This is a genomic window from Armatimonadota bacterium, from assembly GCA_031081675.1.
Classification (GTDB): domain Bacteria; phylum Sysuimicrobiota; class Sysuimicrobiia; order Sysuimicrobiales; family Kaftiobacteriaceae; genus Calidihabitans; species Calidihabitans tengchongensis.
Map to the genome: position 1 here is coordinate 1 of JAVHLZ010000011.1, position 56068 is coordinate 56068.

General features: G+C 72.0%; 56 protein-coding genes and 2 tRNA genes (1 of these 58 cut by a window edge). 45 read left to right on the top strand and 13 right to left on the bottom strand.

Annotated features, from left to right (window positions below; translation table 11 throughout):
* The 5 genes from RB150_05625 to RB150_05645 all read left to right on the top strand — a co-directional run.
* On the top strand, positions 1-540 hold a 540-nt coding region (locus tag RB150_05625; protein MDQ7820011.1), incomplete at its 5' end, for an HD domain-containing protein.
* A gap of 34 nt (positions 541-574) precedes the next feature.
* The gene (locus RB150_05630; protein ID MDQ7820012.1) at positions 575-1756 is read left to right on the top strand and encodes an HD-GYP domain-containing protein; all 1182 of its coding nucleotides are present in this window, start codon (positions 575-577) and stop codon (positions 1754-1756) included.
* 91 nt (positions 1757-1847) lie between these two features.
* The gene (locus tag RB150_05635; GenBank protein ID MDQ7820013.1) at positions 1848-5729 is read left to right on the top strand and encodes an AAA family ATPase; all 3882 of its coding nucleotides are present in this window, start codon (positions 1848-1850) and stop codon (positions 5727-5729) included.
* Positions 5730-5831: 102 nt separating this feature from the next.
* The gene (locus RB150_05640; GenBank protein ID MDQ7820014.1) at positions 5832-6503 is read left to right on the top strand and encodes an ATP-binding protein; all 672 of its coding nucleotides are present in this window, start codon (positions 5832-5834) and stop codon (positions 6501-6503) included.
* 59 nt (positions 6504-6562) lie between these two features.
* Positions 6563-8350: a heme o synthase gene (locus RB150_05645; protein MDQ7820015.1), complete on the top strand. Its 1788-nt coding sequence runs from the start codon at positions 6563-6565 to the stop codon at positions 8348-8350.
* Here RB150_05645 and RB150_05650 read toward each other — a convergent pair.
* Positions 8309-9514 (bottom strand): MFS transporter, encoded by a 1206-nt coding sequence (locus RB150_05650; GenBank protein MDQ7820016.1) that lies wholly within the window; start codon positions 9512-9514, stop codon positions 8309-8311. The two genes, RB150_05645 and RB150_05650, sit on opposite strands and share 42 nt — an antisense overlap.
* Before the next feature lie 132 nt (positions 9515-9646).
* On the opposite strand from RB150_05650, the gene RB150_05655 reads away from it, so the two are divergent.
* The 12 genes from RB150_05655 (at position 9647) to RB150_05710 (ending at position 20492) form a co-directional block, all read left to right on the top strand.
* A complete protein-coding gene (locus tag RB150_05655; protein ID MDQ7820017.1) occupies positions 9647-10036 on the top strand; it encodes a hypothetical protein in 390 nt (129 codons plus the stop codon).
* 110 nt (positions 10037-10146) lie between these two features.
* Positions 10147-10353, top strand: coding sequence for a DNA-directed RNA polymerase subunit omega (rpoZ, locus tag RB150_05660; protein MDQ7820018.1), 207 nt, complete (start codon positions 10147-10149; stop codon positions 10351-10353).
* Positions 10354-10404: 51 nt separating this feature from the next.
* Positions 10405-10878 (top strand): BsuPI-related putative proteinase inhibitor, encoded by a 474-nt coding sequence (locus RB150_05665; GenBank protein ID MDQ7820019.1) that lies wholly within the window; start codon positions 10405-10407, stop codon positions 10876-10878.
* A gap of 272 nt (positions 10879-11150) precedes the next feature.
* Positions 11151-11227 (top strand) — tRNA-Met (locus RB150_05670).
* A 135-nt stretch (positions 11228-11362) separates the two neighbouring features.
* The gene (gene tilS, locus RB150_05675) at positions 11363-12772 is read left to right on the top strand and encodes a tRNA lysidine(34) synthetase TilS (protein MDQ7820020.1); all 1410 of its coding nucleotides are present in this window, start codon (positions 11363-11365) and stop codon (positions 12770-12772) included.
* A gap of 124 nt (positions 12773-12896) precedes the next feature.
* Positions 12897-14804 carry an ATP-dependent zinc metalloprotease FtsH gene (ftsH, locus tag RB150_05680; protein MDQ7820021.1) on the top strand — a complete coding sequence of 636 codons (1908 nt, stop codon included), beginning with the start codon at positions 12897-12899 and terminating at the stop codon, positions 14802-14804.
* A gap of 151 nt (positions 14805-14955) precedes the next feature.
* Positions 14956-15444 (top strand): ECF transporter S component, encoded by a 489-nt coding sequence (locus RB150_05685; GenBank protein ID MDQ7820022.1) that lies wholly within the window; start codon positions 14956-14958, stop codon positions 15442-15444.
* A gap of 66 nt (positions 15445-15510) precedes the next feature.
* Positions 15511-16110, top strand: coding sequence for an isochorismatase family cysteine hydrolase (locus RB150_05690; protein ID MDQ7820023.1), 600 nt, complete (start codon positions 15511-15513; stop codon positions 16108-16110).
* A gap of 40 nt (positions 16111-16150) precedes the next feature.
* Positions 16151-16840 (top strand): hypothetical protein, encoded by a 690-nt coding sequence (locus tag RB150_05695; GenBank protein ID MDQ7820024.1) that lies wholly within the window; start codon positions 16151-16153, stop codon positions 16838-16840.
* A 21-nt stretch (positions 16841-16861) separates the two neighbouring features.
* Complete coding sequence (gene hutH, locus RB150_05700) at positions 16862-18424, top strand: histidine ammonia-lyase (GenBank protein ID MDQ7820025.1); 1563 nt, start codon at positions 16862-16864, stop codon at positions 18422-18424.
* Positions 18424-20103 (top strand): urocanate hydratase, encoded by a 1680-nt coding sequence (hutU, locus tag RB150_05705; GenBank protein ID MDQ7820026.1) that lies wholly within the window; start codon positions 18424-18426, stop codon positions 20101-20103. Before hutH ends, hutU begins: the two co-directional genes overlap by 1 nt.
* A 35-nt stretch (positions 20104-20138) precedes the next feature.
* On the top strand, positions 20139-20492 hold the full coding sequence (locus RB150_05710) for an ASCH domain-containing protein (GenBank protein ID MDQ7820027.1): 354 nt from the start codon (positions 20139-20141) through the stop codon (positions 20490-20492).
* A gap of 22 nt (positions 20493-20514) precedes the next feature.
* On the opposite strand, the gene RB150_05715 is transcribed toward RB150_05710, so the two are convergent.
* Both RB150_05715 and RB150_05720 read right to left on the bottom strand, forming a co-directional pair.
* Positions 20515-21288: a class I SAM-dependent methyltransferase gene (locus RB150_05715; protein MDQ7820028.1), complete on the bottom strand. Its 774-nt coding sequence runs from the start codon at positions 21286-21288 to the stop codon at positions 20515-20517.
* Positions 21289-21460: 172 nt separating this feature from the next.
* The gene (locus RB150_05720; protein ID MDQ7820029.1) at positions 21461-22057 is read right to left on the bottom strand and encodes an RNA 2'-phosphotransferase; all 597 of its coding nucleotides are present in this window, start codon (positions 22055-22057) and stop codon (positions 21461-21463) included.
* Between the two features lie 214 nt (positions 22058-22271).
* Here RB150_05720 and ftcD point away from each other — a divergent pair, with 214 nt between their 5' ends.
* The 16 genes from ftcD to radA all read left to right on the top strand — a co-directional run bounded on the left by ftcD (position 22272) and on the right by radA (position 37949).
* Positions 22272-23168, top strand: coding sequence for a glutamate formimidoyltransferase (ftcD, locus tag RB150_05725; protein ID MDQ7820030.1), 897 nt, complete (start codon positions 22272-22274; stop codon positions 23166-23168).
* Between the two features lie 28 nt (positions 23169-23196).
* Complete coding sequence (hutI, locus tag RB150_05730; GenBank protein MDQ7820031.1) at positions 23197-24459, top strand: imidazolonepropionase; 1263 nt, start codon at positions 23197-23199, stop codon at positions 24457-24459.
* On the top strand, positions 24456-25157 hold the full coding sequence (locus tag RB150_05735) for a cyclodeaminase/cyclohydrolase family protein (GenBank protein ID MDQ7820032.1): 702 nt from the start codon (positions 24456-24458) through the stop codon (positions 25155-25157). The genes hutI and RB150_05735 overlap by 4 nt, the downstream gene beginning before the upstream one ends.
* Positions 25158-25160: 3 nt before the next feature.
* Positions 25161-25529, top strand: a complete 369-nt coding sequence (folB, locus tag RB150_05740) for a dihydroneopterin aldolase (protein ID MDQ7820033.1) — start codon at positions 25161-25163, stop codon at positions 25527-25529.
* Between the two features lie 29 nt (positions 25530-25558).
* The gene (gene folK / locus RB150_05745; protein ID MDQ7820034.1) at positions 25559-26092 is read left to right on the top strand and encodes a 2-amino-4-hydroxy-6-hydroxymethyldihydropteridine diphosphokinase; all 534 of its coding nucleotides are present in this window, start codon (positions 25559-25561) and stop codon (positions 26090-26092) included.
* Positions 26089-26760 (top strand): deoxynucleoside kinase, encoded by a 672-nt coding sequence (locus RB150_05750; protein ID MDQ7820035.1) that lies wholly within the window; start codon positions 26089-26091, stop codon positions 26758-26760. The genes folK and RB150_05750 overlap by 4 nt, the downstream gene beginning before the upstream one ends.
* Positions 26761-26791: 31 nt before the next feature.
* A complete protein-coding gene (locus tag RB150_05755) occupies positions 26792-27448 on the top strand; it encodes a deoxynucleoside kinase (GenBank protein ID MDQ7820036.1) in 657 nt (218 codons plus the stop codon).
* On the top strand, positions 27436-28254 hold the full coding sequence (locus RB150_05760; GenBank protein MDQ7820037.1) for a biotin--[acetyl-CoA-carboxylase] ligase: 819 nt from the start codon (positions 27436-27438) through the stop codon (positions 28252-28254). Before RB150_05755 ends, RB150_05760 begins: the two co-directional genes overlap by 13 nt.
* Complete coding sequence (locus RB150_05765; GenBank protein MDQ7820038.1) at positions 28224-29174, top strand: P1 family peptidase; 951 nt, start codon at positions 28224-28226, stop codon at positions 29172-29174. Before RB150_05760 ends, RB150_05765 begins: the two co-directional genes overlap by 31 nt.
* A gap of 125 nt (positions 29175-29299) precedes the next feature.
* A complete protein-coding gene (locus tag RB150_05770) occupies positions 29300-30082 on the top strand; it encodes an ECF transporter S component (GenBank protein MDQ7820039.1) in 783 nt (260 codons plus the stop codon).
* A gap of 21 nt (positions 30083-30103) precedes the next feature.
* Positions 30104-30901, top strand: coding sequence for a type III pantothenate kinase (locus tag RB150_05775; protein MDQ7820040.1), 798 nt, complete (start codon positions 30104-30106; stop codon positions 30899-30901).
* 83 nt (positions 30902-30984) lie between these two features.
* Positions 30985-31950: a quinate 5-dehydrogenase gene (locus RB150_05780; GenBank protein ID MDQ7820041.1), complete on the top strand. Its 966-nt coding sequence runs from the start codon at positions 30985-30987 to the stop codon at positions 31948-31950.
* Positions 31951-31978: 28 nt separating this feature from the next.
* Positions 31979-33151 carry a shikimate dehydrogenase gene (locus RB150_05785; protein MDQ7820042.1) on the top strand — a complete coding sequence of 391 codons (1173 nt, stop codon included), beginning with the start codon at positions 31979-31981 and terminating at the stop codon, positions 33149-33151.
* A gap of 152 nt (positions 33152-33303) precedes the next feature.
* Positions 33304-33786 (top strand): transcription elongation factor GreA, encoded by a 483-nt coding sequence (gene greA, locus RB150_05790; GenBank protein MDQ7820043.1) that lies wholly within the window; start codon positions 33304-33306, stop codon positions 33784-33786.
* A 283-nt stretch (positions 33787-34069) separates the two neighbouring features.
* A complete protein-coding gene (locus RB150_05795) occupies positions 34070-36529 on the top strand; it encodes an ATP-dependent Clp protease ATP-binding subunit (protein MDQ7820044.1) in 2460 nt (819 codons plus the stop codon).
* A gap of 76 nt (positions 36530-36605) precedes the next feature.
* Positions 36606-37949, top strand: a complete 1344-nt coding sequence (gene radA / locus RB150_05800) for a DNA repair protein RadA (GenBank protein ID MDQ7820045.1) — start codon at positions 36606-36608, stop codon at positions 37947-37949.
* A 99-nt stretch (positions 37950-38048) separates the two neighbouring features.
* Here the strand turns inward: radA and RB150_05805 are convergent, their stop codons facing one another.
* On the bottom strand, positions 38049-38444 hold the full coding sequence (locus RB150_05805; protein MDQ7820046.1) for a DUF1573 domain-containing protein: 396 nt from the start codon (positions 38442-38444) through the stop codon (positions 38049-38051).
* Positions 38445-38702: 258 nt separating this feature from the next.
* Between RB150_05805 and RB150_05810 the strand changes: the two genes are divergently transcribed.
* The 8 genes from RB150_05810 to RB150_05845 are packed head-to-tail and all read left to right on the top strand — an operon-like array spanning position 38703 to position 45361.
* Entirely contained in the window at positions 38703-39779 is a 1077-nt protein-coding gene (locus RB150_05810) for a TRAM domain-containing protein (protein ID MDQ7820047.1), read from the top strand.
* Positions 39776-40969 carry a 2-C-methyl-D-erythritol 4-phosphate cytidylyltransferase gene (gene ispD / locus RB150_05815; GenBank protein ID MDQ7820048.1) on the top strand — a complete coding sequence of 398 codons (1194 nt, stop codon included), beginning with the start codon at positions 39776-39778 and terminating at the stop codon, positions 40967-40969. Before RB150_05810 ends, ispD begins: the two co-directional genes overlap by 4 nt.
* A 23-nt stretch (positions 40970-40992) precedes the next feature.
* On the top strand, positions 40993-41295 hold the full coding sequence (locus RB150_05820; protein MDQ7820049.1) for a hypothetical protein: 303 nt from the start codon (positions 40993-40995) through the stop codon (positions 41293-41295).
* A 52-nt stretch (positions 41296-41347) separates the two neighbouring features.
* Positions 41348-42889: a cysteine--tRNA ligase gene (gene cysS / locus RB150_05825; protein MDQ7820050.1), complete on the top strand. Its 1542-nt coding sequence runs from the start codon at positions 41348-41350 to the stop codon at positions 42887-42889.
* Positions 42870-43691, top strand: coding sequence for a 23S rRNA (guanosine(2251)-2'-O)-methyltransferase RlmB (rlmB, locus tag RB150_05830; protein MDQ7820051.1), 822 nt, complete (start codon positions 42870-42872; stop codon positions 43689-43691). The genes cysS and rlmB overlap by 20 nt, the downstream gene beginning before the upstream one ends.
* Positions 43692-43749: 58 nt before the next feature.
* Complete coding sequence (sigH, locus tag RB150_05835) at positions 43750-44388, top strand: RNA polymerase sporulation sigma factor SigH (GenBank protein MDQ7820052.1); 639 nt, start codon at positions 43750-43752, stop codon at positions 44386-44388.
* Between the two features lie 30 nt (positions 44389-44418).
* Positions 44419-44559, top strand: a complete 141-nt coding sequence (locus RB150_05840; GenBank protein MDQ7820053.1) for a hypothetical protein — start codon at positions 44419-44421, stop codon at positions 44557-44559.
* On the top strand, positions 44552-45361 hold the full coding sequence (locus RB150_05845; protein ID MDQ7820054.1) for a spermine/spermidine synthase: 810 nt from the start codon (positions 44552-44554) through the stop codon (positions 45359-45361). Before RB150_05840 ends, RB150_05845 begins: the two co-directional genes overlap by 8 nt.
* Positions 45362-45404: 43 nt before the next feature.
* Here RB150_05845 and moaA read toward each other — a convergent pair whose 3' ends face one another.
* A complete protein-coding gene (gene moaA / locus RB150_05850; GenBank protein MDQ7820055.1) occupies positions 45405-46382 on the bottom strand; it encodes a GTP 3',8-cyclase MoaA in 978 nt (325 codons plus the stop codon).
* Between the two features lie 203 nt (positions 46383-46585).
* On the opposite strand from moaA, the gene RB150_05855 reads away from it, so the two are divergent.
* The 3 genes from RB150_05855 to RB150_05865 all read left to right on the top strand — a co-directional run bounded on the left by RB150_05855 (position 46586) and on the right by RB150_05865 (position 47270).
* Positions 46586-46801 carry a hypothetical protein gene (locus RB150_05855; protein MDQ7820056.1) on the top strand — a complete coding sequence of 72 codons (216 nt, stop codon included), beginning with the start codon at positions 46586-46588 and terminating at the stop codon, positions 46799-46801.
* 4 nt (positions 46802-46805) lie between these two features.
* Positions 46806-47144, top strand: a complete 339-nt coding sequence (locus RB150_05860) for a DUF2628 domain-containing protein (GenBank protein MDQ7820057.1) — start codon at positions 46806-46808, stop codon at positions 47142-47144.
* A gap of 51 nt (positions 47145-47195) precedes the next feature.
* Positions 47196-47270, top strand: a tRNA-Thr gene (locus RB150_05865).
* A 34-nt stretch (positions 47271-47304) separates the two neighbouring features.
* On the opposite strand, the gene RB150_05870 is transcribed toward RB150_05865, so the two are convergent.
* From RB150_05870 to RB150_05895, 6 genes are all read right to left on the bottom strand, one after another.
* Positions 47305-49026: a gamma-glutamyltransferase family protein gene (locus RB150_05870; protein MDQ7820058.1), complete on the bottom strand. Its 1722-nt coding sequence runs from the start codon at positions 49024-49026 to the stop codon at positions 47305-47307.
* 16 nt (positions 49027-49042) lie between these two features.
* The gene (locus RB150_05875; protein ID MDQ7820059.1) at positions 49043-50470 is read right to left on the bottom strand and encodes an amidase; all 1428 of its coding nucleotides are present in this window, start codon (positions 50468-50470) and stop codon (positions 49043-49045) included.
* The gene (locus tag RB150_05880; GenBank protein MDQ7820060.1) at positions 50467-50673 is read right to left on the bottom strand and encodes a hypothetical protein; all 207 of its coding nucleotides are present in this window, start codon (positions 50671-50673) and stop codon (positions 50467-50469) included. Before RB150_05880 ends, RB150_05875 begins: the two co-directional genes overlap by 4 nt.
* Before the next feature lie 85 nt (positions 50674-50758).
* Positions 50759-51562, bottom strand: a complete 804-nt coding sequence (locus tag RB150_05885; protein MDQ7820061.1) for an ABC transporter permease — start codon at positions 51560-51562, stop codon at positions 50759-50761.
* A gap of 52 nt (positions 51563-51614) precedes the next feature.
* Positions 51615-52544 carry an ABC transporter permease gene (locus tag RB150_05890; protein ID MDQ7820062.1) on the bottom strand — a complete coding sequence of 310 codons (930 nt, stop codon included), beginning with the start codon at positions 52542-52544 and terminating at the stop codon, positions 51615-51617.
* Between the two features lie 110 nt (positions 52545-52654).
* The gene (locus tag RB150_05895) at positions 52655-54196 is read right to left on the bottom strand and encodes an ABC transporter substrate-binding protein (GenBank protein MDQ7820063.1); all 1542 of its coding nucleotides are present in this window, start codon (positions 54194-54196) and stop codon (positions 52655-52657) included.
* Between the two features lie 483 nt (positions 54197-54679).
* On the opposite strand from RB150_05895, the gene RB150_05900 reads away from it, so the two are divergent.
* Positions 54680-55063, top strand: a complete 384-nt coding sequence (locus tag RB150_05900) for an amino acid-binding protein (GenBank protein ID MDQ7820064.1) — start codon at positions 54680-54682, stop codon at positions 55061-55063.
* Positions 55064-55279: 216 nt separating this feature from the next.
* Here the strand turns inward: RB150_05900 and RB150_05905 are convergent, their stop codons facing one another.
* Together RB150_05905 and RB150_05910 are read right to left on the bottom strand one after the other, a co-directional pair.
* Positions 55280-55600, bottom strand: a complete 321-nt coding sequence (locus RB150_05905) for a cytochrome C oxidase subunit IV family protein (protein ID MDQ7820065.1) — start codon at positions 55598-55600, stop codon at positions 55280-55282.
* A gap of 34 nt (positions 55601-55634) precedes the next feature.
* A protein-coding gene (locus RB150_05910; GenBank protein MDQ7820066.1) for a cytochrome c oxidase subunit 3 crosses the window boundary here: on the bottom strand, positions 55635-56068 show its 3' portion. It continues 187 nt past the right edge of the window; 434 of the gene's 621 nt are visible here — the last part of the coding sequence; its start codon lies beyond the right edge, outside the window — the gene reads right to left on this strand; it ends in the stop codon at positions 55635-55637.

Here is a 56068-nt window from a genome sequence, read left to right on the forward strand (position 1 = left end):
ATCGACGCGCACTTCCCCCAGGGAGCCGGTCATTCTCGCCGGGTGGCCGATATCGCTGCCGCGATCGCCAGGAGGATGCGCCTGTCTGACGCCGAGGTCGAGGCCGTCGAACTCGGCGCGCTGCTGCATGATGTGGGCATGATTGGGGTGGACGTCGGGGAAACGAGGGTGCGCGATCCTGAGTACGCTGTCCGCCGCCACGTCGTGCTCGGGGCCGATGTGGCCGGCGAACTTCGCCGCAAGGATGTTCAGGAGATCGTGCTCCACCACCACGAGCGCTTTGACGGCACGGGTTACCCCCGGGGGCTCGGCGGGGACCGGATCCCTCTAGGCGCGCGGATTGTGGCCGTGGCCGAAGCCTATGACACACTGCTCTCGGGAGGGTCGGACCGCCGGGACCCGATGTCCCCGGCGGCGGCCGTGCGGGAGATTCAGGCCGGCTCGGGGACCGCCTTCGACCCGGCCGTGGTGAGAGCCTTTATGTCTCTCGTGGACGAATCGGGCCGCGTGGTGACAGACCGTGTGGCCGATAGTGGTTAGGCGGGGCTTTCGGGCTGTGTTGGGGACGGTCGCCGTGGCGGCTCCCGCGGGCGCACTGGCGGTGCTTCTCCGCCAGGGCGGCCACGTCGGCGACCTTGTCCTGGTGGGACTGGTCGTTCCGGCCGCCTGGCTGCGCATCACGTTGGAGCCGGCAGGGCACATGACACTGGCTCCGGTGGTGGTGGCGGCGTCCCTGGCAGTAGGCTCATGGGCCACCCCCCTGCTGGTGGCCCCCCTGGCGGCCGCTCTGGCGGGGGCGATCGCGCGGGAGCGCCCGAGGGAAGTGCTCCTGGCGGCCGGCGAGGAGGCCTTCGCGGCGGCGTGTGGTGTGGTCGCCGTCGCCGCGGCGACCGCTGCCAGCGCACCCTGGACGGCGCCGTGGGTGATGGGGCTGGCAGGCGGCGTGCTGGCCTATGTCGCCGCCCGGGTAGGCGTGACGGCGCTGTCCGCGCGGATGTTCGACAGGGTGGCCCTGGGCACGTTTCTGCGCAACGCGGGCCGCACGATCCTGCTGAACTATGCGCTTCTGTCGGCAGCCGGCGTGGGGTTAAGCTATCTGGTCTTCCGGGACGGCCGTGTCGGCTACTTCGCCCTGGCTCTGCTGGTGGTGGCCCTGGTGGAAGCCTATCACCCTTACAAACTGCTCAGCGACCAGCGGGAGGCTCTGTACGCCAGCCTCTCCCTGGTGGCCCGGGCCATCGACCTCAAGGACGTGTACACCGGCCGCCATTCCCGGGACGCGGCGGAGATTGCGGTGCGCATCGCCCGGGTCATGGGCCTGCCCGAGACCGAGGTGCGCAAGATCCGGTTTGCGGGCATTCTGCACGACATCGGCAAGGTAGGGGTGGACCGCGAGATCATCCGTAAGCCGTCGACGCTGACTGCCGAGGAGATGGCGGTCATGCGCACCCACCCGGTGATCGGCGCGAAAATCCTGGACTCCATCGAGTTGCTGGCCGAGGCGGCCGAGATCGTCCGTCACCACCACGAGCACTACGACGGGTCCGGCTATCCGGATGGCCTGAAAGGGGAGGAGATTCCCATCGGCTCCCGCATTGTGCTGGTGGCCGACGCCTTCAACGCCATGACCACCCACCGTCCCTATCGCCGGGCCCTGGCGCCGTGGGAGGCAGTGCGAATTCTTGAGGAGAACGCCGGTACCCAGTTCGATCCCGCTGTGGTCCGCGCTTTGAAGTCGGTCCTGCAGACGTCCTGACCCCGACGCGCTCCGCCGCCCGGCCTTCTCCCGACGAGTATCAGTCATGCGGGGGCCGCTGCGCGCGGTCCCCACAGGGGAGGCTCATTATATGTCCGCGGTCCGCGTGCAGTTGTTGGGGCGGCTGTCCGTCACGGTGGGGGCGGTGCCGCTGAGCGGCCTCACCGGCAAGGCGGCGGAGGCGCTGGCCTGCCTGGTCCTGGCGGGTACGGAGGTCAGTCGGGAGAAGCTGGCCGGGATCCTGTGGCCGGACACCGACGAAGGTCGGGCGCGGCGGAACCTGAGCACGGTGCTGTGGAGGTTGAGGGCGCGCCTGCAGTCGGCGGGCGGTCTCAGGCTCCACGCGCGGCCGCAGGCCGTGTCCGTGCGGGCCGATCAGGTGGAGGTGGACGTGGCCCAGTTCACCGGCCTCCTGGAGCGGGCCCGCAGTCAGCCGCCAGCCGACCGCTACGCCACACTGCAGGCGGCTGAAGGTCTGTACCGCGGCGACCTCCTGGAAGACGTGACCGCCGACTGGCTCGAGGACGACCGCCGACACCTGCGGGAGCTCTACCAGCAGACGCTGCGGGAGCTGGTGCGTCTGTCCATCGAGACTGAGGCCACAGACCGCGGCATCGCCTACGCCCGAAAACTCCTCCGTCTGGACCCCCTGGACGAAGAGGCCCATCAGAACCTGATGATTCTTTACCACCTGGCCGGCGACCTGGGGGCGGCTCTGGCGCAGTTCACCCGGCTCCGCCGGATCCTGAGGGAAGAACTGGGACAGGATCCCTCGGCCCAGACCGTGGCCCTGTGGCGGTACCTGCGGTCTCGCGCCATCGACGAAGCCCCGGGGCAGGGCGGTGGTCCCTCCAGCCCCGTGTTGAGCCGGCTGCCGGACGCGCCGCTGGTGGGTCGCCAGGCGGAGCTGGCCGCACTGCTGGACCTCATCGAGGGATGCCGCCGGGGCGCAGGAGTGGCCGTGGTGGTCCCGGGCGAGGCGGGAATTGGCAAGACCCGACTGGTCGAGGCGCTGGTCGTTGAGGCGCAGCTGCGCGGATTCGACGTGCTGGTGGGACGGTGCCCCTATCTGCAGGAGCCGCCCCCGTATCAGGTGTTTGTGCAGGCCCTGTGGCCCCGCCTGGTGCGCCTCGGTGGGGACCGCCGCGACGTTCCGGGAGCGCTGACGGCTCTCTTGCAGACCCTTCTTCCGGGCGTGTTCCCCGGCGACGTCGGCGCGCCGGATCCGGCGCGGTACAGCGGCGCGATCGTCGCTGAAGCTGTCCTCAGCCTGTTCGCCACGCCCTACGCCGATCGTCCCACGGTGGTGATTCTGGAGGACGCGCACCGGATTGATAAAGCCAGCCTCACCCTGCTGGCCGCATTGCTGGACCGCCTCCGGCAGCTGCGGGTGGCCGTGCTCGTGACCGTTCGCGTCGGAGAACCCGGGGCGGATGATGTCGTCCGGCTCGTGGCGTCGGCAGGGGGGGCACTCCTGGCGCTTGCGCCTCTGACCCGGGAGGCTACGGGTGCGCTGGTGCGGCAGGTCCTCCGAACCCGGCATCTGCCGGAATCCCTGGTGTCCTACATCTGGGACAGAACCGGTGGTGTTCCGCTGTTTACCCTGGAGTTTCTGAACCTGCTGCGGGCGGAAGGAGTCGTCTCCCGGGACGCCCTGGGCCGGTGGGCCTGGGTCCCGCGCCTTCAGGGGTCGACCGATGTCCGCCTGCCGGGCCGGGTGCAGGAGGTTGTGCGTCGCCGGCTGCTGATGCTCGAGCCCGAAACGCGGGATCTCCTGCACGCGGCCGCCGTCCTGGGCAGCGAAGTGTCCCGGGAGCACCTCCAGGAAATCACCGGACTGGACGACGAGCGCCTGATGGAGCTGGCCGACCGGCTGCGGTCGGCACGGGTGGTGGACGAGGTCCCGGGTGGGTGGCGGTTTGTGCACGAGAGCATCCGCCTGGTGGCCCTGGAGATGCTGGCCCCGTCCCGGCGACGCACCCTGCACAGCCGGGCGGCCTCTCTGGTGGAGCGGGTCCGCCCCTGGAACACCGAAGCTCTGGCCTGGCACGCCCGCGAGGCGGGAGACCGGGACCAGGCGGTGCGCTATGCGGAGCTGTCCGGGGACAAGGCCCGGAGTGTGCACGCCAATGCCGACGCCGCCCGGTGGTACTCCCGGGCCCTGGACCTGCTCCCGGCCGTTTCCGCCGACGCCACCCTCCTGCGGCGCAGGGTGGGCCTTCTGCTCAAGCGCCAGGCTGTCCTCGATCTGCTCGGGGAGCGCGATGCCCAGGGGGCGGACATCGACGCCCTCACCGCGGCCGCCGGGACGTTGCGGGACCGCCGCCTGCTGGCTGAAGCCCTCCGGCTGCGGGCCGGCCTGCTCCTGCGGTTGAACCGCAACGAGCAGGCGCTGGAGGCCGCCCGGCAGGCCACCCAGATCTCCCGGAGCCTGCGAGACCTCTGCGGGGTGGCCCGGGCCGCCGAGGTCAGCGGCCTGGCCTACATCAATATGCGCCGCTATGACCTGGCGCGGTCCACCATGCTGCGCACGCTGGCGGCCTACCGGAGGGCCCGGGACCGGGCGGGGGAAGCGCGCAGTCTGATGCACGTGGCCACGGTCATGGCCTTCCACAACGAGAACAGGCGTGCGCTGGCCTACCTCGACCGCGCCGCGGCGGTGCTCGAGACGCTCGGCGACAGGCAGTCCCAGGCCTCGGTCTACCTGTTGAAGGGCATTCTGTACCGGTTCCTGGGGCGACTGCAGCTGTCAGAGACCCTGCTGACGCGCGGAGTCGAGGCGTTGAGGCAGATCGGCGACCGGGTGGGCGAGGCGCGCGGCCTCAGCCAGCTGGCCATCACCCGCGCTGTCGGGGGGGATCTGCGCCGGGCAATCCTCGAAAGTGAGACCGCTCTGCGGACCGCCCGCGAGTGCAAGGACGTCCGGGCCCAGATCATGCTTCTCAACAACGCGGCCTACGGCGTGTACCGTGTCGTCGGGGCCTTCACCCGAGCCCGCCGCTACATCCGGACGGCTCTGCAGCTGGTGAGGGAAACGGCGGAAGCGGAAAACCAATCTGTCTACCACGACACGATGGCCGGGATCCTCCTGGATCAGGGACGGCCGCGGGAGGCCCTGGCCTGGGCCCGGCGGGCGGAGGCGCTGAATGCGGCGACGCGCAGGCCTACCTGGGTCGGCTTTGACATCCAGCACCGCCTGGGGGCCATCTACCTCGCTCTGGGGCAGTACCGGGACGCCGAGCGGCACCTGCAGAAGGCGGCGCGGGCCGTCACCCGCAGCGATGAGGTGGCCTCCCTGGCGGCAGTCCAGGCCGCGCTGGCCCGGGCGCGCCTGGGCCAGGGGAAAGTGGCGGATGCCCTCGCCCTCGTCCACCGCCTGTCTCGACTCTTGCGCAGGGTGGACGGCCTGGAGCGCGTCCAGCAGATCCACTGGACGCGCTATCAGGTCTACCGGGCGGCGGGGCTCGACCGCGCCGCGGGGGCCGCTCTGCAGCAGGCCAGCCTGGCGCTGTGGGCGCAGGCGCTGACCCTGAAGGGGCCGCTGCGCCGGCGGTTCCTGCGTCTGGCCACGTCCCGGGAGATCCTCGCGGAGTGTGCACGCCGGGGCGTGCCCGGCGCCGACGCGGCCGACATCATCCCCTCGGCCGGTCTTCCGACTCCTGCGACCACCGCGTTAGACGTGGCCGGTCCCGGCGGGATAGACAGGCGCCGCCTGCTGGCGGCCCTCATGCGGACAGGGGGGATGACGCGCCGGGACGCAGCCGCGCTGCTGGGGGTCTCCGAGCGCACCATCCGCAACGACCTAGCCGGTCTCGCGATTCAGGCGTCGGATGAGTCGGGGCGGGCTACGGCGCGTTTCCCGTCTCCGGCGGGGTCTGTGAGACCGGCGAGAGAGAGCCGTGGTACGGTCGGGGTGCCCGATGAGGGTTCCGGATCCCCCGGGCACCCAGATGCGTCGGTCCGGGGCTCTTAGGACACCGCCCTCCTGTCCAAGAGCAGCTGCCACGGGGGATCCGGACATTCTCCGGTTCGTGGTGGTCATCATCCGCACGGTCCCCAGCGGGCAGACGCGGTCATGGCAAGGGTCCGGGCAGAACGTGCGTTCTGGAGGTACCGGCTGCACTCGACGGTCCTGGACTCCATCGGGGCGGTCATTCTCCAGTCGCGGGTGTGCGAGCAGGCGGTGCAGTCCGGCGCGCCGGACTCGGTGGTGGAGGTCCGCCGGCTCCAGGGGATGCTGGCGGACCTGGAGGCCCTGCTGCGGGCGCTGGCTGCCTCCCGCCCGACGGGCCGGGCTCTGCGTCTGAGCGAGGAGATCCGCCGGCTGGTGGACCAATTCCGCCGCGCCCACCCCGCCATCTCCGTCGAGGTCACCCTCCAGGAATCGCCCGGACGGGTTCCCCACCGGGTGCTGGCGGCCGCCACGGTGGTGCTCCACGAGGCGCTGCTGAACGCTGCCCGCCACGCCGGGCCGTGCCGGGTCCAGGTCGTCCTGGCGGGTATTCCCGGGGGAGTGCTCCTGCGGATCCGGGACGACGGCTGTGGATTTGACGTCCGCACCCAGCCCCATCTCTCTGACCCTTCCTCCGGTCGCCTGGGACTAAGGCTGATGCACGAGCATGCCACGATGGCCGGCGGACGGGTGGAGGTCAGTTCCGCCCCCGGCCGCGGAACCCAGGTCACGCTGTACTGTCCGCTGCCCGCCGCCGCGCGCCGCGACGCCACCCGACCCTCCCCGATGGCCTAGCCGGCCCCCCGTCGGGGCGCGCCAGGGAGGGATGCCGGTGGCGGCGAAAACTATCGCCGATGCGTCCTGCGGTTGTCCGCCTGCTTGTGGCGAATCTCATCGCCACCTTTACGCTCATCGTCCTGGGAGGTGTGGTCCGCGCCACCGGGGCCGGGCTGGCCTGCCCCGACTGGCCGCTGTGCCACGGCAGGCTCATCCCGCCCCTGGAGCCGCTGGTGCTGGTGGAGTGGTCTCACCGGCTGGTGGCCTCGCTGGTCGGCGTCCTGACCCTGGCGGCGGTGGTGGTCGTGTGGCGTGACCCGTCCTCCCGGGCCGTCCTGGGCCGTCCTGCGGTGCTGGCCGTGCTCCTGCTGGCCGTCCAGGTCGTCCTCGGAGGCCTGACGGTGCGTCTGTTGCTGTCGGCCTGGCTGGTGGTCGCCCACCTGGGGGCGGCCATGGCCTTCTTCGCCGTGCTGGTGGTCCTGGCCGTCACGGCCTTCACCCTCGGGCCGGCGGCGCCGCCGCGGGATCGCTTCCGCTGGCTGGCGGTGGCGACGGCGGTGGTCGCCTACGGACTGGTCCTGGCCGGAGGATACGTCAGCGCCACCGGGGCCGGGCTGGCCTGCCCCGACTGGCCGCTGTGCTACGGCCAGCTTCTGCCGGCGCTGCGCGGTCGGGTGGGACCGCACCTGCTCCACCGGTTCAGCGCCGTGGTGGCCGGGGCGATGATCGTCGCCACCGCCTGGGTCGCCTCCCGCACCCAGGGCCGCCGTCCGGCGCTGCAGGCGACGTCGGCGGTGGCGGTGGGCTTGTTTGTGTTGCAGGTCCTGCTGGGGGCACTGAACATCGAGTATGAGCTCGCCGACGCCGTGACCGTCAGCCACCTGGCCACGGCGGCCGCCCTGCTGGGTACGCTGGTGGCTCTGGCCGTGCTGGCCTTCCGCCTGCCCGAAGGCGAGGTCCTCCCGGCAACCGCCAGGACCCGTCCCCCGGCGCGGACGCGGGCGCAGCGGGTGCTGGACTACGTGGCGCTGACCAAGCCGCGGATCGTGGTCCTGCTACTGGTGACCGCCCTGGCGTCCATGCTGATTGCCACCCCGGGACGGGTCTCTCCCTGGCTGGTCCTGCTGACCCTGGCCGGCGGCGCGCTGTCTGCGGGGGCCGCCAACGCCCTCAATCAGGTACTGGACAGGGACATCGACGCGCTGATGTCCCGCACCCGCAGCCGACCCATCCCTGCCGGCCGCGTGATCCCGGCCTATGCGGTGGCGTTCGCCGTCCTGCTGGGGGCGGGCGCTTTCGTGGAGCTGGCGGTGCTGGTCAACCTGCCGGCGGCGGTCCTGGCGCTGGCCGCCTTGCTGTTCTACGTCGGCGTGTACACCGTGTGGCTGAAGCGGCGGACGCCCCACAACATCGTCATCGGCGGCGCCGCCGGCGCGGTGCCGCCGCTGGTGGGGTGGGCCGCGGCCGCCGGACGGATTGACCTGCCGGCGGTGCTGCTGTTCCTGATCGTCTTCCTGTGGACGCCGCCGCACTTCTGGGCGCTGGCGCTGTGGAGGCGGGACGACTATGCCCGGGCCGGGGTGCCGATGCTGCCGGTGGTGGCCGGAGAAACGTCCACGCACCGCCAGATCCTGGCGTACACGGTGCTGCTGGTCGTCTGCAGCCTGTTGCTGTGGGCGCTGGGATACCTGGGGCCGCTGTACGCGCTGACCGCCCTGGGCCTGGGCGGGGGATTCGTGGCCCTGGCGGCGCGCCTGGTGCGCGAGAAGTCCACGCCGGCGGCGGTGCGGGTATTCGGCTACTCGGTGGTCTACCTGGCCCTGCTATTCGCCGCCATGGTGGCCGATCGGTTCCTGACCGCCTGAGACCGGCGCGCTCCGGGGGACGGTCCGGGCGTCCACGGCCAGCACGCCCAGGGCGGCTACGGTGACCGCTGGCGCGAGCGCAAACGCCCACGCCACCCCGTTTCCGGCCAGCACCCCGCCCGCCACCGGGCCCAGGAAGAACCCCGCATCTGCGGCCGCATTGAATCCTCCCATGCCGGCGACCATGTGTTCCCGGGGTGTGCGGGCGGCGACCCGCACCGACAGGCCGTGAGGTCCTGCCGCGCCGACGGCACTGGACAGGACGTTCACCGCCAGCAGCGCGGGAAACGAGTCCAGCAGCGGGGTGATGGCCACGCCCACGCCTCGGGCGAGAAAGGCGGCAGCCAGGACCCGGTTCTCCGGCACGCGGGTCCCCAGGCGGCCGACCGCTGCCTGGGCCACGATGAACGCCATGGCTCCGGCGGTGAAGATCAGGCCGATCTCCGCCTCCGTCCGGCCCCGGCCGGCGGCGTGGAGGGGCATGAAGGTGGCGTAGACGGAAAAGGCGATGGTGCTGCAGGCCGTCAGGGCCCACATCCGGACCACGCCCGGGCGGCCGCGGATCAGAGCCCGGTAGGACCCCAGCGCCCGCCCGCTCCCGTCGCGGATCGGACGCACGGCTGCCGCCGCCGGGGCCGCCAGCACAGAGATCAGGGCGGCGGCAAAGAAGGGGGCGGTCAGCGACAGGCGCTGGCCCAGCACTCCGCCCACGGCCGGGCCCAGCAGCTGGCCGACGCCGAAGTACACCCAGAAGATGGCCAGAATCGCCGGGCGGCGTTCGGGCGGCCCCGCTTCGGCCACCTCCGTCCAGACCACGGGCCACAGGATCCCCCGCACGGCCCCCAGGAGGAGCCGGGTGAGGTACAGGCCGGCCAGGCTGGCCGTCAACGGAAACCAGGCAAACATCACCGCGCTGCCCACCAGCCCCACCACGGCAGCCGCCCGCCGGCCGATCCGGGCGCTGACCGCCAGCGCCATCAGCTCGGTGACGATGAGGGTCAGCGAGAGGGCGCCGATGACGCCGCCCACGTGGGCCGCAGGCAGGCCGCGGTGGTCCAGGTACAGGGGGATCACCGGGGACGTGACGGTGATGGACATCAGCGCCCCGAGGGCGATCACGCCCAGGGCATGGATGCGCCAGCCGGCGCGGGCGTCGTGAGCCACGGAAGCGGCACCGGGGGTGCGGGGGAACGCGGCCGCCGGTCACCGGCAACCACCACGATGTCTCCGCCCATGATATTCCGGGAAGGACAGTAGTACAACCCGCACGACCAGCCGGATCGGGGGAGTCATGGCGTGCAGAACCTGCCCGACCTCAGCCAGATCGACTGGGCCAAACTGCTCTCGGTGTCGTTCACCCTCGCGCCGGCCGTCTACAAGTACCGGGGGGTGCTGGCGCGGGTGACCGACGTCCTGGCGGAGGCGGTGGGCCTGGCGGCGCTGGGGGGCGGGGTGTACGTCTACACCCGCACCCTCCCGCAGATCCAGCAAGCGGTTGCCCAACTGGCCGCCGACCCGGGCCTCATCACCGCCGAGCGGTTGCAGACCCTGGACCAGCTGTATTTCGGCTCCGTGGGGCTGATGGGGCTGGGCGGCATGCTGGCGGTCTTCGGCCTCATCGGCCGCATCGGGGCCAGCCTGGCGGGCCACCGGAACCGGGCGGGAGCACCCCCGCGGCGGAAGTAGCCGGCGCCGGGAGCCAGCCAGGTCGTCCTCCATTGCTTGACAGAGCAGGGGTCGTGGATACAATACGATCTGTCCCCATGACGCCCGTGTTCCCATGAGGTGACGTACAGGTGATCAAGCCGCCTCTGGAGGCGCTGCTGGAACGCGTCGGCAACAAGTATGCCCTCGTGATCGTGGCCGCCAAGCGGGCGCGCCAGCTGAAGGAAGGCGCCCTCCCGCTGGTGGACGTGGAGTCGTCCAATCCCGTCACCGTGGCCCTGGAGGAGATCGCCGCGGGCAAGATCCGGTTTGAGATGCCCAAGGTGGGAGTCAAGTAACCCCGACGGGAACCCACAAGCCGCGGGGGGCGTATCCCCAGGCGGGAGAGCGTGGACAGAATCCGGGGGTGGGTACTGGCGGGATTGGGGGCGATCGCCCTGGCGGGCGGTCCGCTGGTGGTGGAGCAGGTTGCGGGAGCCCTGCGGGTGGAGGCCGCACTGCCCCGGCCGGCGTTCGCCCCGGGGGAGCCGGTGGAGGTCACCATCGCCGCCGTCAACCGCGGGGAGGGACCCCTGGCACTGACATTCACCAGCGGCCAGCGGTTTGACCTGATCGTGCGCCGGCCCCGGGGCGATGCCGTCTGGCAGTGGTCCCACGACAAGGCGTTCATCCAGGTCGTCCAGACCGTCACCCTGCGGCCCGGGGAGCGGCTGTCGGCGCGCCTGACGTGGGACCAGCGCGACTTCCAGGGCCATCCGGTGGATCCCGGTCCCTACGAAGCGGTGGCGGTCTTCCTGGGCCGGGCGGGTCCCGGGCGGGAGATGCGGTTGCCCCCCCTGGCGTTCGTGATCGTGGAACGCTAGGGGGACGACGGCGCTGCCGGCATCACGAGATCCGCGATCGGGGATCAGGACTGACAGCCCCCTTCACTCTTCCGGGCCTCCATCGCGCCCCCCTGGCACGGCTGCGACCGGGTATCCCCTGGCCGCCGGCCTTCCGGGATCGGGGAACCAGGAACTACGTTGAAGGTTGAAGGTGAGTCCTTACCTCCTTCCCGCGCGGAGAAGGGACCTCATGCTGGGTCGCGTTCCCGCGCTTCCGCGGTCCCGCGCTTCCGCGTATAATGGGATCGCGTGGCGGCGTAGCTCAGTTGGTCAGAGCACGCGGCTCATACCCGCGGTGTCGGGAGTTCGACTCTCCCCGCCGCCACCACGCCCGGACAGGAGCGGGTCGCCGGGCCTTGCGTGGGCATGGCCCGGGAAGCCCGAGGAAGGTTGGTGGCGGCGGGGCGGCCAGGGGGCCGCTCCGCTTTGCCTTGGCCGAGGCTGAGGCGCGGCGAGGACATCGGTGGTACCTGGGGCCGACCTGGTTGACAAGGTAGAGCGCACCGTGCAGGCCCACCGGCTGCTGGACCCCGGGGACGGCGTGGTGGTCGCCGTCTCCGGCGGTCCCGATTCGGTGGCGCTGTTGCACGCGCTGGCGGAGCTGGCGCCCCGGTGGGGGTGGCGGCTGCACGTCGCCCACCTCAACCACCGCCTGCGGCCCGAGGCCGGGGATGAGGCCGCCTTCGTGCGGGAGATCGCCACCGGTCTGGGACTGGAGGCGACGGTCGAGGAGGCGGATGTCCGCGCGCTGGCGGCGTCCGAGAAGCGTTCCCTGGAGGACGCCGGCCGCCGGGCCCGCTACGCGTTCTTCGCCCGCGTGGCCGCGCTGGCGGGGTACCGGCGGGTGGCCACCGCCCACACCCGGGACGACCTGGTCGAGACCATGGTGATGCGGCTGCTGCAGGGGGCGGCGTGGGACGAGGCCGGGGGAATCCCGATTCGGCGGCCGCTGGGGCCGGCGGCGGTGGTGCGGCCCCTGCTGGAGTGCACCCGGCAGGAGGTGGTGGCGTTCCTGCGCCTGCGGGGAATCGCCTGGCGGGACGACCCGAGCAACCGCGATCTGCGCTACCTCCGCAATCGGATCCGCTGGGAGGTCCTGCCGGTCTTCGACCGCCAGTTTCCGGCGCTGCGGGAGGTTCTGGCCGACCTGGGCCACCTGACCGCCCGGGTGTCGGCGTGGCTGGACGACCTGGCGGCGGAGGCGCTGGCCCGGGAGGCGGCTCCCGTGCCCGGAGGGGTGCGCCTGCCGGTCGCCGCGTTCGTCCGCCACGCGCCGCCGGTGCGGCGACGGCTGCTGCGCCTGGCCGTGGCGCAGGTCACCGGAACATCCGCATCCATGACTCGCGTTGAAGAAAGTGGGGCATACGACGTGGCCCTGGGACGGCCTGGCCGGCAGGCGACGGGCGCGGGCTGGGTGGTGCGCCGGGCCTACGAGGCGGTGGAGGTGGTGGCGCCCCCGCCGCCGCCCGACAGCCGCGAATATCGCCTCCCGGTGCCCGGCCGGGTGACGGCGGAGGCTCTGGGCGTGGAGGTGCGCGCCGAGGTCGTGGACCGGGAGGGGGTCGCCCATCTTGAGACCACCCCCGCCCTGGCCTATCTGGACGCCGCAGCGGCGGGCAGCGAACTGGTCGTGCGGCCCTGGAGGCGGGGCGACCGGATCGTCCCGCTGGGTCTGCCGGGCAGCCGCAAGGTGCATGACATCTATGTGGACGCCAAGGTCCCGCGCTGGCAGCGTCCCCGCATGCCCGTGGTGACCGACGCCGCCGGCCGGATCCTGTGGGTGGTGGGTCACCGCGTGGCCGAAGCGGCCCGGGTGACCGAGCGCAGCCGGCAGGTGGTGCGTCTGCGGGTCGAGCCTCTGCGGCCGGCTTGAGCCCGCTTGATGTCCGGTGGGAGTCGGTGTATGGTGACGTCAATCCGGCCAGGGGAGACCGGGCGGTGGAGCGAATCTATCGGACGGGAGCCGGGACGGGCTCCGGCAGGGGGCAGGGTTCATGATTAACCGGTACCTGCGCAATCTGGCCGTGTGGGCGATCATCCTGGCGGTCGTCCTGTACTTCTTCCTGCCCCTGTACCGCACCCGCGGCCCCCGCGAGGAGATCTCCTACACCCAGTTCCTCCAGCACGCCCGGGCGGGGCGCATCGTCGAGGTGACCATCGGCGACGAGACCGTGTCGGGCCGGCTGCGGGACGGCCAGACCTTCCGGACATACGTGCCGCCGGGGGACACCTCGTACCTGGCGCTGCTGCAGTCCGGGGGCGTCCAGATCCACGTGGAGCCCAAGTCCCGGACCACCCTGTGGCCGAGCCTGCTGTCCACCATGCTGCCCATCTTCCTGCTCATCGGCCTGTGGCTGCTCATGCTGCGGCAGGCCCAGAGCGGGAGCAACCAGGCCATGTCGTTCGGCAAGAGCCGGGCGCGCCTGCACACCGAGAACCGACCCAAGGTGACGTTCGACGACGTGGCGGGGGTGGACGAGGCCAAGGAGGAGCTGCAGGAGATCATCGAGTTCCTCAAGCACCCCAAGAAGTTCCAGGCCCTGGGGGCCAAGATCCCGCGGGGGGTCCTGCTGGTGGGGCCGCCGGGCAGCGGCAAGACCCTGCTGGCCAAGGCAGTGGCCGGGGAGGCCGGGGTGCCGTTCTTCTCCATCTCCGGGTCGGAGTTCGTGGAGATGTTCGTGGGGGTGGGGGCCAGCCGGGTCCGCGACCTGTTTGACCAGGCCAAGAAGAGCGCGCCGTGCCTGGTGTTCATCGACGAGATCGACGCCGTGGGGCGCCAGCGGGGGGCCGGCCTGGGCGGGGGCCACGACGAGCGCGAGCAGACTCTCAACCAGCTCCTGGTGGAGATGGACGGCTTCGACCCCAACGCCGGCATCATCGTCATCGCGGCCACCAACCGGCCCGACATCCTGGACCCGGCGCTGCTGCGGCCCGGGCGGTTTGACCGGCGGGTGGTGGTGGACAACCCGGACAGCAAGGGGCGGCGGGCCATCCTGGACGTCCACGTGCGGGGCAAGCCGCTGGCCGAGGACGTGGACCTGGACCTGCTGGCCAAGCACACCCCGGGCTTTTCCGGCGCCGACCTCGCCAACCTGGTGAACGAGGCGGCCCTGCTGGCCGCCCGGCGCAACAAGAAGAAGATCACCATGGCCGAGATGGAGGAGGCCATCGAGCGGGTCATCGCCGGGCCTCAGCGGCGCAGCCGCATCCTCAGTGCCAAGGAGCGGGAGATCGCCGCCTACCACGAGGGCGGCCACGCCCTGCTGGGCAAACTGCTCCCCAACGCCGACCCGCCCCACAAGGTGACCATCCTCCCCCGGGGGATGGCCCTGGGCTACGTGATCTCGGCCCCGCCCGAGGACAAGTACACCTACACCAAGAGCGAGCTGCTGGACCGCATCACCGCCATGCTGGGCGGGCGGGTGGCGGAGGAGCTGGTGTTCAACGAGGTCACCACCGGGGCCCAGAACGACTTCGAGCAGGCCACCGAACTGGCCCGCAAGATGGTCACCGAATTCGGAATGAGCGAGAAGCTGGGTCCCCTGTCCCTGGGCAAGCGGCACGGCCCGGTGTTCCTGGGGCGGGACCTGGTGGAGACCCGCAACTACAGCGAGGAGATCGCCTACGAGATCGACAAGGAGGTCCGGCGCATCATCGACGAGTGCTACGAGCGCGCCCGCGACCTGCTGCAGGCCAACCGGGACCGGCTGGAGCGCCTGGCCCGGGCCCTGCTGGAGCACGAGAGCCTGGAGGGCGAGGAGATCGACCGGGCCCTGGCCGGTGAACCCGTGGAGCGCCCGGCCCGCCCGGCGCCCGCCGGCCGGCCGGCGGCAGAGGCTCCCCGCCCCGAAGTGCCTCTGCCGGCCCCCAGTCCCACCCTCAAGCCCAAGCCCGAGGCGTCCTAGAGCCATCTGTCCGCGAGTCCCTCCGGACCCGCCGCGGGGGACCTGCGCGACCGCTGCCTGCGGGGAGAGGGAGCGGACCCTGGAGGCGCGAAGTGAGCCGGTGCTCCCCGATGGTCAGCGGCACGACGTCGCCGCGGGGCAGGAGGATCTCATGTCCACCCGCCAGATTGCCTACGCCGCAGTGCTGGCCGCCCTGTACGTGGTGGTGGGACAGGTGGTGCGCTACCTGCCCAACCCCATGGTCCCCGGGGCCATCATCGCTCTGAACATGGTGGTGGTGGTGATCGCCGGGATCCTGCTGGGGCCGGCCGCCGGAGCCCTGGTGGGCCTGGTGGGCACCGGCATCAATGGCTTTTTCACGCCCGCAGGGAACGCGTTCGAGCGCGTGGCCGTCATCCCTCATGCCGTCATGGGCCTGGCGGCCGGGGTCGTGGGTCGCCGGTCCGTCCTGGCCGGCGCCTTCACGATCCTGGTGGGGCACGCGCTCAACATCCTGGGGTTCATCGCCGCGGGCCTGCTGCCGGCCTCGGAGATCGCCGGGGCGGTCTTCGTCTACGGGCTGGCCTTTGAGACGGTGGTGGATGTGGTGGTGATTCTGCTGGCGGTGCCGCTCCTGCGGCCGCTGGTGACCCGGACCTGACGGGTATCCGCCCGGCGCCGGAGGCGGGAGGGGCGGCGCCACAAGCGGCGGTCGGGAGGTGAGGATATGCCGACGGTCGAGGCGCCGGAGTATCAGGTGGAACGGCGCGTACTCGTCGACCCCAGGACGACCGCGCTGGTCATCGTGGACATGCAGAACGACTTCGTCACGGATGGTGGGGCGCTGGTCGTGCCCCAGGCCCGCGAGACCATCCCCGCCATCCAGCGGCTGCTGTCCCTGGCCCGGGGGCACGGGATGGCGGTGTTCTTCACCCAGGACACCCACGACCCCGGAGACATCGAATTCGCCATCTGGGGCCAGCACGTGGTGCGGGGCAGCTGGGGCTGGCAGATCGTGGACGAGCTGGCGCCGCGGCCCGGGGAACGGGTGATCCAGAAGCTGCGCTATGATGGCTTCTTTGGGACATCCCTCGACCATGAACTGCGCCTGCGGGGCATCACCACGGTGATCGTGTGCGGGACCGTGGCCAACATCTGCGTCCTCCATACGGCCGGCAGCGCCGCGATCCGGGGGTATCGGGTGATCCTGCCCATCGACGCCATCTCCGCGCTGACGCCGTTTGACCTGCAGGTGGCCATCCGGCAGACGTCGTTCCTGTACCGGGGGACCATCACCACGTCCGATGCGATTCAGGTGGCAGCGTAAAGGCCCTCCCGGGGCCGGACCGAGTGAGAGGAGGTGGAGGGTGGCTCGCGCGGGGCGTCTGGCGCGCAAGGCGGGGCTCAGCTGGGGGCCGATTCTCATCTATCTGGCGGTGGTGGCTGTGGCCACCGGGGGCCTGGTGGCGTGGGACGCAGTCTACCGGCGGCGGGAGGAGGAAGCCCGCCGGCCTCCGCCGCCGGAGGTCCTGGTCCGCAACCTGATCGAGAACATCATCGGCCGCGGATCGGTCAAGTCTCTCGCCGTGGACGAGGCCGCGGGCACCGTGGATGTCACCTTCGAGTCGGCCACGTACCCGCCGGCGGCCCGGGCGCTGGTCAGCGGCGAGGTGGTGGCCAGGAATCTGGATCAGCTGCTGGTGGGCATGCGGGTGGTCCGGGGAGATCCCCTGGTGTACGTCCGCTCGGCCGACGGCAAGGTGGTCCTGGGCGCTCAGGCCGAGTACACCGGCCGGGTGGTCGCCGTGCTGGTCAAAGCCGGCGACCGCGTCCAGGAAGGCCGGGCGATGGTGCTCATCGAGCCCGACGACAAGACCGACGCCCGCAAGAACCTGGAGACCGAGGGCCTGCTGGCGTCCCAGGCGGTTCTGTCCCAGCTGCCGGGGATCAAGACGGTGACGTCCAGGATCACCTACCGGGACATCACCCTGGCCACCGTGGTGGGCACGCGGGGCGAGCGGGGGGTGACCACCACCTACCACCCGAGCCTGCGGTGACGGCGGCGCGGGGTGCATCCGATGGCCGGGGGAGGACGGGTGGACGCGGCGGCCGCACGCGCGCGGGTCGAGATCGGTGAGCGGCTGAGCATCGCGGACGTGGTGCGGGTGGCCCGGGAGGGAGCGGAGGTTGTCGTCTCGCCTCGGGCCCGGGAGAACATGGAGCGGTCCCGCGCGGTGGTGGACCGGATCATCCGCGACGGCCGCGTCGTCTACGGCATCACCACCGGCGTGGGCGACCTGGCCGCCGTCCGCATCTCGCCCGAGCAGGCCGCCTCCCTGCAGCTCAACGTGGTGCGCAGCCACAGCGCCGGCGTGGGGGAGTCCCTGCCGGAAGAGGCGGTGCGCGCCATGATGCTCCTGCGGGCCCACGCCCTGGCCCTGGGATACTCGGGGGTGCGCCCGCAGATCGTGGACCTGCTGGTGGCGATGTTGAACCGGCGGGTCCACCCCGTGGTGCCCTCCCAGGGATCGGTGGGAGCCAGCGGCGATCTGGCGCCCCTGGCGCACCTGGCCCTGGTCCTGGTGGGGGAGGGCGAGGCGGTGACCGACGGCCGGCGCCTGACGGGCGGGGAGGCGCTGGCCCGGGCCGGGTTGCAGCCTGTGGTTCTGGAGGCCAAGGAGGGCGTGGCCCTGATCAACGGGACCCAGGGAATGACCGCCCTGCTGGCCCTGGCGGTCCACGATGCCCGGATGCTGGCGGTGGTGGCCGATATCGCCGGGGCCATGACCTTTGAAGCCCTGCGGGGTCTGCCCGACGCCTTCGACCCCCTGCTGCACCAGGTGCGGCCCCATCCCGGCCAGGCGGCCAGCGCCGCCGTCCTGCGCCGGTTGATCGCCGGCAGCGAGATCCTGGCCCGGCCCCGGTCGTCCGCCCGGGTGCAGGATGCCTACGCCCTGCGGTGTATGCCCCAGGTCCACGGGGCGTGCCGCGACGCCCTGGGCTACGTGGCCGGCGTGGTGGACGTGGAGATCAACAGCGCCACCGACAATCCCCTGGTATTCGCCGATGCAGAGCGCGTGCTGTCCGGGGGCAACTTTCACGGGCAGCCGGTGGCGCTGGCGGCCGATGTGCTGGCGGTGGCCACAAGCGGACTGGCCAGCATCAGCGAGCGCCGCATCGAGCGCCTGGTCAACCCCGCGCTGTCGGGGCTGCCGGCCTTCCTGACACCGGACGGAGGACTGCACTCCGGCCTGATGCTGGCCCAGTACACGGCCGCGGCCCTGGTGTCGGAGAACAAGGTCCTCTGCCACCCGGCCAGCGTGGACAGCATCCCCACCTCCGCGGGGCAGGAGGACCACGTGAGCATGGGCATGATCGCCGCCCGCAAGGCCGCCCGGGTGGTGGCGCACACCGGCCAGGTGCTGGCCATCGAGCTGGTCTGCGCGGCCCAGGCTCTGGAGTTCCACCGTCCGGCCCGGCCGGGCGCGGGTACCGGCGCGGCCTACGCCGCCGTGCGGGAGGTGGTCCCGCGCCTGGAGGAGGATCGGGCGCTGGCCCCGGATCTGGAGGCCGCAGTCCAGCTGGTGCGCAGCGGCCGCCTGGCGGCGGCGGTGGAGGGCGCGGTAGGGGAGGTGCGCTGATGGCGGTGGGAGGGATGCGTCGGATCGTGCGGGCGCCCCGGGGGACCCAGATCAGTTGCCGCGGGTGGCCCCAGGAGGCCGCCCTGCGCATGCTGATGAACAACCTCGACCCCGAAGTGGCCGAAAAGCCCGACGAGCTGATCGTGTACGGGGGGACGGGCAAGGCGGCACGGAACTGGGAGTGCTTTGACGCCCTCGTCCGCTGCCTGCGGGAACTGGGAGACGACGAGACGCTGCTGGTCCAGTCGGGCAAGCCGGTGGGGATCTTCCGGACCCATGAGTGGGCCCCCCGGGTGGTCATCAGCAACTCCATGCTGGTGCCGGCCTGGGCCACCTGGGAGACCTTCTGGCGGCTGGAAGCCCTGGGCCTGATGATGTACGGCCAGATGACCGCCGGCTCGTGGATCTACATCGGCACCCAGGGGATCCTCCAGGGGACCTACGAGACGTTTGCGGCGGTGGCCCGCACCCACTTCGGGGGGACCCTGCGGGGCCGCCTGGTGCTGTCGGCAGGCCTGGGCGGGATGGGCGGCGCCCAGCCCCTGGCCATCACCATGAACGAGGGCGTGGCCCTCATCGTGGAGGTGGACCCGGCCCGCATCCACCGCCGGCTGACCAGCGGGTGGGTGGACCACGCCACCGACCATCTGGACGAGGCTCTGCGGACGGTGGAGGAGGCCCGACGGGCCGGGCGGCCGCTGTCGGTGGCGCTGCTGGGCAACGCCGCCCAGGTGTATCCCGAGCTGGTGCGCCGGGGCGTGCGCTTCGACGTGGTCACCGACCAGACCTCCGCCCACGACCCGCTGGGCGGCTACGTCCCCGAAGGCGTCACCGCCGAAGAGGCCCCGCGCCTGCGGCGGGAACAGCCCGAGGAGTACGTGCGGCGGGCGCGGGCGTCCATCGCCCGGCACTGCGAGGCCATGGTGGCCATGCGCCGGGCCGGCAGCGTGGTGTTCGACTACGGCAACAACCTGCGCGGCCAGGCCCGGGAGGCCGGGTATGCCGACGCGTTCAGCTATCCGGGATTCGTGGAGGCCTACATCCGGCCGCTGTTCTGCGAGGGCAAGGGGCCTTTCCGGTGGGTGGCCCTGTCGGGGGATCCCGAGGACATCCGGGAGACGGACCGGGCGGTGGTCGAGCTGTTCCCCGAGAACGCATCCCTGGCCCGCTGGATCCGCCTGGCCGAGGAGCGGGTTCCCTTCCAGGGCCTGCCGGCCCGCATCTGCTGGCTGGGCTACGGCGAGCGGGCGGTGGCCGGCCTGGCCTTCAACGACCTGGTGCGTCGGGGTCGGGTGAGGGCTCCCATCGTCATCGGCCGTGACCACCTGGATGCGGGGTCGGTGGCCTCGCCCTACCGCGAGACCGAGGGGATGCGGGACGGCTCCGACGCGGTAGCCGACTGGCCGATCCTCAACGCGCTGGTGAACACCTGCGCGGGCGCCACCTGGGTGGCGGTCCACCACGGGGGCGGGGTCGGCATCGGCTACTCCATTCACGCGGGACAGGTGGTGGTGGCCGACGGCACCGACCTGGGCGCCCGCAAGCTGGAGCGGGTTCTCACCACCGACCCGGGCACCGGCATCATGCGACACGCCGACGCCGGCTACGAGCAGGCCATTGCCGCCGCCCGCCGGCACGGGCTGAAGATCCCCATGCTGCCCGGCGCCGGCGGGGCATGACACCCGCGTCGAGTCCGCATCGGGAGGGAGGCGACGTGTACGCGCTCAACTTCTACTCCGCCGTGTTTGCCGAGCAGCTGCGGGACGGCCGCAAGACGGCGACCATCCGGCTGGGGGACAAGCGGGACAAGTATCGCCCGGGGCAAATCGTGTGGCTGACGGTGGGCCGCCGCTTCGGGACCCGCAAGAAGATCGCGGCAGCCATCGTGGACGCGGTGGAGGTGAAGGCCCTGCGCGATGTCACGCCGCGGGAGATCCAGCGGGACAATCCCGAGCTGCGCCGGCACGACGAGCTCATCGACTTTCTCACCAACATCTACGGCCGGGAGCGCCAGATCACCCTGGACGACACGGTGACGGTGATCCACTTCTCCCGGGTGGAAGAGTAGGGGGAGGCCCCGATCCGGCCGGTCAGGCCCGGACCGCCAGGTAGATGGCGCGCCCCGGCTCGCGCAGTCCCCAGTCGCGTTCGGCGTCGGAAACCTCCACCGCCGCAAACCCCGCGGCCTGCAGCGCCTCGCGGAGGGTGGCGTCGGGATGGCACCGCTGGGAGAGGGTGAGATCTGTGCGCGTCCACCGGCCCTCCTCCTGGCGGAACAGGGCCAGCTGGAACGTGGCCACGCCGGTGGCGGGGTCGAAGCGGGGGCGGGCGGCCAGGACGTGGTCGTCGGCGATGATGCTGAACGACCCCCGCCAGCGGGCCAGGTAGCCGTCGGCGGTGTTCACGTCAAAGCAGAACCGCCCGCCGGGCCGCACGGCGCCGGCCGCGGCGCGGAAGGCGGCTTCCAGCTCCGCGCGGTCCATCAGGTGGTTGACGCTGTCGTAGGTGCACAGGACCGCGTCGAACACCGGAGGGAGCGCCAGGCGGCGGACGTCGGCGCAGATGAACCGGGCGTCCGGGGCCGTCCGGCGGGCGTAGCGCAGCAGCTCCAGGGAGCCGTCCACGCCCGTGACCCGGTACCCCCGCGCTTGCAGCAGGTCCGCCAGCGTCCCGTCCCCGCAGCACAGGTCCAGGATCCGTGCGCCGGCGGGAACGTGGGGCAAGACCAGGCGGTCCAGGACCGGCAGGATGCGGTAGGCGAACGCGTCGGGCCCGGATCCCCAGTAGCGGTGGTAGAACCAGGCAAACCGGTCGTAGGCGGCCGCCGGTGCAGCCGGTCCGGACGACTGCGGTGCCCGGGACATCCTCCCACCTCCTCCGCAGACGGGTGTTCCCGACCCCGCCGCCGCGACGACACGGGGGTCTGACCCCACAATTCCAGGACGCCTCACGGGCGGAGGCCCGCATGTCTGCTGAGGGTAGCTGTCTTCCGCCGCCGGGCCCCGCCGTCCTTCCGCACGCCTGCGGGATACCCCTCTACCCGCCCGGGGGGGTGTCCGCTGGGGTGGGGAGCAGGAGAAACTCGGGCGGTATGTGCCGCGCCAGGTAGATGGACGGCGACGCCCGGTAGAACTGCACGCCGGCGGCGTGGGCGCGCCGGGCCAGCACCGTGATCACCACCGCGTCGGGACTGTGGCGCTGGCCCACCGCCAGCGCGTCCTGCCGCGACGCCGACAGGTGCACGAACTGGCGGGCCTGGGGCTGCAGGCCCCGGGCGCGGATGGCCTCCAGGGCGGCCGGCGACGTCCCGTGGTACAGCCACTCGGGCGGCACCACCGGCGGGCCCGGGGTGTCCACCGGGACGCTGTGGCCGTAACGGGCCCGGATGCGGCCGCCGGACACCTCATAGCGCCGCGGGTCCACGCGGGCCACGGCGCGGATGCTGTCCGCCGTCACCCACGCCCAGCCGGGCTGCCGGGCCAGGGCGGCGGCCAGCGTGTCGATGTCCACGTAGCCGGAGGGGTCCAGGGCCACACCCACGCTCTCGGGCCGGTGGCGGAGGACCAGGGCCAGAAACCGGCTCAGGCGTTCCGTGCGATCCCCCGACCGCGCCGCGGGTGGTCTTCGGCTCATCCGAATCGCTCCGCGCCGGCGGGCGCTCCGGGCGCACTCCGACGCCCGCACCGGCTCGCCCACGCGGGCAGTGGCCGAGTTCGCGGACGCCGGCGGAGCCTCCTCCCGCGCCGCGGCCCGCCGAGGAGGACGCCTGCGGCGCACAGAACATACCCACCGTCCACCGTCCGGGGCGCCCGGCGCGGGGCGCCGAGGTGCGGATGGCCGAGGAGCCATGTCCGGGATCCTGGTTGAGTGCGTGCCCAACTTCAGCGAAGGACGCCGCCGCGACGTCATCGAGGCCATCGCCGAGGAGGTTCGCCGGACACCCGGGGCGCGGCTGCTGGACGTGCAGGCCGACGAGAGCCACAATCGCTGCGTGCTGTCTTTCGTGGGCGATCTCGAGGCGGTGACAGCCGCGGCCCTGGCCGCCGCCCGCCGGGCGGTGGAGCTCATCGACATGCGGGTCCACCGGGGCGAGCACCCGCGGCTGGGGGCCGTGGATGTCATCCCCCTGGTGCCCATCGCCGGCGTGACCATGGAGCACTGCGTGGCCGCCGCGCGGGAGCTGGGCCGCCGCCTGTGGGAAGAGCTGCGGGTGCCCGTGTACTTCTACGCCGAGGCGGCCACCCGCCCCGAGCGCCGGCGCCTGCCGGATATCCGCAAGGGGGAGTTTGAAGGCCTGGCGGCCAAGATGGCCGACCCTGCCTGGGCGCCCGACGTGGGCGATCCCCATCCCCACCCGACCGCCGGGGCCGTGGTGGTCGGGGCGCGGCGTCCCCTGATCGCCTTCAACGTCAACCTGACCACCACCGACGTGGAGGTCGCCAAACGCGTCGCCCGGGCGGTGCGCGAGAGCAGCGGAGGCTTGGTGAACGTGCAGGCGATGGGCGTCACCAGCGAGGGAGGACAGGCCCAGGTGTCCATGAACCTGCTGGACCACACCCGCACGCCCCTGTACCGCGCATTCGAGCTGGTTCGCACTGAGGCCGCCCGCTACGGGGTGGAGATCCAGGAGAGCGAGGTGGTGGGCCTCATTCCCCTGGACGCGGTGGCCGACGTGGCGCGCTTCTACCTTCGCCTGCGCGATTTCCGCCGGGACCAGATTCTGGAAGCGAAACTGATGGAATGACCCTTCCCCAGCCTCGAGGCCGACCGCCATGACAACCGAAGCTGATCTGCTGGTGGTGCACGCAGCCCAGCTGCTCACCCTGGCCGGGCCCAATCACGCGCCCCGCACCGGCGCCGCCCTGGCGGAGGTGGGGCTGGTCCGGGACGGCGCCGTGGCCGCGGTGGAGGGGATCGTGGTGGCCGCGGGGCCCACGGCCCAGGTTCTGGACGAGGTGACGCCCGCGCCGGGCGCGGAGGTGATCGACGCCTCCGGGCGGGTGGTCCTGCCGGGCTTCGTGGATCCCCACACCCACCTCATCTTCGCCGGCTCGCGGGAGGACGAGTTCGAGTGGCGCCTGCGGGGCGCCCGCTACCAGGATATCCTGGCCGCGGGGGGAGGCATCCTGTCCACCGTCGCCGCCACCCGGGCCAGCAGCGAGGACCGGCTGGTGGACCTCGCCCGCCCGCGGGCCGACGGCATGCTGTCCCACGGGACCACCACGGCGGAGGTCAAGAGCGGCTACGGGCTGACGGTGGATGACGAGGTCAAGTGTCTGCGGGCGGCGCACCGCCTGTCGGCATCCCACGACCTGGACCTCGTTCCCACCTTCCTGGGGGCGCACGCGGTCCCTCCCGAATACGCCGGAGAGCCTGACCGGTACGTGCAGCTGGTGGTGGAGGAGATGATCCCGGCGGTGGCGGAGGAAGGCCTGGCGGAGTTCTGCGACGTGTTCTGCGATGAGGGGGCGTTCACTCCCGAGCAGGCGCGGCGCGTGCTGCAGGCGGGGGCAGACGCGGGGCTGGCGCCGAAGATCCACGCCGACGAGTTCGCCGATACCGGGGGGGCCCGGCTGGCGGCGGAGGTCGGTGCCGTCTCCGCCGACCACCTGCTGCGATCGTCCGACGACGGCCTGCGGGCCCTGGCGGCCGCGGGCACGGTGGCGGTGCTGTGCCCGACCACGGCCCTGGTCCTGGGCCTGCCCTACGCCCGCGCCCGCGCCATGGTGGAGCTGGGCGTGCCGGTGGCGCTGGCGTCGGACTTCAATCCCGGGACGTCGCCCACCTATGCCATGCCGTTGGTGATTGCGCTGGCGTGCGCGGGCATGCGCCTGACCCCCGCCGAGGCCATCGTGGCCGCCACCATCAACGCCGCCCACGCCATCGGGATGGCTCCTGAGGTGGGCAGCCTGGAGCCGGGCAAGGCGGCCGACCTGGTGGTGCTGGACGCGCCGGACTACCGGCACCTGGCCATGCAGGCGGGGGTGCATCTGATCCATACGGTCGTCAAGCGCGGCCGGGTGGTGCGGCGGTGAGGACGCTGTCGGTGCAGGAGTTCCTGGACCGCCTGGCCTCCTCCGACCCCACGCCCGGTGGCGGCTCCGCGTCGGCGGTGGCGGGGGCGGCGGCCGCCGCACTGCTGGGCATGGTGGCGCGGCTGTCGGCCGGCAAGGGGGAGGACGACGCGGCGCTTGCGCAGGCCTCCGCCGCCGCCGACGCCGAGCGGGTGGCCCTCCTGGACCTGGCGGAGCGGGATGCGGCGGCGTTCGATGCGGTGGTGCAGGCTATGCGGTTGCCGCGGAGCACTCCGGAAGAGCGCGCGCGCCGCCAGGAGGCGGTGCAGGGGGCGCTGCGCGCGGCCGCCGAGGTCCCGCTGGAGGTGGCCACGCGGTGCGCGGCCCTGCTGGACCTGGGCGCCACCCTGGCGCGGGCCGGGGCGGCCGCCGCCATCAGCGACGTCGGGGTCGCGGTCCTGCTGGCCTACGCGGCGGCCACCGGCGCGCTGCTCAACGTCCGGATCAACCTGACGTCCCTGCGGGATGCGGCCTATGTGGCCCGGACCGGCGAGCAGGTCCGCGCGCTGCTCCAGCGGGCCGAGGTGGTGCGCGACGAGGCCCTGGCGGTGGTCGAAAAGCGGCTGGGCCCCATCCCGATGCCCCCGGCCCCTCCCGGCCAGGACACCTCGGCGGGCGGCCCGCCGGCCTCGGGCGACCGCGCCGGGCGGCGGGAGTGAGCGGTGGATCCCACCGACCGCATCATCCTGGAGGGCATGCGCTTTTTCGGCTATCACGGCGTCCTCCCGGAGGAGCGCGCCCGGGGCCAGGAGTTCGTGGTGGATGTGGACCTGCTGGCGGACCTGAGACCTGCCGGGCGCACCGACGACCTGGCCGCCACCGTGGACTACCGGCGGGTGTACGACCTCGTCCGGGAGGTGGTGGAGGGACCGCCGCGCCGGTTGCTGGAGGCGGTGGCGGAGGAGGTGGCCGCCCGCCTGCTGGGCCTGGGGGCCGTGACCGCCGTGCGCGTGCGGGTGCGCAAGCCGTCGGTACCCCTGCCCGGCCCCGTGGACTACGCCGCGGTGGAGATCGTCCGCCGCCGGGCGTGACACCGCTGGACCGATGGAGCGCTGACCCGTTGAGGCGTCCTGACCCCCGAACCTCGACCCCCGGCATCCCCCCCGTCCCGCGATCCCGGGTCTTTCTGGGACTGGGCTCCAACCTGGGCGACCGGGCGCGGCTGGTGGAGCAGGCGCTGGCGGCGCTGGAGTCCTCGGGGCGGGTGCGGGTGGTGCGCCGTTCGTCGCTGTACGAGACGGCCCCGGTGGGGAAGACCGACCAGCCGCCCTTTGTGAACATGGTGGCTCAGGTGGAGACCGATCTCCCCCCGCAGGCCCTGCTGTCCCTGGCCCAGGAGGTGGAGCGGTCGCTGGGGCGGGTGCGCGGCGAGCGCTGGGGGCCGCGTTCCATCGACGTGGACATCCTGCTGTACGGGGACCTGGTGGTAAACACCCCGGCCCTGGTCATTCCCCACCCGGAGATCACCCGCCGGCGCTTCGTCCTGGAGCCGCTGCTGGAGATCGCGCCCGACGCCGCCCTGCCCGATGGCAGGCGGCTGGACCAGTTCCTCCCGCGGGTGCGCGACCAGGCCGTCCGCCGCCTGTCCCCATGAACGGGGAGGGCCTGGTCTACCGACCTCCCCCGTCGGCCCAGGAGCCCCTGCTGCCCGAGGGCGTGCCGGTGGTGGCGGTGGAAGGCCCCATCGGCGTGGGCAAGACCACCCTCGCCCGGCGCCTGGGAGAGGCCCTGGAAGCGGAGGTGGTGCTGGAGGTGGTGGAGGAGAACCCGTTTCTCTCCCGGTTCTACGAAGACATCCGGGCCGTGGCCTTCCAGACCCAGATCTTCTTCCTGCTCAGCCGCTTCCGCCAGCAGGAAGCCGTCCGCCAGGCCCGGGCCCGCGGCGTCCCGGTGGTAACCGACTACATCTTCGCCAAGGACCGGTTGTTTGCGCGACTGACCCTGGATCCGCAGGAGATGGACCTGTACGATCGGGTGTACGCTGCGCTGGCGCCCCGCGCGGTCACCCCTTCCCTGGTGGTATACCTGCGGGCGTCGCTGCCGACGCTGCTGGAGCGCATCGCCCGGCGCGGCCGTCCGTTCGAGCGGGCCCTGCAGCCGGCCTATCTTGCCCGGCTCTGCCAGGCCTACGACGAGTTCTTCGACTCCTACGGCGACGCGCCGGTGCTGCAGGTGGACACGGATCGGGTGGATATCTTCAGCGACGCGGACCTGCGCGCCATCCTGGCCTATGTGGCGCGGGGCACACCCCGGGTACAATGAGGACGCGCGTCCGGAGGGAGGCACCCTGCCCGTGGCGTGGTTCGTAGCCATCAGCGGCAACATCGGCGCGGGAAAGTCCACCCTGACCGCCGCCCTCAGCCGCCGCCTGGGGTGGCGCGCCTGCTACGAGGTGGTGGACGACAACCCCTACCTGCCGGACTTCTACGCCGACATGCGCCGCTGGAGCTTCGCCCTGCAGGTGTTCTTCCTCAGCCGGCGCTTCCAGCACCACCAGGAGATCGCCCGATCCCCCGTGCCGGTGATTCAGGACCGGACCATCTACGAGGATGCGGAGATCTTTGCCCGCAACCTCTACCTCCAGGGCCTGATGGACGAGCGGGACTTCCGCACCTACTCCGATCTGTTCGCCACCATGGTGGGCCTCCTGCGCCCTCCGGATCTCGTCATCCACCTGCAGGCCTCGGTGCCGACACTGCTGGAGCGCATCCGGCAGCGGGGCCGCGCCTACGAGCAGCGGATCCCGCCGTCCTACCTGGCCCAGCTCAACGAACGCTACCGGGAGTGGGTGGACCGCTTCACCCTGTGCCCCCTCCTCACCGTGGACGCCGACCGCCTGGACCTCGACAGGCTGGACCCTGTGGTGGAGGCTATCCAGAACCGCCTGGGGACCGGAGCGGCCGGGGGAGGCGCCGGGCCCGGCAGCCGGAGGGAGGCATGGCCGACCTGACCGAGGCCGCGGTGGCGGCGCGGCTGCGGACGCGCCGATTCGGCCGCCCGGTGGTGGTTCTGGATCGGGTGGGGTCCACCAACGACCGGGCCCGCGAGATGGCCGACGCCGGCGCGCCGGAGGGGACCGCGGTCATCGCCCGGGTGCAGACCGCGGGCCGCGGCCGGCGCGGCCGTCGGTGGCTCTCTCCGCCCGGAGGCCTGTGGATGTCCGTGGTGCTGCGCCCGGGCCTGCCGGTGGCGCAGTGGCCCCTGGTGGGGTTCGCGGTGGCCCTGGCGACGGCCGACGCCGCCGCCGCCACTGCCGGCGTGCGCGCAGCCCTGAAATGGCCCAACGACGTGGTGGTGGGTGACAGCAAGCTGGCCGGGGTGCTGGTGGAGGCGGCCGGCTCCGCGGCCGTCGCGGGCGTCGGGGTGAACGCCAACCTCGACGTGGACGCGTTGCCCGCCGAGGTGCGCCAGGATGCCACGTCCCTGCGGTCTCTTACGGGGAGCGATGTGGACCTGGCGTTGCTGGCGGCCGATGTGTTGTCCCGGTGCGAGGAATACTACGACCTGCTGCACCAGGATCCCGCTGCGGTGGTGGCCGCCTGGCGCCGCCGCAGCGCCACCCTGGGCCGGCGCGTGCGGACGGGCGGCGCCCGGGAGGTGGAGGGGGTGGCGGAGGACGTGGACGACACGGGCGCCCTGGTGATCCGCACGGCGGCCGGCCGCGTGCGGGTGGTCGCCGGAGAGGTGTCGCTGCGTCCCGCGCCCGCGGCCAGAGAGGAGCGGCCATGGCTCAGATCACCGACGTACCGGGAGTGAGCGTCGGTCACGCCACCGACCTGCAGGCGGCCACTGGGTGCACGGTGGTCCTGTGCGAGCGCGGCGCGGTGGGCGGCGTGGACGTGCGGGGGTCCGCGCCCGGGACCCGGGAGACGGATCTGCTGCGCCCCATGACGCTGGTGGAGCGGATCCACGCGGTCCTGCTGACCGGGGGCAGCGCCTTCGGCCTGGCCGCCGCCGACGGGGTGATGCGCTTCCTGGAGGAACGGGGGGTGGGCTACGACGCGCGGGTGGCCAAGGTGCCCATCGTCCCCGCGGCGGTGATCTTTGATCTGGCCGTGGGCAGCCCGCTGGTGCGGCCGGATGCGGCCATGGGATACGCTGCGGCCCTCGCGGCGTCGGCCGGGCCGGTGGAGGAGGGGAGCGTCGGCGCCGGGACCGGGGCGACCGTGGGCAAGCTGGGCGGGTCGGCGACGGCCATGAAGGCCGGCGTGGGCACGTGGTCGCTGCGCCTGCCCGGGGACGTGGTGGTGGGCGCCCTGGCGGTGGTCAACGCCTTCGGGGACGTTCTGGACGACCGGACGGGACAGATCCTGGCTGGCGCCCGGGATCCCGCCAGCGGTCGCTTCCTGGACACGGCCCGGGCGCTGGTGGGCGGCGTGCGGCCGGCGGGGCTGGCCACCAACACCACGCTGGCGGTGGTGGCCACCAACGCCCGGCTGACCAAGGAGCAGGCCAACAAGCTGGCCCAGCTGGGCCACGACGGGCTCGCCCGGGTCATCTCGCCCGTCCATACCCTGTATGACGGGGACACCGTTTTCGCCCTGTCCACCGGCGCCGCCGACGCGGACCCTCTGGCGCTGGGCGCCGCCGCCGCGGCCGCGGTGGCGGAGGCCGTCAAGCGCGCGGTGCGTCTGGCCCGGGGGCTGGCGGGGATTCCCGGGCTGGCCGACCCCTGACCGCCGCCGGGCCGGATGTGGTACAGTATGCAGAGAGCCGGCACCGTCCCGGGGCCGGACTCCCGAACAGAGCCACTCGATCAGGCTCCGTCCGGTACTCGAAGAGACTGGAACGGAGGGATACCATGGCACAGCCCGGATACGCCCCTTCCGTTCTCCGGAAGGGGTTTCGTCTGTCCGCCCGGGACATCTCGGTGACCGGAGCCCTGGGGGCGGTGGCCGCCGTCCTGGGCTACGTGCCCGGGTTGGGCTTCATTCCCGCGCCCACCCCCGCGGGCGCGGCCACCACCATGCACATCCCGGCCATCATCGCCGGGGTGCTGGAGGGCCCGGTGGCCGGCGCGCTGGTGGGTGGCATCTTCGGGTTCTGGAGCTTCTACCGCTCCACCACCCCGATCTTCAAGAACCCCGTGATCGCCTTCGGCCCGCGGATCCTCATCGGCGTGGTCGCCGCCCTGGTCTTCGCAGCCCTCCAGCGCCGGTACGCCCGGGCCCTGGCGGCGGCCGTTCTGGGCGCCGGCATGTTCACCATCCTCGGGCCCGGCGCCTCCCGCTTCGAAGAGGCGTATGCCGCCGGGGCGATCGCTCCCAGCTGGCTGATCGCCGCCTACCACGCGGTGGCGGCGGCCACCGTCGTCCGGCCGTGGGTGGCGGCGGCCGCTGGCGTCGCCGCCGCAGCCATGGCCTACGCCGCCCTGAGGGGAGCCAACGCGGCGCCGGCCGCCGCGGCGGTGGCGGGCACCCTGACCAACACGGTGGGCGTGCTGAGCCTCATGGTGGCGTTCGGCTACATCCCCGCGGGGGCGGCGTTCGTCATCGGCGCGACCCACGGGCTGCCGGAGGTGGTCCTGGCCGTGGTGGTCACGGTGCCGGTGTGCCGGGCGGTGGAGGCGGCGCGGGGGCGGTAGGAGTCCGCTCCGGTGAGGGAGATGCTGCTGGCCCTGAACATCAACAACACCCAGATCAAGGTCGGTGTCTACCGGGACGCGGCGCTGCTGGTCCACTGGCGCCTGGCCACGGTCCTGGACAGGACCGACGACGAGTACGCCATGCTCCTGCGGGCGCTGTTCCAGCACGCCGGGATGGAGTTCGCCGGAGTGGAGGCGGCCGCCATCTCCTCGGTGGTGCCGCCGCTCACCGACGTCTTCGACCGCCTGTGCCGTCGGTACTTCCGGGTCACGCCTCTGGTGGTGGGCCCCGGGGTGCGCACCGGGATCCGGATCCTGTACGAGAACCCCAAGGAGGTGGGGGCGGACCGGATCTGCAATGCGGTGGCCGTGTACGCCCGGTACGGGGGGCCCGCCATCGTGGTGGACTTCGGCACCGCCACCACCTTCACCGCGGTGTCCGCCGACGGGGACTTCCTGGGCGGCGCCATCGCGCCCGGCATCGGCATCTCGGTGGACGCCCTGGCCGAGCACACGGCCCAGCTCCCCCGCATCGAGCTCAGCAAGCCCCGCACCGTGATCGGCCGCTCCACCGTCACCGCCATGCAGGCCGGCATCGTCTACGGTTTCGTGGGACAGGTGGAGGAGATCATCCGCCGGATGCGGGCGGAACTGGGCGCGCCCGCGGTGGTGGTGGCCACCGGCGGGTGGGCGGAGCTGATCGCCGACGAGTGCCGGTCCATCGACCACCTGGACCCGCTGCTGACCCTGGAGGGCCTGCGGCTCATCCACGAACGCAACCGCCCGGCGGCCCGGGGCGTGGAGGCGGTAGAGCGGTGACACGCGTGGAACGCGGAGACGGGGGTGGCGGCGCCGCAGTGGGGCAGGAATCCCCCACCGCGGCGCGTAGTAGAGCCGAGGGCATGAAGGTCAAGCGGGTCGTGTCGGTCAGCCTCGGGAGCAGCAGCCGCGACCACCGCGTGGAACTGGAGATCCTGGGCCAGCGGGTGATCGTGGAGCGCATCGGCACCGACGGCGATGTGCGCCGGGCCCGGCGCCTGCTGGAGGAGCTGGACGGGCAGGTGGACGCCCTGGGCCTGGGCGGCACGGACCTCTACCTGACCGCCGGGTCCCGCCGCTACCGGATCCGGGAGACCGCCGCCCTGGTCCGCAACGTCCGGCGTACCCCGTTCGTGGACGGCGGGGGGCTGAAGGCCTCCTGGGAGCGGTGGCTGATCACCGAGTACCTGCCCACCCGGCGGGGGCTGTCCTTCCGGGGGCGGCGGGTGCTGCTGGTTTCCTCGGTGGACCGCTACGGGATGGCGGAAGCCTTCGCCCTGGCTGGCGCCCAGACGATTTTCGGCGACTTCCTGTTCGCCCTGGGGTTGCCGATCCCCCTGCGCTCGCTGACCTCGGTGAAAATCCTGGCCGCCCTGATCCTCCCGTGGCTGTCCCAGGCGCCCATCGCCTGGCTGTACCCCACCGGCAAGAAGCAGGAGCGGATCACGCCCCGGTGGGAGCGGTACTACCGGTGGGCTGACGTGGTGGCCGGCGACTTCCACCTCATCCGCCGGTACATGCCGCCGGACCTGCGGGGCAAACTCATCCTCACCCAGACCATTACCCGCGCCGACCTGGAGGAGCTGCGCAGCCGGGGGGTGTGGCTGCTGGTCACCGACGGGCCGGACATGGGCGGGCGGGCGTTCGCCACCAACGTCCTGCAGGGGGTGATCGTGGCCCTGCTGGAGCGGCCGCCGGAGGCGATCTCCCCCGAGGAATACCTCCAGACCGCGCTGCGGGCCGGATTCGAGCCCGGGTACTACGAGCTCAACCCCGACCTGGCCCCGCCGTGGGCGCCGGCCCGGCCGGCCGCCGCGGCGACGCCATGACTCCCGGGGGACGCTGGAGCGGCAGACCGTGACGCGCGAGCCCGCGACCCCAGACCTCGACCCGCAGTCCCCCGCCGCGTCGCGGGCGCCGGAGTCCGGAGGATCCCCCGACGGCGGCATCGGCCGGTTCGCGTTCATCATCCACCCCCTGCGGGTGGAGGACTTTGCCCGCCGCTACCCGGTGACCCGCCGGCTGCCGGCCCGCCTGGTCGAGCGGGTGTTCCGGTGGGTCCCGCCTCGCCTGGTGTCCCGCATCACGGGCATCCGCTCGCCTACCGGGGCGCGAGCCGAGGGCTGGTTCATCGGCCTCCCCCTGACTCCCCGCACGCTGCTGGAGTCCCCGCTGGAGTTCGCCTATCGCCGCATCATCCAGGCCGGGCGCCTGGCCGAGGCCCTGGGGGCCCGCATCGTCGGGCTGGGCGCCTTCACCAAGATCGTCGGTGACCGCGGCGTGACCGTGGCGCGCCACCTCCGCATCCCGGTGACCACGGGCAACAGCTACACGGCGGCCACGGCCGTGGAAGGCGCCCTCCTGGCGGCCCGGCGGATGGGCATTGACCCCTCCGGGGCCACGGTGGCCGTGGTGGGCGCCACGGGGTCCATCGGCACCGCGTGCAGTCACCTGCTGTCCCGGGAGGCGGGACGGCTGGTGCTGGTGGCCCGCACCCGGGAGGCCCTCGAGGCGCTGGCGGACCGACTGCGGGGCGGCCGGGCCCGGATCGAGGTGGGGACCGATGTGCGGCAGGCCGTCCGCGCGGCCGACGTGGTCCTGGCCGTCTCGTCGGCCACCGACGTCCTGATCGAGCCCGAGGACCTGCGGCCCGGTGCGGTGGTGTGCGACGTGGCCCGGCCCCGCAATGTCTCGCGCCTGGTGTACGAGCGCCGGGACGATGTGCTGGTCATCGACGGCGGCGTCATCCAGGTGCCCGGGGATGTGGACTTTGGGTTTGACTTCGGGTTTCCGCCGCGGATGTGCGAGGCGTGCATGGCCGAGACCATCCTGCTGGCCCTGGAGCGCCGCTTCGAGCCGTTCACCCTGGGGCGCGAGGTGGACCTGGCCCGGGTGGAGGAGATCGCCGCGCTGGCCCGCCGCCACGGGTTTGCCCTGGCGGGCCTGCGGCGGTTCGAGCGGGCGATCCACGACGGCGAAATCGAGCGGATCCGCCAGGCCGCCCGCCGCGCCGGCGTCGCCCGCGCTTGACGGACGCCGGGGCCATGGGATATACTGCGTCCCGCTGAGGGCGCAGGCCCTCAGTTTTTGATCGCCGCAAACCGCACAGCAGGGCGCGGGGGGCGCTGTAGGCCGGTCGGCCTACGGTGTTTTCTCTTCATCCCGTCCCAGGAGTGTGGGCGATGGCAGAGGCGGAAAAGGAGACCATTCTGACGCCCGAAGGCCTCCGGCGGCTTGAGGAGGAGCTGGAGCACCTCAAGACCGTCCGCCGGAAGGAGGTGGCCGAGCGCATCAAGCAGTCCAAGGCGTTCGGCGACCTGATGGAAAACTCCGAATACGAGGACGCCAAAAACGAGCAGGCGTTCGTGGAGGGGCGGATCCTGCAGCTGGAGCAGCTGCTGCGCAACGCGCGGGTGGTGGATAACCACGGGGTGCCGCCCGACCAGGTCACCGTCGGGTCCACGGTCCAGGTAAAGGATCTCGGCAGCGGAGAGGAAATCACGTACATGATCGTCGGCACCGCCGAGGCCGACCCGGCCCGGGCCCGGATCAGCAATGAGTCGCCCGTGGGGCGGGCGCTCCTCGGCCGGCGCGCCGGGGAGACGGTGGAGGTGACGGTACCGGCGGGGCGGATCCGGTATCGGATCCTGAAGGTGACCCATTGACCGGGCGGTCGGCGACGGCCGCCCCGGGCAGGGGGACGCCCTGCCCGGTCTTATTTTTCTGCGGCCGGGCACACCGTCCAGGGGAGGGGAATTTGACCCGGTTTTCGGGCGTAGGATAAGATGGGTGGGAAACGAGGGAGTCCAGCAGGAGGGATCTCCGCCAGGGCAGAACAGGAAGGGCTAAAGCCGGGTCCGGGTCACCTGACTGCTTCGCCCCGCGAAGAGGTCGGGACAGCGACTCCGCAGCCCCCGTGGATGTGGCGGAGAGGAGGACGCTGTCGGCATGTTTGAGCGGTTCACCGAACGCGCCCGCCGGGTGATCATCCTTGCCCAGGAGGAGGCCAAGCGCCTCAATCACAGCGCGGTGGGCACCGAGCACATCCTGCTCGGGATCATCCGCGAGGGCGAGGGGGTCGCCAGCAAGGTCCTGGAGAGCCTCAACATCTCGCCGGAGCGGGTGCGGGCCGAGATTGAGAGCGCCATCGGCCGGGGCGAGCGCGCCCCCTACGAAGAGGTGGCCTTCACCCCCCGGGCCAAGAAGGTCCTGGAGCTGGCCCTGGACGAGGCCCGGCGGCTGGGCCACAACTACATCGGCACCGAGCACCTTCTCCTGGGCCTGATCCGGGAAGGGGAGGGGGTGGCCGCCCGGGTCCTGGAGGCCATGGGCGCCGACCTGGAGCGGGTGCGGGCCCAGGTGGTGTACCTGCTGGGCGAGGAGGGCACCACCACCTACACCAAGCAGGCCAGCAAGACCCCGACCCTGGACGAGTTCGGCCGCGACCTCACCAAGCTGGCCCGGGAGGGCAAGCTGGACCCGGTCATCGGCCGCGAGCGGGAGATCGAGCGGGTCATCCAGGTCCTCTCCCGCCGGACCAAGAACAACCCGGCCCTCATCGGGGAGCCCGGGGTGGGCAAGACGGCCATCACCGAGGGACTGGCCCAGCGCATCGTCCGCGGAGACGTGCCCGACGTGCTGCGCAACAAGCGGGTCGTGCAGCTGGACCTGGCGGCGCTGGTGGCGGGCACCAAATACCGCGGCGAGTTCGAAGAGCGCATGAAGAAGGTGATGGACGAGATCCGCAAGGCCCAGAACGAGGTGATCCTGTTCGTCGACGAGCTGCACACCCTGGTGGGCGCCGGGGCGGCCGAGGGCGCCATCGATGCCAGCAACATCCTCAAGCCTGCCCTGGCCCGGGGCGAGCTCCAGTGCATCGGGGCCACCACCCTGGACGAGTACCGGAAGTACGTCGAGCGGGATGCGGCCCTGGAGCGGCGGTTCCAGCCCATCCTGGTCAGCGAGCCCACCGTGGAGCAGACCATCGAGATCCTCAAGGGCCTGCGGGAACGCTACGAGGCCCACCACGGGGTGACCATCAGCGACGAGGCTCTGGTGGCCGCCGCCACCCTGGCCGAGAAGTACATCGCCGACCGCTTCCTGCCCGACAAAGCCATCGACCTGATGGACGAGGCGGCCAGCAAGATCCGCCTGCAGGCGTCCTTCCTGCCCCAGGAGGTCCGGCAGGCGATGGAGCGGGTGGAGCGGGTCCGGCGCGAGAAAGAGGAGGCCATCAAGAACCAGGACTTCGAGAAAGCGGCCCTGCTGCGGGACAAGGAGAAGGTCCTGCGCCAGAAGCTGGAGGAGCTGGAGTCCTCCTGGAAGCGGGAGAAGGGCCGCGACGTCAGTACCGTCACCGCCGAAGATATCGCCGACGTGGTGTCCTCCTGGACCGGCATCCCGGTCACCCGCCTGGTGGAGGAGGAGACCCAGCGGCTGCTGCGCATGGAGGAGTCCCTCCACGAGCGGATCGTGGGGCAGGAGGAGGCCGTCAGCGCCGTGGCCAAGGCGGTCCGCCGCGCCCGGACGGGGTTGAAGGATCCGCGGCGTCCGGTGGGCTCGTTCATCTTCCTGGGCCCCACCGGGGTCGGCAAGACCGAGCTGGCCCGGGCGCTGGCCGAGTTCCTGTTCGGCGACGAGAACGCCCTGATCCGCATCGACATGTCCGAGTACAGCGAGCGGCACACCATCAGCCGGCTGGTGGGCTCGCCGCCCGGCTACGTGGGCTACGAGGAGGGCGGGCAGCTCACCGAGGCGGTGCGGCGGCGGCCCTACTCGGTGGTCCTCTTTGACGAGATCGAAAAGGCTCACCCGGAGATCTTCAACGTGCTGCTGCAGATCCTGGACGACGGCCGGCTGACCGACGCCCAGGGTCGGACGGTGGACTTCAAGAACACGGTCATCATCATGACCAGCAACGTGGGCGCGCCGCTTCTGGAGAAGGAGGTGGCCATCGGCTTCCGGCCCATCCGGGACGAGCAGGAGGCCATGGAGACCGCCTACGCCCGGATGAAGGAGCGCATCACCGAGGAGTTGCGGCGGACCTTCCGCCCCGAGTTCCTCAACCGGATCGACGAGATCATCATCTTCCGGCCCCTGACCAGCCAGCAGATCAAGGCCATCGTGGACATCCTCATCGCCCGGGTCCGCCGGGAGCTGCGGGGACAGAACATGGACCTGGAACTCACCGAGGCCGCCAAGGAGCTGCTGGCCCGGGAGGGATTCGATCCCACCTTCGGCGCCCGGCCCCTGCGGCGCACCATCCAGAGGCTGATCGAAGACCAGCTGTCCGACGAGCTGTTGCGGGGGAACTTCAGCCCCGGCGACACCGTGGTGGTGGACGCCCGGGACGACCGCATCATCTTCGAGCGCAAGCGCCAGCCCGAGCCGGCGCTGAAGGGGGACTGACTCCCACGGGCGCCCGGCCGGAGGATACCGCAGGATGGGGGGCCCGGCGGCGCGCCGGGCCCTCGCCGTGTCGGAGATGAGCAAAGTCCGCTGGCAGTACGTCTGCCAGGCCTGCGGCTATACCTCCCCCAAGTGGTTGGGTCGCTGCCCGTCCTGCGAGGCCTGGAACTCCCTCGTGGAGGAGGCGGTCGGCGACGGACCGCCGGCGCGGCGGGAGGTCCCGGCTGCCATTCCCGTGCCCGTCACCGACGTCTCGTCCGCCGGTCCCTCCCGGGTCTCCACCGGGGTCGGCGAGCTGGACCGCGTCCTGGGCGGGGGACTCGTGCCGGGCTCGGTGGTCCTCATCGGGGGAGACCCGGGCATCGGAAAGTCCACCCTGCTGCTGCGCGCCTGCCAGCGCCTGGCCGCGGGCGGGCTCACGGTGCTGTACGTCAGCGCCGAGGAGTCCCTCGCCCAGGTCAAGCTGCGGGCCGACCGGCTGGGAGTCGCCGAGCCCCGGCTGCTGCTCCTGTCCGAGACCGACCTGGACGCCGTCCTGGCCGCGTGTGAGAGGGTGCGGCCGGAGGTGGTGGTGGTGGATTCCATCCAGACCGTGGGGCGCCCGGACCTGCCCTCGCTGCCGGGCAGCGTCGGCCAGGTCCGGGACTGCACCGCCGCGCTGGTCCGCCTGGCCAAGGAGCGGGCCGTCGCCGTGCTGATCGTCGGCCACGTGACCAAGGAAGGGCAGCTGGCGGGGCCGCGGATGCTGGAGCACATGGTGGACACCGTGCTGTACTTTGAGGGCGACCGCCACCACGCCTACCGCATCCTGCGGGCCACCAAGAACCGCTTCGGCTCCACCAACGAGATCGGGGTGTTCGAGATGACCGCCGGCGGCCTTCGGGAGGTGACCAATCCGTCGGCCGCCTTCCTGTCCGGGCGCGCGTCGGACGCGCCGGGGTCGGCGGTGGTGGCCGCCCTGGAAGGGACCCGCCCGGTGCTGGTCGAGGTGCAGGCCCTGGTGACGCCCACGGTCTTCGGCACCCCCCGGCGGACCGCCTCGGGGGTCGACTACAACCGCCTGGTCGTCCTGCTGGCCGTCCTGGAAAAGCGGGCCGGGTTGCACCTGTCCGGCCACGATGTGTACGCCAGCGCCGCCGGCGGCATGACGGTGGACGACCCCGCCGCCGACCTGGGGATCGCCGGAGCGGTGGCCAGCAGCCTCCGCAACCGGCCGGCGGACCCCGCCGCCGTGGCCATCGGGGAGGTGGGGCTGGCGGGCGAGGTGCGGGCGGTGCCCCAGCTGGAGATGCGGGTGCAGGAAGCGGCCCGGCTGGGATTCCGCCGGTGCCTGGTGCCCCGCGGCTCGGGGATCGCCGGGCGCGACATCGAGGTGGTGGAAGTGGGCACCCTCCCCGAGGCGCTGGAGGAGATGATGTAACTCAATCTGCCCAATCTACCCAATCTGCCCGATCTTCTCGATCTCCAATCGAGCCGATTGAGAAGATCGGGTAGATCGAGCAGATCGCGCAGATTCAGTTCAGGTCAGGTTGAACACTCCCAGGGCGCTGACGCGGGCGTGTTCTTTCTGCAGGATGGCGCGCAGGTCCAGGTTCAGCAGGCTGCACAGGGCCGCCAGGTAGAACAGGGCGGTGCCGATCTCGGTCTCCAGGACTTCCCGGCACCGGTCGCAGACCTGGCCGTCCAGGTGCGTGGCCATGTACTGCTTCAGCTCCCGCAGGCTGACATCCGCGGGGAACCGCTGGCGGGTGGCATGAATCGAGATGCACCCGCATTGGGTGACGGATTTGGCCAGGGCGCGGTTGATGCGGGCCGTGGCCTCGGCGAGTTTGGTCTGGACGTCCAGGATGCTGCGGTGGCGCAGGAGATATTCGCTGACGGTGGCCTGGAAGCGGGATTCGTCGGTGTCCTTCATCACGCCCCCCCTGACCGCTGACGCGGGCTCGGTCGCCGGCCGGCGAGATGTCGTCCTGCGGTGTGCGGACCCGACGCACCGCGATGCGATTATAGGGATCGCCGCGTCGGCGTGTCAAGGAAAGGGCGCAAGATACCGCGCGGGGCCGTAGAGCGGAGCGGCCACCGACCGCACGCATCGCCCGGGCGAATGCCGTTCCCGCGCTCCGTGGATGGAGTATAGTGATGGGCAGAGGACCTGCGTGAAGGTGTGAGGCCGATGAGGTGGGTCATCCGGCTCGGCGGGCTCATCCTCGGAGGGGCCCTGGGCTACCAGCTGGGCGACGGGGTGGTGGTCCTGGTGCCGCGCCTGGCGGGCCTGCGGCTGGTCCTGCTGGGCGGGGGCCTGGCCTCCGGCGCGGCCCTGGGGTCGCTGCTGGCCGTGTGGGTGTGGCGCCGGTTTGAAAGCGCCATGGGGTGGGTCCTGGGGCGCCTGGCCCACGTCTCCCTGCGGGATGTCGGCCTGGGGGTGCTGGGCCTGGGCTCGGGCCTGTTGCTGGCCGCCCTGGTGGGGTTCCCCCTCTCCCGGATTCCCGGGGTGGGCAACTACCTGGCCCTGACCGCAGCCCTGGTTCTGGGCTACCTGGGCTATCACCTGGTGATGCAGCGCCGGGACGAGGTGGCCGGATTTCTGCGGCTGGAGCGGGGTGGCCGGCCGGGCGTCCGCGGACGCGGGGTGCCCAAGGTCCTGGACACCAGCGTCATCATTGACGGCCGCGTGGCCGATGTGGTCAGAGCCGGGTTCCTGGAAGGCCCCCTGCTGGTCCCCCGCTCGGTCCTCCACGAGCTGCAGCGGATCGCCGACTCCTCGGACACCCTGCGGCGCAACCGGGGCCGGCGGGGGCTGGACATCCTCCACCGGCTGCAGGAGGAGCTGCAGGCCGTCCAGATTGTGGACGACCCCAAGGACGCCGGCGACGCGGACGCCGCCCTGGTGGCCCTGGCCCGGGCCGTCCGCGGGTGGATTGTCACCAACGACTACAACCTCAACAAGGTGGCAGCCCTGCAGGGCATCCGGGTGTTGAACATCAACGAGCTCTCCCAGGCCCTGCGGCCGGTCGTCCTGCCCGGGGAGGAGCTGACCGTGCAGGTGATCCGCGACGGCAAGGAGGCCGGCCAGGGGGTGGGCTACCTGGAGGACGGGACCATGGTGGTGGTGGAGGGCGGCAAGAAGTACATCGGGGAGACCTCCGAGGTGGTGGTCACCAGCGTCCTGCAGACGGTGGCCGGCCGCATGATCTTCGGGCGCCCCAAGGACGCTCAGGGCACGGGCGGGACGTCGGGCCAGAGGCGATGACGCCCGCCGGCGCCGCGGCGGTGGTGGTGGCCGCCGGGCGGGGTGAGCGCCTGGGCGGCGTCACGCCCAAGGCGTTCGTGCCGGTGGCCGGCGCGCCCCTGGTGGTCCGGGCGGTGCGGGCGGTGGCGGCGTGCCCCGACGTCTCCGATGTGGTGGTGGTGGTCGGCGCCGCCGACGTGGCCCGCGCCCGAGACCTGCTGTCCTCGGCCGGGGTCCAGAAGGTGGCGGCGGTGGTCCCCGGCGGCCCGCACCGGCAGGCGTCGGTGGCGGCGGGCCTGGAGCAGGTGGCGGCGGACCTCACCGTCGTCCACGACGGCGCGCGGCCCCTGGTCTCCCCGGCCGTGATCTCCGCCGTCCTGCGGGAGGCGGCGGCGTGGGGAGCCGCGTCGGCCGGCATCCCCCTGCGCGAGACCGTCAAGGAGGTCGTCGACGGCGTCGCATCCCGCACCGCCGACCGGGACCGCCTGTGGGCGGCTCGCACCCCCCAGGCCTTCCGTACCGCGCTGCTGCGGGACGCCCACCGCCGGGCGGCGGCCGACGGGTTCGTGGGCACCGATGACGCCGTGCTGGTGGAGCGGTTGGGACATCCGGTGCGGATGGTGGAGGACGTCCCCTGGAACATCAAGATCACCGTCCCCGCCGACCTGACGCTGGCCGAGGCGCTGCTGGGCGCGGGGGAGGTCCGCACGGGGCTGGGCTACGACATCCACCGGCTGGCACCGGGTCGGCGCCTGGTCCTGGGCGGGGTGGAGATCCCCGGCCCCCGGGGGCTGGACGGGCATTCGGACGCCGATGTCCTGGCCCACGCCATCATGGACGCGATCCTGGGAGCCGCAGGCCTGGCCGACATCGGCCATCACTTTCCTCCCCACGACCCCGCCTACCGCGGCGCCGACAGCCTCCAGCTGCTGTCCCGGGTGGTCCGCATGGCTGGCGAGGCGGGGTGGCAGGTGGTCCACGTGGACGGTGTCGTGGTGGCCGAGTGGCCGCGCCTGGGGCCGTACGTGGAGGCCATGCGGGCGCGGCTGGCTGCGGCCCTGGGGGTGGAGCCCGATCAGGTCAACGTCAAGGCGACGACCGCCGAGGGCCTGGGAGCCGTGGGCCGCGGGGAAGGCATCGCCGCCCAGGCCGTCGCCACCCTGCGCCGGGCCGGCGTGCGGGACCGTCAGGCCCCCGGGGGCGCCGGATGAGATCCCGCCGCCGGAGAGAGCCCGTGGACCTGCTGCTGGTGGAGCGGGCTGTGGTCTGCGAGCCCATCACGGTGGAGGTGGACCCCTCTTCTTCCCCCGCGCGCCCGCGCCTGACGGGATACTGGCGGCGGGGGGAGTTCTGCGCGGTCCGCAAGGTCCTGGAGATCCGCCCCGAGGTGGGGGAAACCTACTACCGCGTCCTCACCGACCGGGGCGCGGCGGAGCTGCGCCGCTACCGGCGGGTGGATCCGCGCACCCTGCGGGCGGCGGCGGCCTGGGAACTGTGCGCAGACCTGGACGCGGTCCCCATCCCCCGGCTGCGCTGACGCGCCCCGCGGCCGGGCGTCTGGTAGACTGAAAAACGAGGTCGGTGTCGCGATGGCACTGCGCCTGCACAACACGCTCACCCGCACCATCGAGGAGTTCGCCCCCCGGGAGCCCGGGGCCGTCCGCATGTATGTGTGTGGTCCCAACCTGTACGGGCCGGCCCACGTGGGCCACGGCTTCAGCTACACCGTGTTCGACGTCCTGCGGCGGGTGCTGGAACGCCGCGGCTACCGGGTGATCCACGTCCAGAACTTCACCGACATCGAAGACCGGATCATCGAGCGCGCCGCCCGCGAAAGGCGCCCCGTGGCGGAGATCGCCCGGGAGTACGCCGACCGCTTCCTGCGGGAGATGGACGCCCTGGGCGTGCTGCGCGCCCACCACTACCCCCGGGCGTCGGAGGTGATTCCGACCATCGTGGAGATGGTGCAGGGCCTGCTGACCCGGGGGCACGCCTACCGGGTGAACGGCGACGTGTACTTCCGGGTGACGTCCTTCCCCCGGTATCTGCGGCTGTCGGGGCGCTCCCTGGAGGAGATGCAGGCGGGGGCGCGCATCGAGCCCGACCCCCGCAAGGAGCACCCCATGGATTTCGCGCTCTGGAAGGCGGCCCGCCCGGGGGAGCCCAGCTGGCCCAGCCCGTGGGGGCCCGGGCGGCCCGGGTGGCACATCGAGTGCTCGGCCATGAACCTCCAGTACCTGGGCGAGCAGATCGACATCCACGGCGGCGGCGCGGACCTGATCTTCCCCCACCACGAGAACGAGATCGCCCAGTCTGAGGCCTACACGGGCAAGAGCCCGTTCGCCCGCTACTGGATCCATAACGCCCTGCTCAAGCCTCCCGAGGGCGAGGAGATGCACCGGCACCTGGGCAACTTCGTGTCGCTGGAGGAGGCCCTGGCCTCCTACGAGCCGGACGCCATCCGCCTCTTCTACCTCGGCGCCCACTACCGCACGCCGCTGCGCTGGACCGCGGAGGCGGTGGAGGCGGCAGGCCGGGGTGCCGACCGGCTGCGCACGGCCCTGGCCAACGCCGACCTGGCGGCGGCCCGCGCCACCGACGCCGGGACGGCCGGGCTGGACGAGGCCTGCCGGAGAGCCCGGGAGGCCTTCGATGCCGCCCTGGATGACGACCTCAACACCCCCCAGGCCCTGGCGGCCCTGTTCACCCTGGCGGCCGAGGTGAACCGGGTCGCCGACGCCGTCCTCAAGGGGGCGGGGGCGGGGGGAGGGGGGTTGCGGGAGGCGGCCTCGACGCTGCGCGACCTGGCCGGCGTGCTCGGGCTTTCCCTGCGCGGCCCGCGTCCGGGCCCGGAGATGCTGCCCGGTCTGCGGGCCCTGCTGGAGGAGGTCCGCGCCGCCGCCGCCGACCTGGTGCCTCCGGTGGAGCCGGTCGATCCCGTCCAGATCATCCACGCGCTGCTGGCTGGCCGCGAGCGTGCGCGTCAGCAGCGGGCCTACGCGCTGGCGGACCGGATTCGGGCGCGGCTGGGCGAGCTGGGTGTCGTGGTGGAAGACCTGCCGGCTGGCCCCCGGTGGCGGGTGGCCTCCGACGGACGGCGGCCTGCCCCCGATGGACCATCCCGGCCCTGACGTGCGGCCAGAGACTGTGGTCGGCCGCCGGCCGGTCCTGGAGGCTTTGCGCAGCGGCCGGCCGCTGCACCGGATCCTGCTGAGCCTCTCCGCCCACGGGCCCGTGGTCCGCGATATCGTGCACCAAGCGCGGAGCCGGGGCGTGGTGGTGCAGACGGTGGACGAGCGCCGCCTGCGGCAGCTGGCCGGGGCTCTCCCCCATCAGGGGGTGGTCGCCCTGGTGGCGGCCCGGCCCCCGGCAACGGTGGACCAGATCCTCGCCCGCGCCCGCGAGCGGAACGAGCCGCCGCTGGTGGTGGTCCTGGATGGCGTTCAGGACCCGTTGAACCTGGGGGCCATCATCCGCACGGCGGAGGGTGCGGGCGCCCACGGGGTGATCATCCCCCGCCGGCGCGCGGCCGGTCTCACGCCCGCCGTGGCCCGGGCGTCGGCCGGCGCCCTGGAGTACCTCCCGGTGGCGCAGGTGACAAACCTGGTCCGCTGCCTGTCCGACCTGAAGGCCGCCGGCCTCTGGGTGGTGGGCGCAGACCCGCAGGCTTCGGATCTGTATCACCAGGCCCGCCTGGTCCCTCCCCTTGCCCTGGTCCTGGGCGGAGAGGAGCGCGGGATCAGCCGGCTGGTCCGCGAGCACTGCGACCAGCTGGTGCGGCTGCCCATGCGGGGGCGGGTGCAGTCTCTCAACGTCTCCGCCGCCGCGGCGGTTCTCCTCTACGAGGTGGTGCGCCAGGCCAGCCTCACCCGGCCAGCGCGAGAGGGGCGTGCGGCGGCCAGCGGACGTCAGGCGCGCGCACCTTTTCCTTGACGACGTTTAGCCTCGTTCGTATAATGATCACCGAATCTCATACCTGCGGAGGCGAAGAGTGGCCCTGACGCGACGCGATGCACCCTCCTACGCGGAAATGGCCGATGAAGAACTCGTCGCCGCCGCAAAAGCTGGCGACGATCACGCGAGCGAATACCTCATCAATAAGTACCGCAACTTCGTCCGGGTCAAGGCCAAGGCCTACTTCCTCATCGGGGCGGATCGCGAAGACATCATCCAGGAGGGCATGATCGGTCTGTACAAGGCCATCCGGGACTTCCGGGCCGATAAGCTCTCCTCGTTTCGGGCATTCGCCGAACTGTGCATCACCCGGCAGATCATCACCGCCATCAAGACGGCGACCCGGCAGAAACACATCCCGCTGAACTCCTACATCTCGCTCAACAAGCCCATCTACGACGAGGACTCGGATCGCACCCTGCTGGACGTCATCAGCAGCATCAAGGTCAGCGACCCCGAGGAACTGGTGATCAACCAGGAAACCTCGGCCCACATGCGGGAGCGTATCCGCAAGAATCTCAGCGAGCTGGAGCACAAGGTGCTCACGGCCTACCTGGAGGGCAAGTCCTACCAGGAGATGGCCAACGAGCTGAACCGCCACGTCAAGTCCATCGACAACGCGCTGCAGCGGGTCAAGCGCAAGCTGGAACGCAACCTGGAAGGCGAGGCGGACTGACCCCTCACGGACCCGCCGGGCGGGCGCGCCATGCTGCGCATCCTGTGTCCGTCCTGCCGGTTCATCTTCCTGCAGCTGACCCCCGTCGGCGAGGGCGGCGTGGTCTGTCCCCGCTGCGGGACCCTTTTTACCCCCCGCGAAGAGGAACTGGTCGACCCCGAGGATGACTGAGTCCGCCGCCCACTCTGACCGCCGGGCGCGGGGCGATGGCAACCCCGGCGATCCCGTGCCCTCCGGGCGCGAGGTCCTGGAGCGGACGATCACGGCCACCGGCGAATGGCAGCTGCAGCGCCGGCGGACACCCGGCGGCGCGGTCCACTACGAAATCATCTGCAACGGCGTCTTCCTGATGGCGTCCTACAACCGGGCCTCCGACCGCGCCCTGGCGGCTCTGGCCCTGGCGCGGGTCCCGGGCGTCGGTCTGCGGGTGCTGGTGGGCGGGCTGGGGATCGGCTACACGGTCCAGGCTGCCCTGGAGGATCCACGGGTCCGGCGGGTGGAGGTGGTGGAGGTGGAGCCGGCGGTGGTGGCCTGGCACCGGGCGTACTTTGCCGATCTGTGCGGCCGTCCCCTGGACGACCCCCGGACGGTCCTGGTGCAGGCAGACCTGGCAGACCTCGCCCTGCCGCCGGGGGGCTACGACGCCGTGCTGCTGGATACCGACAACGGTCCCGGCTGGCTGATCCGGGAGGCCAACGCCCGCCTGTACGGCCGGGAGGGCGTGAACCGCTTTCTCCGGGCCCTCAGTCCCCGGGGCGTCCTGGCCTACTGGTCGGCGGCCCCTGCGCCGCGGCTGCGGGACGTGCTGGCCGCCCGGGGCAGGGTGGAGGAGGTGGAGGTGGCCGACGAGGTGGCCCCCGGCCGCCCCACCTCCGCGTGGATCTACCTGGTCCACCCCCGGCGGAGATCCGCGCCATCGACGCGATCTGCGCCACCCGAGCAATCGTCCTGGCGCCCCGGAGTGCCCGGGTGAAATGGTGTGGATTGCGTAGGTCGCGCAGATCGCGCGATCGGGCTCATCCCCCGATCTGAATCATCGCGCGGTGCTGGGGGTACAGGCGCTCGGCCAGGGCGTGGCCGAAGGGCCGTCGGAAGGCGGCCGCCCGGAAGATCTCGCGCAGTTCCTCGTACGACGCTCCCGCCCGCAGGGGTGTCAGCAGATCTTCCTCGTCGTCGCGCAGCAGGCACAGGCGCAGGCGCCCGTCGGCGGTCAGCCGCAGCCGGCCGCACCGGGCGCAGAAGGGCTGGCTGACCGGGCTGATGAAGCCCAGGATTCCGGCCGCGCCGGCCAGGCGGTAGGTGCGCGCCGGGTCCCGTCCGGAGGTGTCCAGCGGGTGCAGAGGGCCCAGGGCGGCCTCGATGCGGGCCATGGTCTCCTCGGAGCGGACCACGGAACCTTCGGCGAAGTCGCCCACCGTGGAGAAGGGCATGACCTCAATGAAGCGCACCTCCCAGGGCCGCTCCAGCGTCAGGGCGGCCAGGGGGACCACGTCCCCCTCGTTGAACCCCCGGACGACGACGGTGTTGATCTTGATGGGCTGCAGCCCGGCGGCCTCGGCTGCGGCGACCCCGGCCAGGACGCGGTCCAGCCGGCCCCCCCGGGTGATGCGGGCGAACCGGTCCGGGTCCAGGGTGTCCAGGCTGACGTTGACCCGATGCAGGCCCGCCCGCGCCAGAGGCTCGGCCAGGGACTCCAGCAGCAGCCCGTTGGTGGTCATGGCCACGTCACGGATGCCGGGGATGGAGGCGATCTGCGCCACCAGGTCCACCAGGTGCGGCCGGACCGTGGGTTCCCCCCCGGTCAGGCGGATGCGGCTGACGCCCAGGTCGGCGGCGATGCGGACCAGGAGCACCAGTTCGTGGTCCTGGAGCAGTTCGTCGGCAGGCCGGAAGTCGATGCCGCTGGCGGGCATGCAGTACACGCACCGCAGGTTGCAGCGGTCGGTGAGGGAGATCCGCAGGTCAGTCAGTTCCCTGCCGTACTGGTCCCGCATGGGGCCCTCCGGATGGCTCGATTATAGCACCCGGCCCTGCGGTGACGCTTCCGGCCCCGGCCCCCGTGTCGACCGCCGGAGGATGGGGGTTGCGCCCGAGCCCGGGATCGGTACAATAGCACAGGGCAGAGTTGCCGCCGGAGGGCAGGCTGCCCGCCGGACTGCGGTCCGGAGCAGCGATTTCTGGAGGGACGGTGACCTCAGTGGGACGGACAGCAACCACGCGGGCGGCTTCCCGTGCCCGGACGGCCCGTAGCGGGGGCGGCCGGTCGCGCAAGGGTCTGACGGAGCGGTGCGAGCACGGCCTCCTGCGGGGAACGTGCGCCATCTGCCTGCGGATCGAAGAGACGACCGAGGACCTCCACAACGCCCGGCTGGAGGAGGAAACCGAGGAGGCGGGCCCCGCGGACGAGGAGTAGGGACATGAGGCGGATCGGGGCGGCGGTGGGCCGGGCCTGGCGGGCGGTGGTACGCTCCGTGCGACGGATCCTCGACCTGCCGGTGGGCGTGGGGCGCGAGGACGACCCTCTGCAGACCCTGTACCACCGCCCGATGCCGCCGCGGCTCCAGGTGAACTGGTGGGCCCTGCTGCTGGGGCCGTTCTGGTACCTGTTCACCGGACTGTGGACCCACGCCCTCATCCTGTTCACCATCGTGCTGTTCAGCGGCGGGCTGCTGGCCCCCCTGGCGTGGCTGTACGCGGGTTTGAAGGCCAACGAGGACCTGCTCGAAGCCCGCATCGTCCGCCACAGCTACTATTGAGGAGATCCGGGCTCAGAGATCCGGGATCTCCCGTAGTATACTCGGCCCGGGGCCGCCGTAGCTCAACGGCAGAGCACCGCACTTGTAATGCGGGGGTTACCGGTTCAAGTCCGGTCGGCGGCTCCAGCCCCGCGATCTCTCTGTCCGGAAGTCCTGACGCCTACCACCCCACCGCGTAGGACATCCTCCGGGGATCGGCGGCGGCGGCCACCACGTCCCCGGCGGGGTCGCGCAGCCCCGCGCACACCCCTCCCGCCTGCGGCGCCCACTCCGGCCAGACCTGTACCCGGTGGCCCCGCGCCTCCAGCCCGGCGCGCGAGGTGTCGGGGATGCGCGCTTCCACCCGAACCAGCCCGGGCTCATGGCGGTGGGGGTGGGTGGAGGCCGGGAAGCTGTATGTCGCCGCGCGGGCGGCCTCCACCGCCTGCTGGGGATCCATCCCGTACTCGATGAGGTTCAGAAGGACCTGGAGCATGGCCTGGGGCTGGACGTCGTAGCCGGGCGTGCCGAAGGCCAGCACGAACCCGTCGGGCCGGGTCACGACGGCGGGGCTGGGGGTCAGCCGGGGCCGCCGGCCCGGACCGACGCAGGCGGGATGGGAGGGATCCAGCCAGGACTGGCTGCCCCGCGCCGAGATGATGATGCCCAGACCCGGCACCAGGGGCGTCTCCAGCACCCCGTCGCTGGGGGTGGCCGAAAGCGCGTTGCCGTCTGCGTCCACCACGCACACATAACTGGTGTCCGTGGACCCCTGCGCGCCCCCGGACACCCGTGGGGCGGGTGAGGGCGCAGGCGCGGCCGGCCGCCCCACGTCCCCGGGGGAGGGCATGTCGGGAAACGCCCGGCGCGGATCGATGCGCTCGCGCCAGCGGGCGGCGTAGTCCTTGGACAGCAGCACGTCCACGGGGACCGGCACGAAGTCGGGATCCCCGTAGTAGGCGTGGCGGTCTGCGAACGCCGCCAGCAGCGCTTGCAGGATCAGGTGCAGGGCCTCCGCCGAGTTCTGGGGCAGGGCGGCCAGATCAAACCCCTCCAGGATGTTCAGGGCCTGCAGGAGCACCGGTCCCTGGCACCACGGCCCGCACCCGAAGACGTCATATCCCCGGTAGGTCGTACGTACGGGAGGCTCCGCCCGCACGCGGAAGGCGGCCAGGTCGTCGGCGGTCAGCAGACCGCCCTCCTGCCGGCAGAAGTCGGCCAGCCGGCGCGCGATGTCCCCCCGGTAGAACCGGTCCCGGACCGCCCGCAGGCCCTCGGCCCGCGGGGAGGTCGTCCCCTCCGCCTCCACCAGCAGGCGCAACGTGGCGGCCAGCTCGCGCTGGACCAGGACCTCTCCGACCTGCGGCGGGCGGCCGCGGGGGAGGAACACGGAGGCGGTGGACGGCCAGCGGCGGATCACCGGCACGGCGGAGGCCAGGTTGTCGTGGAGGAACCGGTGGACGGGGACTCCCCGCTCCGCCAGCTCGATGGCGGGGGCGGCGACGTCGGCAAAGCGCATGGTGCCGAACAGCCGCAGCGCCTCCACCCACGCGTCCAGGGCGGCGGGGACCACGCTGGCCAGGATGCCGTGGGAGATGTCTCCGCCCCGGCGCAGGACCTCGTCCACGGTGGCCGCCTGCGGCCAGCGCCCCAGCCCGCTGATGGTGGCCACCTGCCCGTCGGCGCGCCGTACCACGATGGGCGCCACCCCTCCCAGGTTGGTCATGTCGGGCTGCACCACGTTCAGGCACAGGCCGGCCGCCACGCCGGCGTCCACCACGTTGCCGCCGGATTCCAGGATCCGCGCCGCCGCCACGCTGGCGAGGTAGTGGCCGGAGGCCACGGCATAGCGGCGTCCCATCACCGTCGGCCGCAGGGTGGGCAGAGGTCTCAGCTCGATCACGGTGGGTCTCCTCCGTTCACGGTGGGTCTCCTCCGTTCGGGGCGATGTCGCGGTCGATGGGAGGCGGGGGCAGCGGTACCGCGGGCTGGAGGGCCGCGGCCACGGCCAGCACCGTCCGGTCGGCATGGTGCGGGCCGACGATCTGCACTCCCACCGGCAGTCCCGCCGGCGTCCGTCCGGCCGGCACCGAGACGGCAGGCAGTCCGGTGAGGTTGAACGGGGCCACGGGCTGGATGCGCCGCCGCAGGGGCTCCCACGAGCCGCTGGCCGCCGCCTCCTCCGCCGGCGGGGCCTCCCGGAGCATGGTGGGCAGCACCAGCACGTCCACCTGCGCGAACACCGCGGCCAGCTCGCGGGTGATCCGCCGCTGCACGCGCCGGGCCTGCACGTACTGCCATGCGGGGATGGCCATGCCGCCCAGCAGCAGCTCGCGGACGGTGGCGCTGTAGTCGGGCAGGTGGCGGCGCAGCAAGGTCCGGTGGTACGCCGCCGCTTCCGCCAGGCACAGCGTCCACCAGGCGGGGACGACCTCCCGCGTCCGGGGCAGGCGGACGTCCCGGACCTCGGCCGCCACGGACTCGAGGATCCGCACGGCCGAGCGGACGCAGTCCAGGAAGTCCGGGGAGGCGTCCTGCGGGTCCCAGAAGGCGTCCACGACTCCCACCCGCAGGCGGGCGACCCGATCCGCGGTGGCCTCCGGTGATCCGGGCGCCGGGGCGATCCGGGTGGCGGGGTCGTCCGGGTCGGGGCCGGCGATGGCCTCCAGCAGGAGGGCCGCGTCCTCGGCGGTGCGCGCCATGGGGCCCACATGGTCCAGCGACCACGACAGGGGGATGACCCCCGCCCGGCTGACGGCGCCGTACGTCGGTTTCAGCCCGACGATCCCGCAGTGGGCCGCCGGGCCCCGGATGGATCCGCCGGTGTCGGTGCCGAGAGAGGCAAAGCACAGGCCGGCGGCCACGGCCGCCGCCGACCCGCTGCTGGACCCGCCGGTGAACCGGCTCAGGTCCCAGGGGTTGCGGGGCGGCCCGTAGTCGGGGTGGATGCCGGCGAGGGCGAACTCGCTCATGTTCAGCTTGCCCAGCAGCACCGCGCCCGCCTCCGCCAGCCGCCGCACCACCGCGGCATCGGCGGCAGGTACCCAGTCCCGCAGGATCCGGGACCCGCACGTGGTCCGGATGCCGGCCGTGGCAAAGATGTCCTTCAGAGCCACAGGCACGCCGTGCAGGGGGCCGCGCCAGTGCCCCCGGAGGATCTCGGCCTCCGCCCGCCGGGCGTCCTCCAGCGCCCGGTCGGCGGTGACGGTGATGAAGGCGTTGAGGACGCGGTCCAGGCGCTGGATCCGTTCCAGACAGGCCCGGGTGACTTCCACCGGGGAGACGTCGCGGGCGCGGATCGCCCGCGAGAGGTCGGCCAGGGTCATCCGGGCGAGGGAGTCGGTCACGGCAGAGCGTCCTGCGGCCGGTCGGCCGCCGGCGGGTCGGTGTCGGAGACGTCCGCGGCGGCCAGTGCCTCGCCATCGGCCATCCCCTGCTCCACCAGGGCGACCAGCCGGTCCCAGGTCTCCCGGTCCGGCGCCGCGCCCGCCTGCCGGCAGACGGCGGCCGCGAGCGCCTCCGCTGCGGATCGTTCCCGCGGGTCCATCATCGTCGGTCGTTCCCGGTCGGCCGCCGACTCACCTGCACGCAGGACCGTGCGCGCCGGCCTGCTCCGGACCCGACGCGCCGCGCGGTCACAGCTGCCCGCGCAGGCGCGGGTCCAGCACGTCCCGCAGCCGGTCGCCGATCAGATTGAAGGCCAGGACCACCAGGGTGATGGCCAGCCCGGGGATGGTCGGCATCCACCACGCCTGCCACACCACCTCCTGGGACTCCCCGAGCATCTGGCCCAGGCTGGGCGTCGGGGGCTGGATGCCCAGTCCCAGAAAGCTCAACGCGGCCTCCCAGATGATCACCACCGGGAGTTGCAGAGTGGCCAGGACCAGCGTCGTGGGCAGGACGTTGGGCAGGACATGGCGCAGCAGGATCCTCCGCTCGGGGGCGCCGGCCGCCCGCGCCGCGGTGACGAACTCCCGCTCGGCGAGGGCCAGGACTTCGGCGCGGATGACGCGGGCGTAGGTGGGCCAACCCGCCACGGCGAGGACCAGGACGATTTGCGCCAGCCCGGTGCCCAAGACCGCCACCACCGCGATCATCAACAGGAGGGTGGGAACAGCCAGCTGGGTGTCCACGATCCGCATGAGCACCAGGTCCAGCCACCCTCGCCGGAACCCCGTGACCAGGCCCGCGGCCAGGCCCACGGCGGCGGACAGGGGCACCACCGCCAGCCCCACCAGCAGCGAGATGCGCAGGCCGACCAGCAGGCGGCTGAGGATGTCGCGGCCCAGCTTGTCCGTGCCCAGCAGGTGCAGCTGGCCCCGGACCGGGGTCAGGGAGGGGGGATGCAGGGTCAGGCTCAGGTCCTGCGCCGACGGGTCGTAGGGCGGAACCCAGGACAGGCCCAACGCGGCCACCACCACCGTGCCCAGCAGCGCCACGGCCACCGCGCCCGAGGGCCGGCGCAGCAACCGCCCGGCCGGGGAGGTTCGCCTACGCCCGGGCTGCGGATGCGCGTAGACGAGGGTCCACCCAGCCATACAGCAGGTCGATGACGAAGTTCACCGACAGGAACACGGCGGCCCCCACGATGGTCACGCCCTGCACCACCGGAAAGTCGCGGGCCAGGACCGCCTGTACCGCCAGGCGGCCCATTCCGGGCCAGGCGAAGATGGATTCGACGATCACCGCGCCGCCCAGCATGCGGCCAAAGTCCAGCCCCAGGACCGTCAGGATGGGCAGCAGGCCGTTGCGCAGTCCGTGCCGCAGGAGCACGGCGCCTCCGCTCAGCCCCTTGGCCCGGGCGGTGCGGATGTAGTCCTGGGCCAGGACTTCCAGCAGGCTGGCCCGGGTGAGCCTGCTGATCTGGGCGCCGTAGAAGCCGCCCAGCACCACGGCGGGCATGACCAGGTGGGCCAGGCCGCCATAGCCGGAAATGGGCAGCCAGCCCAGGTGCACGCCGAACACGATGATCAGCAGCAGCCCCAGCCAGAAGCTGGGGACGCTGGTCCCCAGCAGGGCCACCGTCATGGCGGCGGTGTCCCACAGCGACCCCCGCCAGGCGGCGGCCACCAGGCCCAGGCTCACGCCCACCCCCACCGCCACCACCAGCCCGGCCAGGGCCAGTTCGAAGGTGGCCCGCAGGCGTTCGAGGATCAACTCGGCCACCGGCAGGCCCTGTCGGAAAGAGTACCCGAGGTCTCCGCGGGCCACCCGCGCCAGGTAGCGCACGTACTGCACGCCCAGGGGCTGGTCCAGACCGTAGGCCTGGCGGATCCGCTCCATGTCGTCTCGGGTGGCATCCTGGGACACCAGCAGGGTCACGGGGTCCCCGCTGGCGTGCAGCAGCACAAAGACGATCGACACCACGCCGAACAGGGCGGTGAGGGACAGCAGCAGCCGACGAAGGGCGAACTCACCCATGATCTGTGATCCCGAGAGGACCCTGGTGGGCGCCCGCGGGGCCCGGAGCGGCCGGGTCGCCCCGGGCGCCACCCGCGGCCGGTGAGAGACAGACCCCCGCCGTCACGGCGTCACTTCCAGGCCGCGTCCACCATGGTCAGGAGCAGGTCCGGCCGCGGCGTCCACTCCAGGCTGCGGTGCATCCCGTAGACGTTGGGCGCGGTGAACAGGGAGATGGCCGGAGCCTCCTCCAAGTACATGGCCTGGATCCGCCGGGACACCTCCCGCATCCGGGCCTCGTCGGTCGCCGCGTCGGCGGACTCCACCAGCTGGTCGAACTGGGAGTTGCCGGGCCGCCACAGCGACCACTCCCCCCGCGAGTAGAAGGCCCGGAACGGGATGATGTAGCTCAGGCCGAAGAAGTCGGTGAAGCGGGTGAACCACCCGTCCTCGGCCAGCTGGCGGGCCTGTACGGTCCGCAGCTGCACGCCGTACTCGGTCACGTTGACGCGGGCGCGGACGCCGACCCGGGCCAGCTGGTCCGCCACGGCGAGGGTGATATCGCGGTCGCCCGGGTAGGCGCCGCTGGTGGTGGTGATGGAAAAGTCCACGCCGTCGGCGTAGCCTGCCTCCCGCAGCAGCGCCCGGGCGCGGTCGGGGTTGTAGGAGAATCCTCCCACCGAGGTATCGCAGCCCAGCATGACCTCTGTGCAGAAAGTGCCGACCGGGGACCCCACCCCCCGCATGACGCTGGCCAGGATGGCCTGGCGGTCCACGGCGTAGTTGAGGGCCTGCCGGACCCGTCGGTCCGCCAGGGGCTTGCTCGGGGGGATGTTCACCAGGTTGTAGATCACGAAGAAGACGCTCAAACTCCTGCCGGGCACCAGCTTGGCGCGCCCCGACAGCTGCAGGGGGCGGAACAGCTCCGGAGGCACCAGGTTGATGAGGTGGACCGACCCGGTCAGCAGTTCGGCCAGGCGCGACGACTCCGAGGGGATGGCGCGGAAGATGACCCGGCCGATGCGCGGCCGGCCGCCCCAGTAGGCGGGGTTGGCTTCCAGCTCGACGCGATCATCCCGCACCCACCGGACGAACCGGTAGGGACCGGTGCCCACGGGCTGGCGGGCCAGGGCCTCGTCCCCGTTCTGGGTCAGGTAGCCGGGGGGAACGATCATGCCGTAGTACCCCAGAAAGCGCGGCAGCAGCGGCCAGGGCCGCTCGGTGGTGAAGCGGACGGTGTAGTCGTCCACCACGGTGACGGACTTGATCAGCCGCAGCGCGCCGGCGCCCGGCCACCGGGTGCGGGGATCCAGCATCCGGTCGAAGGAGAACTTGACCGCCTGGGCGGTGAACGGCTCGCCGTTGTGAAACCGGACGCCCTGACGCAGTCGGAACTCCCAGGTGGTGGAATCCACGGCGCGCCACGACACGGCCAGCCCGGGGTGGAGGTTCAGGTCCGCGTCCCGGCGGACCAGGGTGTCGTAGATATTGGCCAGGACGTTCATGGCGTGGGTCAGGGTCGTCTTGTGGGGATCGCCGGTCTGGATGTCGACGCCCTGAGCCACCACCAGGGCCTCCGGAACGCGGGGCTGGGCCCGGCCAGACGTCCCGACGCCCAAAAACATGAGCAGGATCGCCGCGATCACTCCCGCAGACACTGCACGCACGCCCATGCACCCTCCTCTCACGGGCCTTGCCCGCCGACGGGCGGATACCGTCACAGGCCGCCGATGGTCTCCGGCCGGTCGCGGCGGTGCGGAAAGGGGCGCCCCCGCGCGACTCACGGCCGGGACCGTGCGACGATCCTGGGTGTTCGACCCGGGCGACGGGCCGCCCTTCCCGCGACCGATGCTCCGGGCGAGGAGGACGATTGTTCTCCTCTGATCAACGTGATCGGATCCGTGCGCACGAGCTCGGCCCACGGCGCTCCGGTCGCCCCGGCAGCCGGCCACCGGACGGGGATTTTCAGGAAGTTTACAATCGCGAATTCTTGTTGATGTTGGGGAGATCCGGCACGCCCGGAGGCGTCTGCGGGAGGCCGCGGCGGGTTCTCCGACAGGGGGGCGGCCTTGCCGGCGTCGAATGCGGACCCTGAGATCCCTGGACGGGTGCGGCACGGTCTCTTTCTCGTATTCTTCTCTATGGGGGGATGAACGATGCCGAAGGACCTGACGGTGACCCTCGAGGACAAGCCCGGGGAGCTGGCGCGGTTGGGCGAGGCCCTGGGCAAGGCCAAGGTCAACATCATGGGCGGGTGTGCCGTGACCGCCATGGGCAAGGGGACCATCCACCTGCTCGTGGATGACCGGGCGGTGGAGGCGGCCAGGAAGGCCCTGCAGGCCGCCGGTATCAAGGTGGAGTCCGAACAGGACGTCATCGTCCGCAAGATCGCCGACCGGCCGGGGGCGCTGGGCAGGATGGCCCGCAAGCTGGCCGACGCCGGGGTGAACATCTCGCTGTTCTACGTCGCCACCGACACCCGGGCCGTCTTCGGGGTCAGCGACCTGGCCAAGGCCAAGAAGGCGCTGGGAGGCCGCTGAGGGGCCGCTGAGCCCTGCGGGATCAGAGATCCGGGATCCGAGACGCGCGGCGATCGCGGGCGTCTGCGGAGGGAAGAGGGAATCTATTCGATCGTCTCAATCTGCTCGATCTACCCCATCTGCTCAATCCGGTAGATCCAGACAGATTGAGTAGACGGGGCAGACCTGGATGTGTTGTTTTCCCTCTTCCCTCTTCCCTCTTCCTTCTTCCCTCATTTACCGTCGGTAGAAGACGCTGAGGGCGTCGGGGCCGATGAAGGCGAACAGGACGATGGCCAGGAAGAACATGGGCGTGACCACGGCGTAGACCAGGCTGAGCTTCTCGTAGCGCAGGTGCATGAAGTACGCGATGATCAGCGCGGCCTTCATCAGAGCCAGGATCAGCAGGCTGCCGATCAGCAGGGCCCGGGGGACGTGGACCAGGACGATCCCCAGCTCCAGCAGGGTGATGACCAGCAGCCAGAACCACACCACCCCGTAAATCCGGTATCCTTCGGGGTGGGCTGCGCGCTCCAGTCGGTCGGTGCTGTGCTCCATCGCCGTTCCCCGCTCTGTGTCTGTGATCTGTCGCTCAGATGAGGTACAGCAGGGTGAAGATGAATACCCACACCAGGTCCACGAAGTGCCAGTACAGCCCCGCAATCTCCACGCTCTCGGGCTGGATGCGCCGCAACCCCCAGCGCAGGGCGGTGGCCAGCAGGTAGAGGACCCCTACCGAGACGTGTCCTCCATGGAACCCCGTGATGATGAAGAAGGTGGCCGAGAACTGCGGCACGCCCCACGGATTTCCGGACAGGCGGGCGCCCTCGTGGATGAACTTGGTCCACTCGTAGGCCTGCCCGGTCAGGAACAGCAGACCGCCCAGGGCCGTCAGCAGGAGAAAGGGGATGACGCGGCCCCGGTCGCCGCGCCTGGCCGCGGACACGGCCACCGCCATGGTGGCGCTGCTGCAGATCAGGATGAACGTCATGGCGCCGACCAGGTACAGGTCGAAGATCTCCGCCT

Excerpts from the sequence above, each read along its gene's own strand:
- RB150_05635 (MDQ7820013.1), top strand. The coding sequence starts at position 1,848 with ATGTCCGCGGTCCGCGTGCAGTTGTTGGGGCGGCTGTCCGTCACGGTG.
- RB150_05715 (MDQ7820028.1), bottom strand. The coding sequence starts at position 21,288 with ATGTCCCGGGCACCGCAGTCGTCCGGACCGGCTGCACCGGCGGCCGCC.
- cysS (MDQ7820050.1), top strand. The coding sequence starts at position 41,348 with ATGGCACTGCGCCTGCACAACACGCTCACCCGCACCATCGAGGAGTTC.
- RB150_05900 (MDQ7820064.1), top strand. The coding sequence starts at position 54,680 with ATGCCGAAGGACCTGACGGTGACCCTCGAGGACAAGCCCGGGGAGCTG.
- radA (MDQ7820045.1), top strand. The coding sequence starts at position 36,606 with ATGAGCAAAGTCCGCTGGCAGTACGTCTGCCAGGCCTGCGGCTATACC.
- RB150_05880 (MDQ7820060.1), bottom strand. The coding sequence starts at position 50,673 with ATGATGGACCCGCGGGAACGATCCGCAGCGGAGGCGCTCGCGGCCGCC.
- RB150_05805 (MDQ7820046.1), bottom strand. The coding sequence starts at position 38,444 with ATGAAGGACACCGACGAATCCCGCTTCCAGGCCACCGTCAGCGAATAT.
- RB150_05905 (MDQ7820065.1), bottom strand. The coding sequence starts at position 55,600 with ATGGAGCACAGCACCGACCGACTGGAGCGCGCAGCCCACCCCGAAGGA.
- RB150_05690 (MDQ7820023.1), top strand. The coding sequence starts at position 15,511 with ATGCCGACGGTCGAGGCGCCGGAGTATCAGGTGGAACGGCGCGTACTC.
- RB150_05795 (MDQ7820044.1), top strand. The coding sequence starts at position 34,070 with ATGTTTGAGCGGTTCACCGAACGCGCCCGCCGGGTGATCATCCTTGCC.
- RB150_05860 (MDQ7820057.1), top strand. The coding sequence starts at position 46,806 with ATGAGGCGGATCGGGGCGGCGGTGGGCCGGGCCTGGCGGGCGGTGGTA.
- RB150_05750 (MDQ7820035.1), top strand. The coding sequence starts at position 26,089 with ATGAACGGGGAGGGCCTGGTCTACCGACCTCCCCCGTCGGCCCAGGAG.
- RB150_05765 (MDQ7820038.1), top strand. The coding sequence starts at position 28,224 with ATGGCTCAGATCACCGACGTACCGGGAGTGAGCGTCGGTCACGCCACC.
- hutI (MDQ7820031.1), top strand. The coding sequence starts at position 23,197 with ATGACAACCGAAGCTGATCTGCTGGTGGTGCACGCAGCCCAGCTGCTC.
- ftcD (MDQ7820030.1), top strand. The coding sequence starts at position 22,272 with ATGTCCGGGATCCTGGTTGAGTGCGTGCCCAACTTCAGCGAAGGACGC.
- RB150_05895 (MDQ7820063.1), bottom strand. The coding sequence starts at position 54,196 with ATGGGCGTGCGTGCAGTGTCTGCGGGAGTGATCGCGGCGATCCTGCTC.
- rlmB (MDQ7820051.1), top strand. The coding sequence starts at position 42,870 with ATGGACCATCCCGGCCCTGACGTGCGGCCAGAGACTGTGGTCGGCCGC.
- RB150_05770 (MDQ7820039.1), top strand. The coding sequence starts at position 29,300 with ATGGCACAGCCCGGATACGCCCCTTCCGTTCTCCGGAAGGGGTTTCGT.
- RB150_05810 (MDQ7820047.1), top strand. The coding sequence starts at position 38,703 with ATGAGGTGGGTCATCCGGCTCGGCGGGCTCATCCTCGGAGGGGCCCTG.
- RB150_05645 (MDQ7820015.1), top strand. The coding sequence starts at position 6,563 with ATGCGTCCTGCGGTTGTCCGCCTGCTTGTGGCGAATCTCATCGCCACC.
- RB150_05780 (MDQ7820041.1), top strand. The coding sequence starts at position 30,985 with ATGAAGGTCAAGCGGGTCGTGTCGGTCAGCCTCGGGAGCAGCAGCCGC.
- greA (MDQ7820043.1), top strand. The coding sequence starts at position 33,304 with ATGGCAGAGGCGGAAAAGGAGACCATTCTGACGCCCGAAGGCCTCCGG.
- RB150_05890 (MDQ7820062.1), bottom strand. The coding sequence starts at position 52,544 with ATGGGTGAGTTCGCCCTTCGTCGGCTGCTGCTGTCCCTCACCGCCCTG.
- moaA (MDQ7820055.1), bottom strand. The coding sequence starts at position 46,382 with ATGCGGGACCAGTACGGCAGGGAACTGACTGACCTGCGGATCTCCCTC.
- RB150_05840 (MDQ7820053.1), top strand. The coding sequence starts at position 44,419 with ATGCTGCGCATCCTGTGTCCGTCCTGCCGGTTCATCTTCCTGCAGCTG.
- ispD (MDQ7820048.1), top strand. The coding sequence starts at position 39,776 with ATGACGCCCGCCGGCGCCGCGGCGGTGGTGGTGGCCGCCGGGCGGGGT.
- hutH (MDQ7820025.1), top strand. The coding sequence starts at position 16,862 with ATGGCCGGGGGAGGACGGGTGGACGCGGCGGCCGCACGCGCGCGGGTC.
- hutU (MDQ7820026.1), top strand. The coding sequence starts at position 18,424 with ATGGCGGTGGGAGGGATGCGTCGGATCGTGCGGGCGCCCCGGGGGACC.
- RB150_05640 (MDQ7820014.1), top strand. The coding sequence starts at position 5,832 with ATGGCAAGGGTCCGGGCAGAACGTGCGTTCTGGAGGTACCGGCTGCAC.
- RB150_05760 (MDQ7820037.1), top strand. The coding sequence starts at position 27,436 with ATGGCCGACCTGACCGAGGCCGCGGTGGCGGCGCGGCTGCGGACGCGC.
- RB150_05720 (MDQ7820029.1), bottom strand. The coding sequence starts at position 22,057 with ATGAGCCGAAGACCACCCGCGGCGCGGTCGGGGGATCGCACGGAACGC.
- RB150_05685 (MDQ7820022.1), top strand. The coding sequence starts at position 14,956 with ATGTCCACCCGCCAGATTGCCTACGCCGCAGTGCTGGCCGCCCTGTAC.
- RB150_05775 (MDQ7820040.1), top strand. The coding sequence starts at position 30,104 with ATGCTGCTGGCCCTGAACATCAACAACACCCAGATCAAGGTCGGTGTC.
- RB150_05845 (MDQ7820054.1), top strand. The coding sequence starts at position 44,552 with ATGACTGAGTCCGCCGCCCACTCTGACCGCCGGGCGCGGGGCGATGGC.